The organism is Paenibacillus sp. GCM10027630, from assembly GCF_042676305.1.
GTDB lineage: Bacteria > Bacillota > Bacilli > Paenibacillales > NBRC-103111 > Paenibacillus_S.
The window spans coordinates 115,343-173,013 of the sequence record NZ_JBHTGY010000057.1 but is presented as its reverse complement, the minus strand read 5'-3'; the positions used below and the strand labels follow the sequence as shown (position 1 = coordinate 173,013).

Annotated in this window: 53 protein-coding genes (1 of these 53 cut by a window edge); all 53 read right to left on the bottom strand. The window is 41.2% G+C overall.

The features are described 5' to 3' along the window. Positions 1–392, bottom strand: the 5' end (the start) of a protein-coding gene (gene pseC, locus ACFQ0C_RS28580) for a UDP-4-amino-4,6-dideoxy-N-acetyl-beta-L-altrosamine transaminase (protein ID WP_379371901.1). 769 nt of this gene lie to the left of the window's left edge; only the first 392 of its 1,161 coding nucleotides appear in the window; the start codon lies at positions 390–392; its stop codon lies beyond the left edge, outside the window. A gap of 80 nt (positions 393–472) precedes the next feature. Beyond that, positions 473–1,420, bottom strand: a complete 948-nt coding sequence (locus tag ACFQ0C_RS28575; protein ID WP_258213976.1) for a dTDP-glucose 4,6-dehydratase — start codon at positions 1,418–1,420, stop codon at positions 473–475. An 18-nt stretch (positions 1,421–1,438) separates the two neighbouring features. After that, positions 1,439–2,491, bottom strand: coding sequence for a pseudaminic acid synthase (pseI, locus tag ACFQ0C_RS28570; protein ID WP_258213975.1), 1,053 nt, complete (start codon positions 2,489–2,491; stop codon positions 1,439–1,441). A gap of 3 nt (positions 2,492–2,494) precedes the next feature. Beyond that, positions 2,495–3,685, bottom strand: a complete 1,191-nt coding sequence (locus ACFQ0C_RS28565) for an ATP-grasp domain-containing protein (RefSeq protein WP_379371747.1) — start codon at positions 3,683–3,685, stop codon at positions 2,495–2,497. A 13-nt stretch (positions 3,686–3,698) separates the two neighbouring features. After that, positions 3,699–4,364: a class I SAM-dependent methyltransferase gene (locus ACFQ0C_RS28560; RefSeq protein WP_258213973.1), complete on the bottom strand. Its 666-nt coding sequence runs from the start codon at positions 4,362–4,364 to the stop codon at positions 3,699–3,701. 18 nt (positions 4,365–4,382) lie between these two features. Beyond that, positions 4,383–5,108, bottom strand: coding sequence for a cytidylyltransferase domain-containing protein (locus ACFQ0C_RS28555; RefSeq protein WP_379371745.1), 726 nt, complete (start codon positions 5,106–5,108; stop codon positions 4,383–4,385). Beyond that, the gene (locus tag ACFQ0C_RS28550) at positions 5,105–6,193 is read right to left on the bottom strand and encodes a DegT/DnrJ/EryC1/StrS family aminotransferase (protein ID WP_379371743.1); all 1,089 of its coding nucleotides are present in this window, start codon (positions 6,191–6,193) and stop codon (positions 5,105–5,107) included. Before ACFQ0C_RS28550 ends, ACFQ0C_RS28555 begins: the two co-directional genes overlap by 4 nt. Further along, positions 6,190–7,170: a PseG/SpsG family protein gene (locus ACFQ0C_RS28545; protein ID WP_379371741.1), complete on the bottom strand. Its 981-nt coding sequence runs from the start codon at positions 7,168–7,170 to the stop codon at positions 6,190–6,192. Before ACFQ0C_RS28545 ends, ACFQ0C_RS28550 begins: the two co-directional genes overlap by 4 nt. 24 nt (positions 7,171–7,194) lie before the next feature. Next, complete coding sequence (locus ACFQ0C_RS28540) at positions 7,195–8,214, bottom strand: UDP-N-acetylglucosamine 4,6-dehydratase family protein (RefSeq protein WP_379371739.1); 1,020 nt, start codon at positions 8,212–8,214, stop codon at positions 7,195–7,197. 19 nt (positions 8,215–8,233) lie between these two features. Continuing rightward, positions 8,234–8,971 (bottom strand): glycosyltransferase family protein, encoded by a 738-nt coding sequence (locus tag ACFQ0C_RS28535; RefSeq protein WP_258213968.1) that lies wholly within the window; start codon positions 8,969–8,971, stop codon positions 8,234–8,236. Positions 8,972–9,000: 29 nt separating this feature from the next. After that, positions 9,001–9,222 carry an acyl carrier protein gene (locus ACFQ0C_RS28530; protein WP_379371736.1) on the bottom strand — a complete coding sequence of 74 codons (222 nt, stop codon included), beginning with the start codon at positions 9,220–9,222 and terminating at the stop codon, positions 9,001–9,003. Positions 9,223–9,225: 3 nt separating this feature from the next. Further along, the gene (locus tag ACFQ0C_RS28525) at positions 9,226–10,974 is read right to left on the bottom strand and encodes an HAD-IIIC family phosphatase (protein WP_379371734.1); all 1,749 of its coding nucleotides are present in this window, start codon (positions 10,972–10,974) and stop codon (positions 9,226–9,228) included. 19 nt (positions 10,975–10,993) lie between these two features. Beyond that, a complete protein-coding gene (locus tag ACFQ0C_RS28520; RefSeq protein ID WP_379371732.1) occupies positions 10,994–11,911 on the bottom strand; it encodes a class I SAM-dependent methyltransferase in 918 nt (305 codons plus the stop codon). After that, positions 11,904–12,479, bottom strand: coding sequence for a GNAT family N-acetyltransferase (locus ACFQ0C_RS28515; RefSeq protein ID WP_379371730.1), 576 nt, complete (start codon positions 12,477–12,479; stop codon positions 11,904–11,906). The genes ACFQ0C_RS28520 and ACFQ0C_RS28515 overlap by 8 nt, the downstream gene beginning before the upstream one ends. Before the next feature lie 37 nt (positions 12,480–12,516). Beyond that, complete coding sequence (locus ACFQ0C_RS28510) at positions 12,517–13,530, bottom strand: hypothetical protein (protein ID WP_379371728.1); 1,014 nt, start codon at positions 13,528–13,530, stop codon at positions 12,517–12,519. Further along, the gene (locus ACFQ0C_RS28505; RefSeq protein WP_379371726.1) at positions 13,502–14,800 is read right to left on the bottom strand and encodes a DegT/DnrJ/EryC1/StrS family aminotransferase; all 1,299 of its coding nucleotides are present in this window, start codon (positions 14,798–14,800) and stop codon (positions 13,502–13,504) included. The genes ACFQ0C_RS28510 and ACFQ0C_RS28505 overlap by 29 nt, the downstream gene beginning before the upstream one ends. Beyond that, the gene (locus ACFQ0C_RS28500; protein WP_379371724.1) at positions 14,797–15,852 is read right to left on the bottom strand and encodes a Gfo/Idh/MocA family protein; all 1,056 of its coding nucleotides are present in this window, start codon (positions 15,850–15,852) and stop codon (positions 14,797–14,799) included. Before ACFQ0C_RS28500 ends, ACFQ0C_RS28505 begins: the two co-directional genes overlap by 4 nt. Continuing rightward, positions 15,852–16,493, bottom strand: a complete 642-nt coding sequence (locus ACFQ0C_RS28495) for a pseudaminic acid biosynthesis-associated methylase (RefSeq protein WP_258213960.1) — start codon at positions 16,491–16,493, stop codon at positions 15,852–15,854. Before ACFQ0C_RS28495 ends, ACFQ0C_RS28500 begins: the two co-directional genes overlap by 1 nt. Before the next feature lie 5 nt (positions 16,494–16,498). Further along, a complete protein-coding gene (locus tag ACFQ0C_RS28490) occupies positions 16,499–18,397 on the bottom strand; it encodes a motility associated factor glycosyltransferase family protein (RefSeq protein WP_379371722.1) in 1,899 nt (632 codons plus the stop codon). Further along, positions 18,384–18,980 carry a DUF8042 domain-containing protein gene (locus ACFQ0C_RS28485; RefSeq protein ID WP_379371720.1) on the bottom strand — a complete coding sequence of 199 codons (597 nt, stop codon included), beginning with the start codon at positions 18,978–18,980 and terminating at the stop codon, positions 18,384–18,386. The genes ACFQ0C_RS28490 and ACFQ0C_RS28485 overlap by 14 nt, the downstream gene beginning before the upstream one ends. A gap of 125 nt (positions 18,981–19,105) precedes the next feature. Beyond that, positions 19,106–21,925, bottom strand: coding sequence for a flagellin N-terminal helical domain-containing protein (locus ACFQ0C_RS28480; RefSeq protein WP_379371718.1), 2,820 nt, complete (start codon positions 21,923–21,925; stop codon positions 19,106–19,108). A 109-nt stretch (positions 21,926–22,034) separates the two neighbouring features. Continuing rightward, positions 22,035–24,818 carry a flagellin N-terminal helical domain-containing protein gene (locus ACFQ0C_RS39160; RefSeq protein WP_445324365.1) on the bottom strand — a complete coding sequence of 928 codons (2,784 nt, stop codon included), beginning with the start codon at positions 24,816–24,818 and terminating at the stop codon, positions 22,035–22,037. A 268-nt stretch (positions 24,819–25,086) separates the two neighbouring features. Continuing rightward, positions 25,087–25,314, bottom strand: coding sequence for a carbon storage regulator CsrA (gene csrA, locus ACFQ0C_RS28465; RefSeq protein WP_379371716.1), 228 nt, complete (start codon positions 25,312–25,314; stop codon positions 25,087–25,089). Next, on the bottom strand, positions 25,314–25,769 hold the full coding sequence (gene fliW, locus ACFQ0C_RS28460; RefSeq protein ID WP_379371714.1) for a flagellar assembly protein FliW: 456 nt from the start codon (positions 25,767–25,769) through the stop codon (positions 25,314–25,316). The genes csrA and fliW overlap by 1 nt, the downstream gene beginning before the upstream one ends. A 46-nt stretch (positions 25,770–25,815) precedes the next feature. After that, positions 25,816–26,385, bottom strand: a complete 570-nt coding sequence (locus ACFQ0C_RS28455; protein WP_379371712.1) for a DUF6470 family protein — start codon at positions 26,383–26,385, stop codon at positions 25,816–25,818. Positions 26,386–26,406: 21 nt separating this feature from the next. Beyond that, positions 26,407–27,300: a flagellar hook-associated protein FlgL gene (gene flgL, locus ACFQ0C_RS28450; protein WP_379371710.1), complete on the bottom strand. Its 894-nt coding sequence runs from the start codon at positions 27,298–27,300 to the stop codon at positions 26,407–26,409. Between the two features lie 36 nt (positions 27,301–27,336). Next, entirely contained in the window at positions 27,337–28,920 is a 1,584-nt protein-coding gene (gene flgK / locus ACFQ0C_RS28445) for a flagellar hook-associated protein FlgK (protein WP_379371708.1), read from the bottom strand. A gap of 39 nt (positions 28,921–28,959) precedes the next feature. After that, positions 28,960–29,460, bottom strand: coding sequence for a flagellar protein FlgN (locus tag ACFQ0C_RS28440; RefSeq protein ID WP_379371706.1), 501 nt, complete (start codon positions 29,458–29,460; stop codon positions 28,960–28,962). A 30-nt stretch (positions 29,461–29,490) separates the two neighbouring features. Continuing rightward, a complete protein-coding gene (flgM, locus tag ACFQ0C_RS28435; RefSeq protein WP_379371704.1) occupies positions 29,491–29,763 on the bottom strand; it encodes a flagellar biosynthesis anti-sigma factor FlgM in 273 nt (90 codons plus the stop codon). Positions 29,764–29,870: 107 nt separating this feature from the next. Beyond that, a complete protein-coding gene (locus ACFQ0C_RS28430) occupies positions 29,871–30,293 on the bottom strand; it encodes a flagellar protein (protein ID WP_379371702.1) in 423 nt (140 codons plus the stop codon). Positions 30,294–30,365: 72 nt separating this feature from the next. Then, entirely contained in the window at positions 30,366–30,719 is a 354-nt protein-coding gene (locus tag ACFQ0C_RS28425; protein ID WP_379371700.1) for a hypothetical protein, read from the bottom strand. Positions 30,720–30,828: 109 nt separating this feature from the next. Further along, positions 30,829–31,329, bottom strand: a complete 501-nt coding sequence (locus tag ACFQ0C_RS28420; RefSeq protein WP_379371698.1) for a ComF family protein — start codon at positions 31,327–31,329, stop codon at positions 30,829–30,831. A 290-nt stretch (positions 31,330–31,619) separates the two neighbouring features. Next, complete coding sequence (locus ACFQ0C_RS28415) at positions 31,620–33,554, bottom strand: ATP-dependent helicase ComFA (protein WP_379371696.1); 1,935 nt, start codon at positions 33,552–33,554, stop codon at positions 31,620–31,622. Between the two features lie 23 nt (positions 33,555–33,577). Continuing rightward, the gene (locus ACFQ0C_RS28410) at positions 33,578–33,976 is read right to left on the bottom strand and encodes a hypothetical protein (protein ID WP_379371694.1); all 399 of its coding nucleotides are present in this window, start codon (positions 33,974–33,976) and stop codon (positions 33,578–33,580) included. Between the two features lie 108 nt (positions 33,977–34,084). After that, positions 34,085–34,810: a response regulator gene (locus ACFQ0C_RS28405; protein WP_258213945.1), complete on the bottom strand. Its 726-nt coding sequence runs from the start codon at positions 34,808–34,810 to the stop codon at positions 34,085–34,087. A gap of 2 nt (positions 34,811–34,812) precedes the next feature. Next, positions 34,813–35,967, bottom strand: coding sequence for a sensor histidine kinase (locus tag ACFQ0C_RS28400; protein WP_258213944.1), 1,155 nt, complete (start codon positions 35,965–35,967; stop codon positions 34,813–34,815). Positions 35,968–36,094: 127 nt separating this feature from the next. Continuing rightward, complete coding sequence (locus tag ACFQ0C_RS28395; RefSeq protein ID WP_379371692.1) at positions 36,095–38,716, bottom strand: stalk domain-containing protein; 2,622 nt, start codon at positions 38,714–38,716, stop codon at positions 36,095–36,097. A gap of 242 nt (positions 38,717–38,958) precedes the next feature. Continuing rightward, complete coding sequence (gene metK / locus ACFQ0C_RS28390) at positions 38,959–40,164, bottom strand: methionine adenosyltransferase (RefSeq protein WP_258213942.1); 1,206 nt, start codon at positions 40,162–40,164, stop codon at positions 38,959–38,961. 349 nt (positions 40,165–40,513) lie between these two features. Then, complete coding sequence (locus ACFQ0C_RS28385; protein ID WP_258213941.1) at positions 40,514–40,780, bottom strand: alpha/beta-type small acid-soluble spore protein; 267 nt, start codon at positions 40,778–40,780, stop codon at positions 40,514–40,516. An 87-nt stretch (positions 40,781–40,867) separates the two neighbouring features. Beyond that, complete coding sequence (locus ACFQ0C_RS28380; protein WP_379371689.1) at positions 40,868–41,470, bottom strand: hypothetical protein; 603 nt, start codon at positions 41,468–41,470, stop codon at positions 40,868–40,870. 85 nt (positions 41,471–41,555) lie between these two features. Then, positions 41,556–44,939, bottom strand: a complete 3,384-nt coding sequence (locus tag ACFQ0C_RS28375; protein WP_379371687.1) for an S-layer homology domain-containing protein — start codon at positions 44,937–44,939, stop codon at positions 41,556–41,558. Positions 44,940–45,492: 553 nt separating this feature from the next. Beyond that, a complete protein-coding gene (locus ACFQ0C_RS28370; protein ID WP_379371685.1) occupies positions 45,493–46,602 on the bottom strand; it encodes an MraY family glycosyltransferase in 1,110 nt (369 codons plus the stop codon). Positions 46,603–46,808: 206 nt separating this feature from the next. Continuing rightward, positions 46,809–47,921 (bottom strand): polysaccharide pyruvyl transferase CsaB, encoded by a 1,113-nt coding sequence (csaB, locus tag ACFQ0C_RS28365; RefSeq protein WP_379371683.1) that lies wholly within the window; start codon positions 47,919–47,921, stop codon positions 46,809–46,811. Further along, the gene (locus ACFQ0C_RS28360) at positions 47,894–49,957 is read right to left on the bottom strand and encodes a DUF5693 family protein (RefSeq protein ID WP_379371681.1); all 2,064 of its coding nucleotides are present in this window, start codon (positions 49,955–49,957) and stop codon (positions 47,894–47,896) included. Before ACFQ0C_RS28360 ends, csaB begins: the two co-directional genes overlap by 28 nt. Positions 49,958–49,975: 18 nt before the next feature. After that, positions 49,976–51,679 carry a phospho-sugar mutase gene (locus tag ACFQ0C_RS28355; protein WP_379371679.1) on the bottom strand — a complete coding sequence of 568 codons (1,704 nt, stop codon included), beginning with the start codon at positions 51,677–51,679 and terminating at the stop codon, positions 49,976–49,978. 82 nt (positions 51,680–51,761) lie between these two features. Continuing rightward, complete coding sequence (gene fabZ, locus ACFQ0C_RS28350; RefSeq protein ID WP_258213934.1) at positions 51,762–52,193, bottom strand: 3-hydroxyacyl-ACP dehydratase FabZ; 432 nt, start codon at positions 52,191–52,193, stop codon at positions 51,762–51,764. A 268-nt stretch (positions 52,194–52,461) separates the two neighbouring features. Continuing rightward, the gene (locus ACFQ0C_RS28345; protein ID WP_379371676.1) at positions 52,462–52,986 is read right to left on the bottom strand and encodes a CDP-alcohol phosphatidyltransferase family protein; all 525 of its coding nucleotides are present in this window, start codon (positions 52,984–52,986) and stop codon (positions 52,462–52,464) included. Between the two features lie 112 nt (positions 52,987–53,098). Further along, positions 53,099–53,317 carry a DNA-directed RNA polymerase subunit beta gene (locus ACFQ0C_RS28340; protein WP_258213932.1) on the bottom strand — a complete coding sequence of 73 codons (219 nt, stop codon included), beginning with the start codon at positions 53,315–53,317 and terminating at the stop codon, positions 53,099–53,101. Between the two features lie 28 nt (positions 53,318–53,345). Next, the gene (locus tag ACFQ0C_RS28335) at positions 53,346–54,215 is read right to left on the bottom strand and encodes a flagellar hook-basal body protein (protein WP_379371674.1); all 870 of its coding nucleotides are present in this window, start codon (positions 54,213–54,215) and stop codon (positions 53,346–53,348) included. 63 nt (positions 54,216–54,278) lie between these two features. Further along, entirely contained in the window at positions 54,279–55,178 is a 900-nt protein-coding gene (locus ACFQ0C_RS28330; RefSeq protein ID WP_379371672.1) for a flagellar hook-basal body protein, read from the bottom strand. A gap of 51 nt (positions 55,179–55,229) precedes the next feature. After that, a complete protein-coding gene (gene mreB / locus ACFQ0C_RS28325; RefSeq protein ID WP_171653271.1) occupies positions 55,230–56,228 on the bottom strand; it encodes a rod shape-determining protein in 999 nt (332 codons plus the stop codon). Positions 56,229–56,417: 189 nt separating this feature from the next. Further along, positions 56,418–56,705 carry a sporulation transcriptional regulator SpoIIID gene (gene spoIIID / locus ACFQ0C_RS28320; protein WP_133233977.1) on the bottom strand — a complete coding sequence of 96 codons (288 nt, stop codon included), beginning with the start codon at positions 56,703–56,705 and terminating at the stop codon, positions 56,418–56,420. Between the two features lie 186 nt (positions 56,706–56,891). Beyond that, positions 56,892–57,623, bottom strand: a complete 732-nt coding sequence (locus ACFQ0C_RS28315; protein ID WP_379371669.1) for a peptidoglycan DD-metalloendopeptidase family protein — start codon at positions 57,621–57,623, stop codon at positions 56,892–56,894. Between the last annotated feature and the right edge of the window lie 48 nt (positions 57,624–57,671).

The window sequence follows — 57,671 nt, the reverse complement described above, 5'->3', positions numbered from 1 at the left end:
GGTTGTCCAGTAAAATCCACTGCAATGATTGCTTTCGTATGCTCCGTAATCTTATGCTCCGTGTCTTCAGGACAGAGGTTGTAGGTAGTGGCATCTATATCAGCAAATATAGGCTTGCCCCCTTGATATAAAACGCAGTTGCTGCTTGCCACAAAAGTTATCGGAGTCGTGATAACCTCATCGCCTTCACCGATACCAGCAGCAAAGCAAGCCCCGTGTAATGCTGCGGTCCCGCTGGAGAACGCTACCGCATATTTCACACCGGCATAGTCAGCAACGGCCTTCTCAAACAGTTCTATCGCTGGGCCTTGCGTGATATAACCACTCGTTAGGCTTTTCACCACGGCTTCTACATCTGTTTCATTAATCCACTGTTGACCGTATTGCAGCATTTGACTGCGGACTGGTTGTCCTCCATGCAGCGCAAGCTTTTCCACATGCCGAGCCTCCGTTTCGTGGTCTCCCTATGGGATTACATCAAATAGCTAGTCTTAATCCATTTCTCCGTCAGAGCTATGCCCTCTTCTAAAGTAACCTTTGGCTCCCAGCCAAGCAGCTCTTTTGCCTTGCTATAGTTACATAGGAGCTTCTGAATCTCGCTCTGCGGGTGAATATGCTCAACGTGCTTAATTCTCGATTCATCACCAATAATTAATTTGGCTAGGTCATTAACGCTTATATCTCTACCTAGTCCCGCATTTACAATTTGTCCATCCACTTTATCCGTGAATCCTGCTTCAACAACAAATCTTGCGCAATCCTCCACATATAACAGGTCTCTTGTCTGAGTCCCTTCTCCGTAGATGTTCACATCAAGACCCGCAAGCTTATTCTTGATGAAGATAGCTACGACTCCACCTTCGCCACCTGTTTTTTGAAATGGGCCATACGTGTTAAAAGGTCGAATCACGACCGTAGGCAGCCCGTAAGCATAATAGTAAGAGAGAACCATATTCTCCGCGGCAATCTTAGCTCCAGCATAGGGCGATGCCGGTTTGATCGGATGAAGTTCCGTAATTCCAGTCTCATCTGTACAACGGTCATACACCATGCAAGTACTCATAAAGACAACTTTGGTATTGTGTTTACGGCATTGTTCCATGACATAGAAGGTACCTATCGTGTCGTTATTAAAAGTTGTCCGAGGGTCATCAATAGAATCCTGAACATTAATAGAGGCTCCTAGATGATAACAAATATCGAAAGCCGTTTCGTTAAAAAGCTCTGTCAAAAGAGCCTCGTTTTTAATATCACCTTCTATGAAGCGCTTAAGTCCGGGGTGCCCGGCAAATTCATCTAGATTTTCCTTACGGCCGTTGGACAAATCGTCCAGTATCGTCAAGCTTTGTCCATCATCAAGAAGGCGCTTGGTGACCCATCTGCCGATAAATCCCGCTCCACCGGTTAGTAAAATGTTCATTATATGTCCCCCTTGAAATTACAATAATAAGTCCCAAGAAAGCGGAGTTCCTTTTTTCACATCTTTGTTGATAACTTTACCAAGCAACTCTTCATAATGTTTAGGAGGCATGCCGAATCCTGGTCGTATGGCGCGAAGATTTTCTACTGTAAACTTATCTCCTACTTGCATATCTTGAGCGATATATAAGGAACGGCGGAATACCAATGATGCTCGTTCCTTCTCCGTTGGCCCATAACTTACTTGGCCTAATGCTTGCCATGCCCTTTCCGATTCGATCACGAGCGAGTGCATTTCTTCCGGCTCCATGGAAAAAGTCGAATCGACCCCACCGTCTGCGCGCCGAAGTGTGAAGTGCTTTTCAATCACGGTAGCTCCGAGTGCCACACTAGCAACAGCAACACCAACACCCATCGTATGGTCGGAAAGTCCAACTTGACATTGGAACAGCTCTTTAAGATGAGGGATAGTTAAAATGTTCGTATTTTCTGGTGTCGCAGGGTATGTGCTTGTACATTTCAAAAGTACCAAGTCTTTACATCCGACAGCTCTTGCTGCGCGTACCGTCTCATCCAATTCCGCTACCGTAGCCATCCCGGTGGAGATGATCATAGGTTTACCTGTAGCCGCTACTTTGCGAATAAGCGGAATATCGGTATTTTCAAACGATGCGATCTTGTACATGGGAACATTGAGCGATTCCAAAAAATCTACAGCCGTCTCGTCAAATGGTGTGCTAAATCCGATCATTCCAAGTTCGCTACATCGGTCGAATATAGGCTTATGCCACTCCCATGGGGTGTACGCCTGCTGATACAACTCATGCAGAGAGTTGCCCTTCCACAGGCTATTCGGATCGTCGATATAAAACTCGCCCTCAGCTAGATTAAGCGTCATCGTATCTGCAGTGTACGTTTGCAGCTTCAGCGCATGCGCCCCTGCTTTCGCCGCGGCATCCACAATCGCTAGTGCGCGTTCCAACGACTGGTTGTGATTGCCTGACATTTCGGCTATGATGAGGGGCGGATGATTGGCACCGATATATTTACTTGTTACTTGAAAACCAGTCATGACTCATCCTCCGTTCAATTCAGTGACATGAAATTTAATACCAGCACTCAGATTTTCTATTTTATTTTTAACTTCTTCGTTTGAGCTTCCTTCCACAAGAATGTATCCTAAACGATCCAAACTACTTCTTAGACTATTAATGCTTTGTCCTTCTTTCACAAACAACTCCATTCGTACTAATTCAGGTGAAGCCTCAGAGGGCAACCCTTCTATTTTTTGCAAAATACCTGGTGGAGCTACCATAAATCCTATGCAGGCTGCACGATTTAGTTTTGGAAAAGATCTCATTTCATAATTCATAGCCATTCGAACGGCGTTTTCCACTAGGTCATATCCAGTTGCTAGTGGAACTAAATCGGTGGATATATAATCCCCTCCTAATCTAGGACCAATCTCTATAATAAAGCAACCTTCTGGATTTACTTTCACTTCGGCATGAGTGATTGCGTTATTTATTCCTAGTGCATTAATTGAACTTCTAATGAGTTCATTTATTGATTCGCACTCACTTAATGTGATATTAGCCGGAATAATGTGACCAGTTTCAACAAAATTTGGAGGTCCTGAGGTTATCTTCTCTGTAATTGCAATAATATCGGTTTTATTCTCATAAGTAATACTTTCCACCGAAAATTCTCTGCCTGAAATATATTCTTCAGCAATTAATATCTTATTTTTAGCATATTGGATAGCCTTCTCATACGCATATTCTATCCCTTGATGATTCTGGATTAAATAAACTCCTCTACTTGCGGAAGAATCCACAGGCTTCAAGATAAAAGGAAAGCCTAATTCTTCCGACTTGAAGAAAACATCACTAATGGAAGAGACTTTAGCAAATTTAGGCCCTGTTATGCCTGACTCATGTAATACTTCCCTGAGCAGTAGCTTATTAGTTGTTAATAGAGCTGAAATAGGTGAAATTGCGTTCAATCTTAGTTCGCGTGAAATAACACTCACGGTTCTCATGGGAAAATCCGAGTTTGTAATTATTCCGTCAATCATCAATTCTTTTGCGAATAAATGGAGCTTTTTTACGTCGTTAGTGCTTATTTGATGAAACTCATCCGCTTCACTTTTGCCTGGTGCTAATGAATCCCAATCTACAGCTATTGTATAAATTCCCATTTCTTTTGCTTTTTTTAATATTGGTATTTGCAGACGGCTTGCACCAAGTACCAGCAATTTTTTCATTTTAAAACTCCACTCATTTGACAACAGTTATTAATAAATCCGAATTATACTTCTCATTTGTACTGCTCATACTTTCCTTTGTAAAGCCCACGCTCACATGTGAAAAGGAAGAAAACAATCCCCTAACTTCCTCTTCATCAAAGAAATGCATTATTAAGCCTTCTTCATTAGTGTGATTAGTATTCAACATAAACGTATTATTTTCTACTTTTTCACCTTGTCCATATCTTTTATCATCAGTAGCTCTAACAACAAGAAAAGCCTTTCCACCTTTTTTAAGGACACGGTACATTTCAGATATAATTTCTTTTATATCCGAAGTTGTAAAATAATAAATAACACTAAACGAGATTATCCCATCAAAACATCCGTTCTCAAAGGGTAACTCGGTGATTGAGCCCTGTACTAGCTGAGCTTCTAAATTTAACGAATGAAGAATTCCTTGAGTGTAATCCAACCCAGGTTTTGAAAAATCGATGCCCGTCATTCGATAGCCTTCCGACGCTAAACAAATAACATGTCTTCCTGCCCCGCATCCCAAGTCTAATACATGGGATTCTGCAGGACTAGGGAAGTTCCCCCTAATAAATCGAATAACCATTTCATTCGGATACTTTAAACGAAATTGATTTTTTTCGTGTAATTGGTCCCATTTCTTTTGATGAATGTCGATGTACATGTACTCTCCTTTACCCTTCTATGGAAGGCTGTTTTTTGTAGAATCGTTTATGGCCTTTAGCTCGGGTTGGTTATTCATAAAGGCAACAACTTCTGTTACAGAAATTAACGGGGCGGATTCGCTAAAAACATGAAACAATGTACTCAATAGTTCATAATCTTCACGCGTATCTAATGTTAATCTTAGCTGAGGATTATTTAATAATCCAGGACATTCGTATATAAAGCTTCGATAGCGATTTGTATATTCCGTAAAAGCAGTGACGATATGCTCGCGGTGGTGATCAGCGTTCATGTTCATAAATGCGTCTTCCAGAGCTTTCATAGTAAATAACTCCGATGTAAGTCCAATGGGCATCTTATCTTTTAAAATATAATCATAATGGGGTAACGCCCTATGAATCCGAACTATTTCATCGATAGTATCCGAATCCACTAAAGGACAATCGGATGTTACTCGAATAACGGCATCCGCACCATATTGTTTTGCCGATTGATAATACCTTTCAAGCACATCGGACTCTGACCCCCTTGTACAAAGTATATTCAATCTTTCGCAAAGCTCTGCTATTCCTTGGTCTCTCGGTTCCACGGTTGTTGCAACAATAACTTGGTCTAAATTACAAGCCGCTCTTACTCTTTCAATAACAACCTCTAAAACAGTTCTGTTTCCTAGCGGCATTAGTACTTTGCTTGGTAAACGTGTTGAACCTGTACGGGCCTGAATAATACCTACTACTTTCACACCAATTCACCACTTTTCCTATTCTGTAGCAGTTCTTCCAATACATCCATTATGTACTCAGCTTCGTTATTTGCAATAGAAGGATGTATAGGAATAGAAATGACGGATTGAACTGCTGCTTCAGAATTCAGAAATAAATCCTGATCTTGATTTAAATATCGATGCAGTGGCGGGTAAACCCCTCTTCCAAACTGAATACCCTTTGACTCTCCATATTTTAATACATCCTCAGGTCTTATCCCATTCTTCAATCTAATCATAAATCGAAAAAATACATTATCCTCTGTTACCTTGGGAAGTTCTATACACTCATATGACGACAAGCGTTGTGAGTAATAATTTGCAAGATATCTGCGTCGATGAATAAAACTATCAATTTTTCCAAGTTGATTTATTCCTAGAGCCGCATTTATTGAAGGCAATGTGTAATTATATCTAACAGAGTAAACTTTCTCATGGTCACTGTTCTCCAAATAATCTTTCATTCGAAAAAAAATCTTTTGATCATCCGTAAGCAGGATACCTCCAGATATGGCGGAGATCATTTTAGACTCATGAACAGAAAAAATAGATAGTGTGCCTTTAGAACCGACTCGGCTTCCATATACATCAACTGCACCTAAAGATAATGTGCCGTCTTCTATAACAGGTAAACCAAACTGTAAGTAAGGTTCAATAACAGTTGCTTTACCAAACATATGAGGAAAAATAATTGCTTTAGATTTGGAGGAAATACAGTGTTTCACTTTCTCGACCGATAATGTATAAAGAGAATTGGAAACGTCAAATTCACAGTCCACAAGAATGGGGATAGCTTGTACATAAAGGATTGCGTTTAATAATGCAGTACAAGTATACGATGGTATGATCACTTCATCGCCGGGCACAATCTCTAGCCCGAGCAACGCTAGATGCAATGCAGATGTTCCCGAGTTCACGGCTAGAGCATATTTTTTCCCGATATATGTTAAAAATTTTTCTTCGAATTGCTGTACATACTGTGTCAGTTTTTCCTGTGGCCCATGATATAATCTGAATATTTGAATGTCATCGTCTTCCATTCTGGGTGCAACTAAAGGAATCATTTCAGCACATCCTTGACTATGTTAGTAACCCTGGCAAGACCTTCTCCATCCACTAACTGTGCAGCGTATTGTGAAAGTTGCATCCTAACGTTTTTGTCCTGAAGCTCTTTAATAACTTTGTTCAAAACAGGTTCAGTTATGTGATCGTGCATACCAGCATTTATAACACAACCCTGTTGATGTAAATATGAGGCTTCTTGATTCTGCTGCTGATTTTGACTAATGATGATTGCAGGTGTGCCAACACAACACGCTTCATACATAGTCATACCACCGGAGAGTATAGCTAAATCTGTATCAACCAATTGCTCCGACATATTTAAAACATTACGTAGCACCTTAACATTAAGATGGCTTTCCAATAAATTTGGAGGTAGTTCATCAGATAACTTTCCTAAAACTACTGTAATATCAAAGCTGTAGTCAGAAAAACCCCTAAACATTGATAACACCTTAAGTGTTATCTGATTAGGATCAGATCCTCCGAAAGAAAGCAACACTTTCTTTATTTCGTTATTAATTAATTTTTCTTTTTTCCTAATTTCACGAAAAGAAGGATTCAGCAGGATATAGTTCGGCCCTTTACGGATAATATTTGAATCAATATTCAAGAACTTCACACTGCATGAGATAAGAATACTGCAATAATCCTTATCGCATAGTTCTCCATCATCATCAAAAATAATGGTTTGAATACCTAGTTTTTTTATTTTTTGGATAAATTCCAACCGCAGAACTTGTAACGGCATATCGAAGATGATAGCTTCGGGACAGTTCCTTGTGCATAGTTGGTAGAACTCTTCGTAACTTACTATTGGATAATTTAATTCAACTTGGTTACCCGGGGACGGATCCCTCAGAACATACAACTCTATTTTCAAGTCATTATGTCCCATGAAAGACGCAAGCATGCCGCATCTTGAGAGATGACCTAATCCGATGTTTTTACTTGCCCCAACTAATATTTTAATGTTCATTATCGGCTCTCTTTCGATTAAAGACTATTCAAAGACGCCGGTGCTTTTGATCATATCGGATAGTTCCTCTAATGAAACACGTTCAACTTTATGAGAACTATATTCTTGAATTGGCGCCGGTACGCCCCCCTCATAAGCAGCAACATAGTCGAAGTAGACATTTCTTATAATATACATATCAGGCAATTCAATTGCGATTTTAGACTCTTCAATCGTCATGAGTTCTTCATACATCTTCTCTCCTGGGCGTAGGCCTATACTTTCTACTTTTATTTCTTCTTCTCCACACAATCCTAAATTATTGGCCATCTTAGCTATTACAACATTTGCCAAATCGCTTAAACGAACAACTGGCATTTTTAGAACAAATATCTCTCCACCTTGAGCAAAACTCATGGCCTTCAATGTTAATTCCGTGGCTTGTTTCAATGTCATCATAAATCTGCTCATATTCGGATCTGTAATCGTTATCGCCCTTCTACTTTCAATCTGTGATTTAAAAAGGGGGATAACCGATCCTCTAGATCCCATAACATTTCCGAACCGTACCGCAGCAAATATAGTCCCGCGAGACCCTCTCGAGTATTGTGCAGATGCCACTAATCGTTCCGCCATTAATTTTGAAGCGCCGTATGTATTGGTCGGTGCAATCGCTTTATCTGTGCTTGTGAATATTACTTTCTTTACACCTGCCGCTAAGGATGCTTGGATAACATTTTGTGTGCCAATAATATTGGTTTGAACAGCTTCAAATGGGTTATATTCGCACGAAGGAACATGCTTCATTGCAGCTGCATGAAATACATAATCAATATCCTGCATCGCTCTTTGCACACGCTCTGCATCTCTAACGTCGCCTATTAAATAACGAATATTTGTATACTCGGAATACTGTTGCTGTAACTTAAATTGTTTGTACTCATCCCGACTTAATATTCTAATAACGTCGGGCCGATCCAACAACATGGTCTGTAGTAGGCTCTTCCCAATTGTACCTGTGCCTCCGATAATTAGTATCTTCTTACCTCTATAATAACCGTCCATACCTTTATGCCCTCCTGATCTACCTTGGCTTTTTTTGCTGGATGAGTTTATTCATTAAAGCTAGCTCAGGATGGATTTGAAAATATTTAACAATATCAAAAAGTCCAAAATGCTGTTTACACGGATATAATTTCTCGAAAATATGTTTGATCAGGTTATAATCGTCCACTGTATCTAAAGTTAATCGGTATTCGGGGTGTCTCAGATAAACAGGTGCTTCCACATTAGAGAGTTTATACTTTTCAGGTCGCTCATAAATATACAAAGAAACATGCTCACGATCAGCAGCATCTTGGGTAATTTTATTAATTTCGGATAATGTCTTTGTTCTGAAAATTTCCGCGCCGAATCCGAGTGGATACGTTCTGATCAAATCATTACCGACATAGTCCAAGTAAGGATGCTCAAGCATTCTTCCGATAACTGTATCAATTGTTTCCGCGTCAATAAGCGGGCAATCGCTCGTCACTTGTACAATATAATCCGTATCAATTGCTTCAGCAGCCTCTACGGTGCGTGCAAGAACATCCTCTTCACTTCCGCGGTAAAATAGTACGTTTTGAGCTGCTGCGGTTTGTTCAATAACATCGTCTTCATTATTGGTTGTAGTTGCAATTACGATGTTTTGAATAAATTTCGATTGTCTGAGACGTTCTATTAACCTAACTAATGCCGGCTGACCATATAAATCCATCATAACTTTACCAGGTAATCGTGATGAGGTCATTCGAGTGGCTACAATAGCATTTATTTTCATATTTTTGCTCCACTTCAAGATAGACTAACCTAATGTTTGGATAAATAATTCAAAATACTTCTAAAGTCTAACGTGTTCTCTAGTACATCATCATTAAATTCGATGCCAAACTCTTGTTCCAGGGATAAAATCAGTGTCATATGATTTATAGAATCCCATGCATCTATTGTGTCCGGAGACGAGTCTTCATTAATTGCCGCAATATTCAAACCAAACACTTTGCTCATTACTTCTTTGATTCTTTGTTCCATGATCTATTCCTCCGTAATCTTAATATAAGATATATTTTCCACTTTTCTCTTAGGCTTGATTAATCCATATACTTTTTCATCATCAATAGTTTTTTCTAAGTCAAAGCCAATTCTATCCCAAAAATCTGAAACTTGCTGATTTTTTTTCGTAGGTACATAGCTTGCTTCCCATGTTTTTATTCCAAACATCTGCTCAATATCATTCATGCACTGATGGATAAATGCAAGTTCGACATTCCTTCCAAGTACTCTGCAACTTAACAAATAGGTGTCAATATATCCAATATTCTGTGATAACTTCGCAATGAATACGCCTGTCAAGCCATAATCGCCAAATTTATCTTGAACTCTAAGTGAGTATACACAGTTTGGATATTCCGTTAAATTCTTGATTTCCTCTTCAGAGTACCTTCTGGTCGAAACGTTGAACTGGTTTGTTTTTTGTGTTAATTGTGCAATTCGTTGTATCTCATTCGTTTTTGCAGGATGAATTATTGCCTGTAGCTCTAGTGAAGACAAGAACTGTTCTAAGTTGCTATATTTAGATTGCTCTGATTTTCTTGCAGTCTCGTCTTGATACATTTTCGTGCGATCCTGATCTTCTTGACTTGCCGTAATCTTGTCAAACAATCCTTCCTTATAGAGAATATTCGGATATTCATACAGTTTCTCAGGAACTTGGAGCACCCTAACTTCTGGAAGTAATCGTCTTACTATTTCACATTCCATCGGATTGTCGTCAACAAATACAATACTATCCTCACCAATATTGAGTTGCTTAATAATGGATGCAATATTCTCGTCTTTCTGATTCCAGTTTATCCGCCACACTGCCAAATCTGACTTTTTTATCAAACAATCCGGGTGAGAACTTAGTACCTCCCAAACATCTTCTTCATTGTTCTTACTTACTAGCCCTACCATTACACCGCGTTTAATTAGATTTAACACACTTTTTTGGAAGTCATAATATGCCTTTCCCGGATAATGATTGCTGTCTAATTTGATTCCTTCTATTCCGTCTTCCCCGACAACTCCACCCCAAAGTGTATTGTCACAATCAAGCAAAATACATTTCTTGGTTTTTCCTTTAAGCGCTCTGACGATTTTCGTTATCTCTAAAGCGTATAAGCTTTGAAAGCTGCTTTTAAAGGGAGCCTTGGAAGTATACCAATATCGATAATCTATGCTTTCCTGCTCACCTATTTGACGGATCATGTGCTCCCAGTCCATGAGGAAAAAGCGCGAGCTATGCTCTACCGCATAATCACGCACAAATTGATTTAATAATAACATTTGATGATAGCGGTCTTGAACACTTCGAATAAGTCCGGCTTCATTATAAAAAGGAGGAATAAAAGTATTGATTGCAAGCAAGGATTTAGTTTTGGTGGCAATAAGTTCATATAGGGACTTTAATGACTTTTTTGTCTCCTCATAATTCCAACCCTCACGGTTATAGCTCATATCAAATGTTTCGAGCATCAACGAAAGCACAACGACATCCGGGTTAGTTGTATGAAGGCTTGAACCATCATCCAGTATCTCTTGTGTTATATTATCGTAAGTTCCGTATACTATATTAGGCCTTATTTTTTCATTTAGTAAATAGTACTTTAGAAACGGATCAATTCTATCTACCGTAAAATTTTTCAAAAAATAAATATTACCATATGCTTCAAAAGTAGAGGCATTATTCTCCATTTGGCGAATTTGTGACATAAAATCTGCTAAGTTTGAAACTTTGAGCATCAACAAATGTCTCCCTGCATTACTTATTTTTCACTACAATCGCAGCATAACTTAAATTTGCTTTCTCGCTATCCCATTGGTCTTTTGGAGTATTATCATTACATATTATGACTTCATCCATAATTTCCAAATTACTGCTATAAAAGAGTTGTCGGATCTCTTCAATATTATTAAATAAATAGATGTGATCGATAACCGGTGCATTAGCGCATGTTGATATATAGGCTTTTCCGTCTTTCTTCAACATTTTTGCAATTTTATTCACAAGCAATTCCGGTTTCTCTACATGCTCTAATACTTCTCCCATAGTGACAAAGTCAATCGAGCCATCAAACTCGTCAACTTCCAGCACATCTTTAAGCATAAAATTAACTTGTTTATTTGACGCTACATCATTTACGACATCCTTTGCCATAGCAAGTGAAGTCTCACTAATGTCAACTCCCCAATATTCAGAGAAATTACCTGAAATTATAGCATTTTTAAAAAACATCCCATGACCTACACCAATTTCCAAATACTTGTCTAATTGGACAGAACAGATATGCTTTAACCAAAACGAAAACATGTCATGATGATTTTTCCAAAGCATTTGAGATACGCCCACACCGATCATATATTTTTCCATATACCCCTCATTAGAATAAACATTCTTATAAGTGTCTTCTAGCTTGTCAAATCTATATCGGCCATTCCGTTTAAAATAAATTTGTTCCCTTAGAACCTCTTTGCACATCCACGAATAATTTTGTGCTATTTCCCCAATTGTATAATTATTTTTCTTCAAATAACTTATATAATCATCCGCAAAGTTATTCATCCCCTGTTTTTCTTCAGAGCTTAGTTGTGTAAAATATTGGTCTAAACTCTTCTTTTGTAGTGGATTAATAGCAGATACTTCTTGAATTAATTGATCAAGTAAACTTGAATTATTCATGTACAAATTCCTTTCTGAATTTAAATTCCGACTCCATTAATCCGATCAAATAAGTATCATGATACTTCCCGTTTTTATAGACTTCAGATCTCATAACACCTTCGATTTCAAAACCATAAAACTTACACATAGCTTCAGCAAACTCCTTAACTATAGAGCCCCCATAAACTCTATACAAGTTCAATGAATAGAATGCATGCTGTAAAATCAATTTATTAGATTCAAAAAAATATTTAACATTTCTTGTTGATTTCTCAGCGATTATTGTTGATATTTCAGCTTTTCTATTAATATAATCAATCGGATACAAACCAACACAACCCAGCAACGGACCACCATTAGTATCATAGATACCTAACTGCAGTCGGTCCCTAGAGCCCTTGATATGGTTTTTCCAATAATCCATTTGTTCAGCTTTTGTATTTGGATAATAATGTTTTTGCATATATTTCGTTGTTTCTTCATCATTAAACCAATCATACCAGTCACTATTTTCAACATCACTTTCATTTAACGCTTTTAAAGCCACATACTTCCCTTGGAGAAAAACGTCTTTGTCTCTTTTCACGCCTTTTAATTTCCTCCTTAATGACCTTTTTTACAAACTATTTATTAAGAAAGCTTAAAAATTGGCATACTCTGTGGGTTGACTCACCATCAGACCAAATGAATTGGTTTAATATCTTGTCTAAATTAGAAGTGGTATTGTCCAAATCGATAAATTTCAGGACATCATGCAGCTTCTCATAATTGTTTATTAAACTAGATATACCTAGTTTATTAGTAATACATCCGTCTGGTTTAAGAATATTCGGCTGATAGCTTATTACAACTTTCCCCATTAGCGCTGCATGCAAGAGTCCAATTGTAGCCATTCCTATGATAATATCAAAATTTTCAATTAAATCACTTAACTCTCCCTTTTCTTCTAAGAATGCATAGTTTTTAATTAATGTTGGATCTTCTTTTGGATGAAATTTTATAGCTAATTCATAGTTCGGCAATATATCCATAATAGAAATTAAATCATTAATTACTTTGTGTTCTGTATATCCATACATGTCCCCATATACTAATGATATTGGTTGAGAAAGGAACAGTATCTTCCTTTTATCTCCTTTATCATTTTTTTTACTCATCCCTTTATAATATTTGATAAATTGGTCTAATCCAGGATGTCCTAGTACCTTAATAATATTTTTAGGCACCTCTTCATTTACAGCCTCGCTTTGCGCAATATCATCCATTACTATATAATAATCAGGAAATATCGTTCTTTCATCCGCTTGATTAAACCTTGAATAATAGCTTGACCAATAATCTAATATTGCTACAGTGACTATCCCAGATTGTTTACAAAGTTCTATTGCTTGTAGTTCAATATCATTTCCCCAACTTGTACCTGTCACAAGCAAAGAAAGTGAGTTTTTCTCAATTTTTTGATTAAGAAGTTTAATTACTGATTCCTGTTTTTGTCCGTTAAGAGGGTTTAACTTTGCAGCTGGACCTACACAGTAATAATTAACATTCTCTTTTCCGTTGGCAACAAAATATTTATAAACTGGATTAATGACATCAAAACCACCAGGATCATGGCATAGGAGTATAATTTCTTTCATAATGAGCCAATCTCCCTCTTTCATTCCAAACCTTTTGAATCGCTTCTATAAACGCCTCAATATCGTACGATTCATACGGTAACCTACATAAATCTGCAATCAATAATGTTTCGAAATACATTTTCTCCGTTACAGCACATATTCCTCGCTCATACTGTTGTACAGGTTTTTCTATAAGAGAGAACGGATAGTTTGTATGATTGAAAACTTTTTTGTGCTGATACATAGGGAGGAGATATATTGGTTTTTGATAGCCAGTACCAAGTGGAAAGCCCTCTGCATTCATCGCATCCGAAAATGTTTTTCTCGATATACCCCACACTTGATTAATGAATTGAATTGGATATGCATAATAGGTGTGCTCAAAACCTTGCGGGATATGAACCCCTTTCAAACCCTCAAATAATTGCAGACCACTCGTAATTTGTTCCCCCAATATTCTCCGCAAATTCAACAAATGATCCATTTTTTTTAATTGTTCTATGCCAATCGCTGCATGCAACTCACTCATCCGGTAATTATTTCCTAGAGTAATGGTTTCGTAATCCTTCTCGTCATCTACAACCATTTCACCATGATTACGATGCAACCGACAACGACGTGCTAATTTCTCATCTCTAGTTAAAAGAATGCCGCCTTCCCCACTATGGATAATTTTGTGATAGTTTAAACTAAATACTCCGATATCTCCTACTGTACCGGAATACCTGTTATTTATTTTTGCACCGGGGGCTTGAGCATTATCTTCAATTACGTAAAGGTTATGCTTTCGTGCTATAGAAATAATTTCGTCCAGCATTGCAGCCAGACCAAATAAATTGGTAACAATGATCCCCTTAGTACGAGGTGTTATCCATTTTTCAATTTCTTTTGGATTTAAGTTATATGTATGCTCATCAATATCAACAAAAATAGGCACAGCGCCATTCATCAAAATAGCACTAGCTGTGGCAACCATAGAATAAGGGGTAACTAGTACTTCATCTCCGGGACCGATCTCACAAGCGGCAACAGCGGTGTGCAACGCAGAAGTTGCAGAATTAACTGAAATGGCAAATTCAGTTCCAAATTTTGTCGAAAAACAGTTCTCTATTTCTTGAACCTTAGGACCTCCTAAGAAGCCTTCTCCTGACCGGCCAAGAAACGCAGAAACAATTCCTGATTTCATCACGCCGTTAACCGCATTTATCTCTTCTTCTCCCATTGTATTTACCCAAGGATGCGGTCTATTTCTAATAGGTTTTCCACCAAACAAAGCAAGATCACTCATGATTTTTCCACCTTTTCTAATGAACCCTTATTAATAAATGACTTCATTAATGCTTCCGCAACCATTAATGGGTAAATTCCATCAGATTCGTTAGCCACAGGCTTTTCATTGTATAATAATATATCGGCTATATGACACATAGCATTTTTCAGGTTTGAATCTTTCAGTAAATTAGATTGTGTTGTTTCTTTCTGAAGACTTTTCCACCCCTCAAATAATGGATGATCTCCTGTTCTATAATAGTTTACTTCGTTACCGCTGTTCATGATTTCAACTTTCCCATATTCAAAATATATATCAATTTCAAACATATAGTAGTTTTGATCGTTGAAGGCCTCTGCATAACCAATAATATTAGAGTTAACACGAAAGTGGAACGTGAACGAATATTCACCTTCTTCCTCTGCGCTTGTTGTAATTTTCTCCAACACTCTTACCTCTTCTATATCTCCAAGCATAAATCTTATGAGATCAAATAAATGCGAACCAGTATTAAAGATTCCTCGAGTATATCTAATATGAATTTTGATTGGTCTCCCATATACGTTATCAATAATGCATTCGCGAACCTTTTGCATCCCCTGGTTCCAACGACGTGAAAAATTAGGGATCAGTATTGTATCTGTTTGATTTATTAAAGAGATCAGTTTCTTTGCATTTACAAAAGAACTTTCGATAGGTTTTTCACAGAAAATAATTTTAGGACTACTGTATTCCAATATTTTTTGGATTAAATGATATCTATTATAAGGAGGTGTGCAGACACTCACCACATCTATTGCGTGATCATAAAATAATTGTTCTACTTTCGGATAAAACTTTGCCGAGGGAACAAATTTTTCTAATATGAGTTCTTTTTCAACCAAGGGATCTACAGCACCCACCAAATTGTAGTTATCATTTAGATGATAGGCTAATGTATGACTCGATGGTTTTTCTCTATTTGATTCTAAGTCATACAATAAACCGATTTTCCCCAACCCAATAACAGCACAATTAATTTTTCTATTCATAAATTCACTCACTTTTTTTGTGAATTTTGTAGAATTCATTAGCTTTGTGGCTTCTCCAATAAAAACATTTGATCAACATGCTTCTCTTTGGTCAGATAAGGATACTTTTGTTCTTTTATCAATTTCAAATCAGGAAACAGCTTCAAATATAAGTCAACAAAATTTGTTCTCCATAATTTACCTTCATGACCTCTATAATTAATTTCTTCATATTCTCCAGAGTAATATTCAAAGCCCCATATATAACGCTTGCTTGTCCGGTATATTTCTTGAAGCGCTTTGTTAATATCATCAGGAGCAACATGGATCAAAACTCCACAAGTATAAACTAAATCAAAATAACTATCCTTGTAAGGGATATCGAAAGCTGACCCTTGGATAATATTGATTCTTTGAGACAGTCCCTTCGATTTCTCAACGGCATAAGACTGCAGTTCTATGCCATACAAATGTTCATAGCCATTGGACTGTAAGTGCAATAATTGATTTCCCGTGTTGCATCCCACCTCCAGTATGCGGTTAATAGATTGGCTATCCAAAAAACTCTTGTTCATATCGGTTCGGGAAATACCATATTGCTCTACATATAGCAGATCTATCTCTTTTGGTGTAAAAGTACTGCGTTCCGTATACTCTTGTCCAAACTTTCCTTGCCAGAATTCCATCTGTTCAGTAACCACTCAACTCATTCTCCTTTTTTTACAAGCGATTGATTTTCTTTCATTTCCTCAATAGTCATGGAAATAATGGTTTGCAATTTTAGAAACATATCTTCAATTGATACAAACGCTTCTTGTACCGAATACAAATATTGACTAAAAGCCTCTAAAGTAATCATAGCTTTTTCCTGAACATCCCAGTTTTCTCTAACCACTTGTGCTTGTCTAGCAAGTATTTCATGTTCTGCTTTTACCATCGGCCTAACGTAAACATTAAAGAAATCATTAGCGGTAAGTCTTTTAAAAGCATCGTCTAATTTTGGAAATAACTTGGCAAGTTGATTTAGTTCATTAAATTTATTTAAGGTATCTAGCTTACGCAATAATTTCACAACCCTATCAAATAGGCCATGAAAACTTTCATACTCTGCCTTCATCCGATTGATCTGCTTTTGCATTAATTCAGTGTCATATTTTGTTTTGGTTCCTTCGTACCAAGCAGCGTCTACTACTTTTTTAAGGAAATGAGTATGCATCACTTCTTCTAAGGCTTGGAATTCAGTTCCTTTGATTTTCGCACCGCCTTTGGTAGTATTTATTACTCTAATACCTGGCATATTCTCTATATAGTGTTCCATTTGATGTCTAGCCAAGTTATGTCCATAATGCGATTGGACCTGCTCACCTTCAACACCATCGACAAGAATTAGTGTTTCTTTCTCTGCTTCAGATAATTGCTCACTCTCCCGATACGAGTATTCAATCCCTTTAGCATAGAACTGATCGTTTCTGTACCCAAAATTTTGCCCTACCAACACAATTAGTTCTGCCCCCAATTTGTACATCAACTCCACGGTGACCGTAGCGATACTTGGCGCATCAGAGACTATCTCACCCGGTTCCAATTTTAAATAATATGACGATACAGGATCTTGATTTGTAATCATGTATAACATAGGACCAGGGTATAATTGTACAGTCTTGTAGCCTACGCTCGTACCGAATATCATCGGTATTTCCAATTTATCCTCAATAATTTCTTCAAAAACAAGATGATTATTAGTATTAGGATCGTATGTTGTTACTGCATCCGGAAAAATACCATTCTTAATCAATGCTCTATTAGCTGATCCAATTGAGATAATATAAGCTAGTCCTTCATTTTTAATCTTTTTCAGATTGTCTATTTCATCTTCAAGGGAGGGTCCCGCCGCTACCATTACAATTGGTTTACCTGAAAATATGTGTTTCTTCTCTCGGAATATATTTTGAGTTTCCAAAACCTTAGTGAAGTTGTAAAGACTATTAACTGTCCATAACCGTTCATACATCTTAGTGGCAGACTGAATGCTATACTTTTTGAGAAGTGAATTTCTAAAATTTTGCAGAAACGATTTCGTTTGTTCCGCGAACAATCGTTCATAGACCGGATGAACAATAATAAGAACGTTTTTTAGCATCAAACTAACCATTTGTTCAATCGCTAAAGTTTTAAATGGTTCCATGAACTCTACAAAGAAATTTTTTAAGTTTTTCGTAGGAAAGCTATCCAGCTTTCTAGAACAAATCAATTGGTAAAATACATTTACGTCCGGTTCATAAAGCGAATAGCTTCTATCTGGATAACGTTCCATCAATGTCTCAATGTGATATCCAAGCCCAACTCCATAGAAAAATATATGTTCATAACTATCCATATTCTCTTCATACTTTTGCATCCAACGTTCTGCTTCTTCAACAGGATTATATTTGCTGTGAATATAGTTCTCTTTGCCATCTAACGTGATTGTTAAACAAGGGTTCCCTGCTTTACTGGCTGAAACAGCATAATCAGTGGTGTTCACCTCGTCTTCTACTGCTTTAAAAAATTTCCAAAGATTTGGCTGTCTTTTTTTCAAATACGCCACATTATCAATTAGTATCATATTCTTTAACCTCATTCTTTATAGCATCAAGACTTGTCTGAAGATTTTCGAATAACGGCATAAATTCATAAATAATCATGTCCGCGATCAAAACCGTATCTTGGTTTAACAAGGACTCCTGAAAATCAACTAATCTGGCTTGCAAGTCATTTCTTATTGTATCAATATTAGTATCTTCTGTGAACACTTGACTCAATGTTCCCAGTATAGTGTCAAACCAACCGATGGCCTCCAAAAAATGATCCAAGCGAGCCCAAGTTTCTTTATCAGGATTTTGATAAAACCGGTCTGCCAACTGGTTCATTGAAGGTAATGCTCGTGCAAGGTAATCTGTACCTTCACTTACCAGAGAACTAACCATTTCTTTGTGATCTACCGTAACTATTTCAATACGGTCAACAGTCTCTATATGTTCTAAAATATAATCATCTAACGGTACATGTACCTCTTGTTCATCCACTACAATACTTTGGACATATAAACTGTGAGTTGAAACTGATGATTCAATTGTTTGCAGGATGGAAGGGATTTCTTCCGTGTTATTTTCAAATTCATATTGCTTTCCTATCAGTTCCAAAATCATACGCAATAACCCCCATCAAAGTATACTGTTCTACTTTATTATCGGCTTTGTCTTTGTCTTTTTGTAGGGAGAATATTAACAGACCCTGATTGATTTCTCGATCAGGGTCTGTTAATCGAAATAAACTACCTTATTAAGAGAAGAACTTGCATAGATTGTAGATTAGCCTTTGCCAGTATAGTACCAGCACCATTGGAAAGAATGCTGCTTTTGGCGTAGGACATCGTCTCTCTTGCCATATCAACATCCCGAATTCGTGATTCGGATGCAGTCAAATTCTCAGAGAATATACTTAGATCGTAAATTGTATTCTCCAAACGGTTCTGTATAGCTCCGAGCTTTGCACGTTCATCCGATATTCGATCCATAGCATTATCGATTACTGACGTAGCCCAACGAGCCTGTGAGGATGTGCTGATATCAATGTTTGTCAACCGTAACGAGCCCGTGTCGGCACTATTCACATCGATAGAATCGGTTATCCATTGGTTCGCTCCAACCTGTACAAGCACGGACGAGTCTCTTGAAGAATCTTGTGCCTGTCGTACTATATGGAATTGCCCAAGCGGACGATTGAACCCACCTACAGGAGTGGAATCTGTAAAGGATTGCTGAGCGGAAAGAGAAAGGTTGCTTAAATCGTACTGGGCACCCTTTTTTCCTTCGATACTGATAGTTCCTTTCATCAGATCCAATCCAACTGAAGCTCCATTAAACGCTTCAACTGATCGCATAAGGGCCATGAGATCCCCCACTGTCGTATCTTGCTTCACTTCCACAGAAGTGCTGAAGCCTTTTCCGTCCTGAGTACCATTAAAGGTAATGATGTTACCTACGGTCAATCCAAGATTGTTGTGATCGCGATCAGTTAAGTCTAACAGCAACGTGTTGCCGGCAAGAGAACGATTCTGTGCGTCTATACCTGTCGTTCGAACATTTGTCGGTGTTGTTCCAAGAATAGCTTTAAGCGTCCCACCTGCGGCCACTGAACTATCGAACATTGTACTGACACCTGAAGCACCTGTAATAGAACTGATTGAAAACTTCGATGTCGCAGTTAAAGTATTCAATAGCAAGGTCTCGATCGCTCCGCTGACGTGTAAAACCACTTGTAGTGCGCCTATACCAAACGCTTTATCCAGTTCTGCCTGTAAACCTTTCACGACTGCATCACGTGTAGTTAGTCCTGATCCTATATTAGTAGCTCTTTCAATATTAGGTTGGTCCAATAAATTGATCATAGCCGATCTGTTGCCCAGAACAACTGTAAGCTTGTATTGATCTGGGTTATTCGCAACACCACTTATATTTATTCCGGCAGCTATATCATTAGTACCTAAGATACCTCCAACTACAGCACCGAAGCCTAAAACCCCTAAAGCACTTTGATCGGAAGCATCGGGTGCTAGCACAGCAACAGAAGATGCCGATCCGGTGGTCACAGACTCAAATTCAATTTTGTTATCGACTGTAAGTCGAGCTTGAACCTTTCCAGTAACAACAGCATCACTACCAATTTGATTATTAATCTCATTAACAAGATCGCTTTTTGTAGCATAGAGCTTAGATGATAGTGTTATTGTTCTCAGTTCACCGCCATCTACCGCCAGCCGGAATTGATCGTTAACTCCATAAGCAATGTTGATGCCCTTTGCAAATCCCATAATGCTATTAACACCATTAGCTGTGATCGTAGAACCAGAATGAATGATCCCGCCGGAAGTACTAGCGGCTAGTCCGAATAAATTGCTTAACCCAGCTGATAAAGTCACGTTAAACGAGTTGGTCTTAACAGTTGATGTTAACCCTAACTTTCCTGCTCTATCATCTACTTTTACAACACCGCCTCCAAATGCGCCATCCAATTGATTCTGAATTTCACTCTTCAGTGTGATTAATGTATAGCTGGTATTATTATTCAAAGTGACCGTTGCGCTTCCACTGCCCAGATTCACAACAAATTGCCCAGAAGCTGCACCGTTTGTAATATTGATGCCGTTACTCATATCGAGTGCCCCTGCAATCTTATCCTGATATCCTCTGAATCCCATCGCAGAAAGTGCAGAACGGTTGTACGCGCCGGATCCGAATGAAAACTGAGTTTGGTCTCCTGCTTCCTTCGTTGTAACTTTAAGCTTACCATCTTCTACGGATACTTGTACCTGATTCTTTTCAACAAAAAAACCGGAAGCCTTCAAAGACGAATTAATCGCTTCTTCTACAGCATTGGCAAATTGATCCTGTGTGTATCCGCTTCCTGTACTGGCTGCAAGAAACGCGCCTGAAACAGTTGTTGTACCGTTAATATTAAATGAAAAGTTGTCATTCACACCGGTTACAATGGCAATTTTCTCATCCAGAGCATTAAACGCGGTTTCCGAATATCCATAACCGGTAATCGTCTGCAATGAGCCTCTTTCCGTAATTGCACTGCCGCCTATCGCTTTACCGGCCAAACCCATAAGATCGGCTGCATCAACCACATTGGAAACAGCCTTGGTTCCTTGTAATTCTTTGGCCGCGGTCAGACTGCCGTTTAATAGTTTCTTAGTATTGTATTCGGTCGTATATGCGACACGGTCAATTTCCGCTTTAAGCTGCTGCACTTCCTTCTGCAACTGCTGCCGATCGGAATCAGTATAAGAGTCATTAGACGCCTGCACCGCAAGCTCTCGCATACGTCCTAAAATATTATGGGTTGTACTTAAAGCGGCCTCAGCAGTCTGAATAAGCGATATGCCATCCTGCGCATTTCTTGATGCTTGATCTAATCCGCGAATTTGACCTCGCATTTTCTCGGAAATTGCCAATCCTGCAGCATCATCTCCAGCACGGTTAATACGCAGTCCGGAGGATAGCTTCTCAACGGACTTGTACATGGTCGTGTTATTATCCGTTAACTGTCGATGCGTATTAATTGCCGACATATTATGATTAATTCTCACATAATCCCCCCCTTCATTCAATCAGCCCATTGGAATTTAAACTGCCCTTAGGCTCATAAAAGAAAAGACTCTAGATTTACTAGAGTCTTTTCCATGATGAAAAGGATGATTATCTGAGCAATTGCAGTACGCCTTGTGGCTGTTGGTTCGCTTGCGCCAACATCGCTTGGGCTGCTTGGGAAAGAATATTGTTCTTCGTGAAGTCCATCATTTCTTTCGCCATGTCTACATCGCGGATACGGGATTCGGAAGCAGTCAAGTTTTCCGAAGATGTTCCCAAGTTGTTGATTGTGTATTCCAAACGGTTTTGGATAGCACCAAGCTTAGAGCGTTCTTGAGAAACAACTTCAAGTGCATTGTTCACTACGCTGATAGCGGACTGTGCACCGTCTTTTGTGCTTACATCAATGTTGGAAATTTTCAATGAAGAGGCGCTGACGTTGTTGATGTCAACAGCTACAGTTTGACCTTGATTTGCACCGATTTGCATCGACAAGGAAGCATCACTTGCAGCATCTTGTGCTTTTTGCGTTACCTTGAAGTCTCCGAATGTTCTGTTGAAATCACCAATAGCCGTTGTATCAGTAGCGGATTTTTGAGCGGAGAATTTCATGTTGCTGATATCGTACTTCTCTCCGTTTTTACCAACGACATTAATTTGACCTTTTTCAATATCAAGAGCAACAGATGCCCCGGCAAATGCATCGATAGAGCGAACCGCTCCAAGCAAGTCACCAATAGTCGAATTCTCGGTTACTGTAAGACTTGCCTTATACTCTTTGCCGTCTTGAGTTGCTGAAATTGAGATAACATTCCCTTTACTTAAGCCAAGGTTTCTGTTATCGGAATCGGTGATATCTTTCAACAATGAATTAGTAGCAAGTTTATTATCCACTGCATCCTTACCTGTTGTTGTTACATTCGTTGGGTTTGTACCAGGAGTTGCGACTACTGACGTTGCTCCTAACAATGTGTTTGCTAGATTAACAGTAGCACCCGTTGCCCCGGAAATCGCAAAAACATCTGTCGCAGACTTGGTCGTGAACCTTATTGTATCATTACCTGCTGCATTGGCAATTGTACTTACGTTTACAGCATCTTTGCCAAATGCTTTATCCAGTTCGGCTTGTAACGCTTTAACTACGGCATCTTTTGTGCTTGGATTGTTCGCAAAAGTGCCAACATTATTAATATTCGGTTGATCCAAAAGGTTAAGTGTAGCTGTTTTGGCGCCTAATGTAACATTCAACTTAAAGTTAGCGAGATTACTATTATCAATGCTTACACCTGCAGAAATGTTAACACCACTGATATTTCCAGCAGTCGCTCCATAACCAATAGCTCCTAGAGCTGATTGAGCTAGTGTCCCCGGATTGCCTACAGTTACCGATGAACTGGAACCTGTTGCAACAGAAGTAAATACAACTTTTCCACTATCGTCCAGTTTTGCTTGAACTTTACCAGTAAGAGCTGAGGAACTGCCGATTTGGTTGTTAAGTTCATTCACCAAATCTTCTTTAGTTGCATAAAGCTTTGCGGAAAGTGTTAACGTGTCAGTATTGGCGCCGTCAACTGTAAGACTCAATTGGTCATTAACACCTTTAGCTATGTTGATGCCATTGCTATATCCTAGAACTGTATTGGTTCCAGCAGTTTTAACTGTTGAACCCGGATTAATAATTCCCCCCGTGGATCCATTTGCTATATTCAATACAGAACTTGATGCTACACCGGATACTAAGAAAGTGTCAACACGCAAATTACTCTTAAGCTCTATCTTACCACCATTGTTAGTAACAGATGCTACTCCCGTGCCAAATTTCGCATCTAATTGTGCTTGAATATCTGTAACAAGTGTATCAGCATTATAAGCTTTACCAGTAGTGAGTTGAATCGTTTGGGTTACATTTCCTAGTACCACATCAAACGCTCCTGAAGCCGCGCTAGCAAAAGTAACATTCCCTACAGCTGCAGAACTCTTTATAGAATCTTGATTTCCTGCGGTACCAAAAGTGGCTAATGCACTACCAGCGCCTGAAGCCACAGTAATCGCTAGTGTTGTGTCTCTACCTGCTTCTGAAGTTGAAAATCTCAATTTGTTATCAACCACGTCTACTTTCAGACTATGTCTTTCGGTGGCAACCCCCGAAGCTGTAAGAACAGCGTTCGCTGCAGCTTCCACAGCCTTTGCAAATTGATCCTGACTATAGCTGCCTGCTGCAATTGTACCTGAAGAGTGGGTAACACCATTAACCGAGAATGTGAACCTATCATTGATACCTGCTTTAATAACAGTTGTCTCACTCAACTCGTTAAAGGCTGTTTCGGAGTATCCTTTACCTGTAACGGTTTGAACTGCACCGCGCTCAGTAATGGAAGCACCGCCAACTGCCGTTCCTGCGCTTGCAGCAAGATCCTGGACATCAACTTTAGCTGAATTAGCAACCGTTCCTTGCAATGCTTTAGTCGCTGTTAAGCTGCCGTTCAACAATTTCTTAGTATTGAACTCAGTAGTGTAAGCAATACGGTCTACTTCGGATTTCAACTGTTCAACTTCTTTTTGAAGTTGAGCACGATCGGAGTCAGTGGAAGTATCATTCGCAGATTGTACGGAAAGTTCACGCATACGTTGCAAGATGTTATGAGTTGTGCTCATTGCACCTTCAGCTGTTTGAACTAGGGAAATAGCATCTTGAGCATTACGGGAAGCTTGATCCAAACCACGGATTTGGCCGCGCATTTTTTCGGAAATTGCCAAGCCGGCAGCGTCATCGCCTGCACGGTTAATACGGTAACCAGAGGACAATTTCTCTAGGGATTTGTTAGTGCCCGCAGTGTTGTTAGTCAACTGACGGTGAGTGTTCATTGCTGCTAAGTTGTGATTAATTCTCATTGTTTTTTCACTCCTTGAAAGGTTTACCCACATCCATGTGGGGTTGTCTGACATACTATCCGATCAGGTCGGCCGTTCCTGAGCAGAAATAGTGCCTATAGACTATATCGAATATTCGACAATAAAAATTAATAGCATTTTTCAAATTTTTATCTAATTTTATTAGAAAAGACAAAAAAGCCACATTTCTGCGGCTCCGTTGAGTATTAAATAGTTTTTTGTTTCTTTCTGTCCGCAAAATTCGACTAAAAATATTTCCCCAATTATCTCATTCCTTCTTATAAAGCTTATTCAACTTCTCCATATCCAGCGACTGCGAAGATGCCTCTCTGTTATTCTCCTTGATCGCCTCATATATTTCTTTACGGTAAACCTGCACCTTCTTAGGTGCCTGAATACCGAGCTTAACAACGTCGCCCTCTACACCCAGCACAACTAATTCGATCTGATCTCCAATGATGATAGATTCACCTTTTTTTCTAGCAAGAACGAGCATTATATATCTCCCCCTTCCGCGGCAACCTGTTGAGTTAGGATTAGCTTATGCTTAACTGTATAATCAGTACCCTGAAGTACAATTTGTTTGCCTACCTGTTCCTTAATATTAACTATTACAGGTGCAAGCAGATTAATGGTGGCATTCTCCAAATCATCTCGTATGGATATGATGTTCCACACAAGCACATCTTGCTCGGCTTCGATAGACAGCTCATGCTTCGTTTCCTCAGAAATCTCAAACTCATACTCCGGATAGAATACGAAGGGATTTGAGATGATAAAAGCTACTGCCCCCTCTTCCACCGATTGTAAAAACGAAAAGGGCAGCTCCTGGTTAGGCTTTATAATGATAAATTGATTGAGTTGTTCAAAACCTGGAATCCCCTCAGGAAAAGCGATAATTTCCGACTCCTGGATCTCGATCTCACCAAAACGAACTGTACTTATTAACATCTTCAATGATCCCTCCTAAAAATTAAAAAACTATAGATCCTCTGATCTATAGTCTAGTATCAAGTTGCGGCGGAGTAAACTCTATCTTGGCGTAACTTAACATTTGGAAGTCAAATTTACCCCGTTCGTAGTTTATCTCCGGTGGATTTACTTGTACCGTAATCTCAGCTCCGCCTTCTTGAACCTGAATATCCGGTTTCCCCGCGGTGTAGTGGATATCCACATTATCATAAGAAGCCTCTCCCTCAAACTTCATCTCAGGAAAGCTAACTCGTATATTTTGTGCAATTTCAGCGAAAGCATTCCCCGGATTCTTGATCTGCGCCATCCGGTTACCCTCTTCTACTCTTCGGCCAATGCCTTGCAAAGCGATATCTTTTGCCTGAGAATAAATCCGCTGCATTACTTCCAGATTATTAGCCTTACCTAGGGCATCCCATGCTTTACTCTGATCTATATCCAGATCTCCCTTGGGCTGCTTAATATCCATTTGAGCAGCTACTTGCCTAATTTCCTGTGTCGGACGAGGCTGCTTGATCTGGTATTGCCCTAAATCAGCGTCTATGCGGAAGCTTGCATGCTCTTGTCGATATTGAATTTGAGGAACAGGTGACATGTCAGGCCTCCTTTGTCATCATTATCTCAAGAAATCAACCAAAGTAGGCTGTATGATTTTGGCCCCAGTTGACAGCGAAGCTTGATAAACATTCTCCGCAACCTTCAAATTCGTAATAACAGCGGCCATATCCGCATCTTCCGTCTTGGACTGTAGACTCGTCACATTCACATTGATGTCTTTCAGCCTCTCGTCCATAAGCTCGATACGATTCATTTTAGCTCCGATATCCGCACGTACATCCAAAAACTTGTTCATCCGTGAATCAAAATCTCCAATTCCCTTATTAATTGCTTGAAAATCGCCATCGCCTAGAGCCTTAATAAAATCTTGAGTGATTTTAAAGATGTTATCAGTATCCGTCTGCTCACCAAACACCCGGTTTCCAGGTACATTAACTGACATTTTAACACCAACACCAATCTCAAAATCAATGAGTCCTGTATCAGCTTCTTCTGTTACTGCATTCTCCAGTGTGTAAGGCCTAATATTGGTTTGTTCACCATTAAAAACATATTTGCCATTGAATTGACTGTTACCAATATCGACCATTTGCTCATACAATTGGGTAGCTTCTGCTTTCATTGTATCTAACGCAGCCTGAGGATTCGTACCGTTGGAAGCTTTAACTGCCATCTCGCGAAGCTTCTGAATAACGTCTCCTGCTTGACCCATTACCGTGTCTGTAAAAGACATCCAGGAAGTAGCAGAGTTCGTGTTGGTCTGGTACTGCTCATTTGCGGAGATCTCACTGCGGTAACGCATTGAAAAGCTGATACCAACCGGATCATCCGATGGCTTGTTCAATCTACGACCGGTTGACATTTGGTTCTGCAGATTGTCCATGCCCTTCAAGTTATTATTCAAATTGCGCAAGAATTGGGTACCGAGCATCCCTTGAGTAATTCTTTGCATATATACACCTCATATCTTCAAGGAATTATGTGCCTACTATCTTCCAACTATGCCCATACTATTAATGACTTTATCCAATATCTCATCATATGAGGTCATTGCTCTTGCCGCTGCATTGTATGCATGCTGGAACTTGATCATATTCGCCATTTCTTCATCCATCGAAACACCACTAACCGACTGCCTTCTGGCTTCCACCTGTTCAACCAACACCTGCTGATTCGTAGCCTGTCTCTGTGCTTCTTGACTTTGAACACCTAACTGTCCAACCACAGCACGGAAGAACTCATCAATCGTTCCATCTTTCAACACCACAGCGCCCGATCCAGTTGGGTCAAAGTTAAAAGGTTTATCTCTCAATCCAGCGATGAGCAATGACATATCATTGTTACCGCGAACAACCTTCTCCACGTTATCAACAGGGTCCACATAGGTTCTAAGAGAAGCTGCAATTTTGGAAACATCGTTCTGAATGATTGGATTCACTTTAAGTGTTGCGGCAGAAAGAGTGGCTCCATCGCTCACAAAGAAGTCAGTGCCTAATGCAAATTGATCATTATTAAGAACATAGCCCAACTTATGCAGTCCATTAAAGCCTTTAACCGTAATTTCTTTGGTATCGGTATCTTGCAAGGTTCTATTCGCTACAGATCCTGTAAAGGTTTTGTTTCCAACAACAGTTCCTTCTGGCAAAACCGAGCCTACAGGCAGGGTAATCTTAATATCGCCCTCAACCATCGTTTTAACCATGGTATCAATCTCATTGCGGTAAGACGCAACCAATTTATCACGGGAGTAGATCATGCCGTAAATTTCTCCACTAGCGAGATCGCCACCGAAGCTGCCCTCAAGCGATTCAGGGGTTACCGTCGATGCAACAGTAAAGCCATCTACTAGTACTTGGCCTCCCATTGAAACTCTATACCCATTAACATCTTCTTGAACTGTAACATTAATGGTTTTCGACAGATCGTCCAAAAGAACATTCCGTTGATCGCGAAGATCATTAGCGTTATTCCCGAAGCCTTCTACCCTATAAATTTCGTTGTTTAGAGCTGCAATCTGTTGTGTTGTTGAATTTATATAAGTGGTTTTAACATTGATATTATCTGTTAAGTCACTGGTAAGATCGCTTAATTGTTTGGACGTATGATTAAATGCGTCAGCCATAGCAAGTGCACTTTCTTTAACAACTGCCCGTGCCGTAAGATTGTCCGGAGCTTTACTAAGCTCCTGCCACGCATTCCAGAAATTCTGAACGACTTGTCTGACACCTGTGTCGGACGGCTCATTAATGATAGCCTGAAGCTTATCAAGCGTATCCTGCCGTATATTCCATTCACCTGAGGCTTTATTCTCATTATAGAACTGTGAGTCCAAGAAACTCTCACGAACCCTCGTGATCGATGTGAACTCAACACTCTGTCCCATCTGACCTGGAACCGTGCTTCTCTGTAGTCCTAGAGCTTCTGTCGGCTTCGCTGCAACCATATTCACTACCTGCCTGGAATAGCCGCGAGTGTTGGCATTAGCCACGTTATGACCAGTTGTAGCTAGTGCCTCCTGTTGTGTAAATAAGGCACGCTTCGATATTTCTATGCCACTGAATGTCGAACGCATATATAAAGTCTCCTCCCCTAACCTGTTTATTTACATCGTCTATGCTCTTGTGTCGAATATACCCAGTCTTTTGTTTCCATTAGTATTCTGCCGGGGCTTACTGTAGATAATGTCATCTTCTGGAGGTCCGACGTAAAGATCCAATGAATAATCGATAAACGATAACGAATGCTCAATAAGCTGTTGATTCAATTGATTCAGCTCTCTTAGCTTACGAATTGTTGCAAGAAGCTGCTTTTGCAGCCCCAAAAGGGTTTTCTTATCGTCAATATTGAAAATAATTTTAGTCAAATCACTTACCGTTACTTTGGGATTGGGCTTGTAGCCCTTCTCAATTAAAAATTGTCCGATCACTTCAACCCGCTGCCGATCCAACTCGCCAATTTGTTTCACTAGCTTGTTTTCTTTGGATACAATCTGCGTCAATTGCTCCACATCATTGCGGATGAGCACCTGCTTCTTCAGCTCAGCTAATTCGAACAAAGTGTCGTGTATCTCATTTAGTTCCGTCATCGTTTGAATCAAAGCTTGGAATGCCATGCTCATCCACCTAATTATCCAGATTGAGTGTTACTTTATAAAAGGAAACAGCTTTTCTGCCAGCGACCTGGAATCAACCTTATAGGTGCCTGCTGCAACTGATGATTTTAGCGAATCTATCTGTTCTTTCGAATGCTCTGCCGCTGCTGAGTTGTTCGAGCCTAAAAGTTCCTTGGCTTCACTTGAGATCTCGACCTGGTCCTTCTTCTTACCGGTTTTCCCAGCTGCTGAAGTAGACATGGCATCGTGATTCTTCTGATATTGGTTCACCGCACCGACCCTGTTCGTTCCATTTATCTTCATAATTAAACACCTCGTTTTCAACTAAAAATAACTCCACCGTAAAAGCGTTATTACTTTTATCGGTGAAGTTATAGGAAAAGTTTATATTAAATTTGATGAAGCCTTAATTAAAGACGATCGTTCAAACGATCTCTTATGTTATAGGTAGCTTTATTGCTCTGTACTTCCTGGATTTTTTTGCGCGTCTCATCTTCGTGCATTTGATTCGTTTCCTTGGCCAATCTAGACCTGCAAGGCTCGCACATCGTATGTTCACGAATTTGTGTGCCACATACTTCACAGTCATAACTCATATTCGCATTTCCTTTAATGGAAATCCGGCCTTCACGAATAAACTTGGTGATCTGGCCAACCGAGACCTCGGTCGCTTCACTTAATTCATTAATAGAGCAAGAACGATATTCGCGCAAATACTTTAAACATTTCTCGTACTGTAAATCTATACTCTTAATACAATTTCCACAAATCCCATAAGTATTTTTTATATAGACTTTACCACAACGCTTACAATTATCCACGTTTAAACTCATAATGCTTCCCCCTTACTTAATGAAAAACAGATAAATAATTCGCTAAAAAAGAGTTCTGAATATGGTAACGTACTATCTGTTTTTCAATTTGCTAATCTCTGTTTCAAGCTTCAATTGATTTTTATTCAAGATTTCAATATTGTGCTCGTGTGTATTCAGTTCATCCATTATTTTAACATGATTTTTATTGTTTTCTCCTACCATTTTGACAAGCTGATGAAGAATATCTCCTTGCTGCTGCTGCTCTCTTTTTACACCCTGCATATCCGTTTTTACACCTTGTACATCCGTTTTTACAACCTGCAATTCTGTTCTCAAACCTTCCACATCCGTTTTCACAATCTGCAAATCCGTTCTCAAACCATCTACATCTGTCTTCAATCCGACAAGCATGTCCATTATTAGATCCAGCTTTTGATCACTCATTAACTATCCCCCCTCTTATACAAACTGTCCGTCATTTCCGTACCCCTATTGTCGTTTCTCTCATTATAGTATCTTACTGGTTTAGGTACAATGAAAATAACCTAGCTGTTTATCTCGCCCAGCTTATTCCACATATATCGACAGAATGGAACTCTTTCTTAATCGCTTTAGAGCATTCATTTAAAGTACTGCCTGTCGTGTAGACATCATCAACCACATATAGAGTAACCTTGGAGCTTGTAAACAGAGCCTGATGCTTGTCCTTGTCGGAAGGAGCTACTGCAAAAACACCCTGTAAATCCTCCAGTCGGCCCCCTCTGGTCTTAAAGCTCTGCTTATCCGTATGACGCATTCTTTGGAGCAGCTGAATGACCGGGAGGCCTGTCTTACGCCCCAACTCCTCAGCAAGCTGCTGCGATTGATTGAAGCCTCGTTCCGACAGCCTTTTATCACTTAGCGGGACGTAGGTTATATATTCTGAACAGTCAGTAGTAGTGTCGAGTGGATACTCTTGTTTATGCAGGTTGTAAGCATGAATCAGCATCGAGCCGATCAATTGACGTATTCCTTCATGACCACGGTATTTGTATAGGCCTAACCATTCTTTCATTTGAGGATTGTAGCTAACCGCACTGCGATTCCGCTCGAAGTAAGGGTCCTTTCGCCGTACACAATCGGTACACTTTTCCGGGCGACCACAGGTTTCGCAGCTTGCTTGCAGGATCCAAGGGATCTTATCTCCACAATTACGGCATAAGGGGAGCTCCCACGGATTTGTATAAGCGCCATTGCAAGCTATGCAAGTCAAGCGACTGGGGGCGAGCATATGCTCTGCTTTGGATATCGTTCGTTGAAACCACTGGCGTATAGAGAAACGCTGGCGACTGGTTGATGAGTTTTTTACGATTTCGTCACCTCCTTTGTACGTAAATATCCTTTCTTTCTAGCCAACGCATTCATCGCTTTTATCTGTCGAACAGCCTCGACTTGTGCGCGCGTCCTTTCCTTTGCTGCAAAAAATACACTGCCTGCTGGGTCATCCGCCGAACGTCCCGCCCTTCCAGCCATTTGAACCAAAGCAGCCGAATCGAAAATAGGTGCGTCCGCATCCAAAATAAACACATCCGATTTAGGAATGGTAACTCCACGTTCCAGAATCGTTGTTGTAACTAGCATTCGTACTTGTCTGCTGCGGAAATCTCCTACTTTTTGCGTGCGATTGTCATCCTTTGACGAGGTCCCTTGTACTACAATTTCGGGGAATAGCCGACTTAAAAGCTGAGTTAAAGGTTCAACCATGTGGATCTTGGGAACAAATACAAAAACCTGTGCACCTCTTTGTAAAGAGGCTATCATTCTATGCTTTAGCTTGATAGATAGGGATGATTGTTTGAGCTGCTGCGCTAGTGAAGGGCTGCTCATGAGGATAGGTACCGGCAGCGGATGGCGATGGAACCTTGCTGCTACTTTCACATGGGGTATATGACGACGCTTAGCCGCCTTCTGTAGATGTTTAGGGGGTGTTGCTGATAATAATATGGTAGCGCCATTTGTCTTACATACATTCCGTGCGGCGTACTCCAACATTGGATTGTTATGATAAGGAAAAGCATCCAGTTCATCAATAATTACGAGGTCAAAAGCATTTCGAAACCGCATAAGCTGGTGTGTCGTTGCAATAGTAATCATTCCAGAATCCCATCGCTGCTCGCTTCCTCCATACAAGGTAACGACCGGAGTTGGCGCAAATGCTTTCTCCAAGCGCGGTTTCAGTTCCAGTACCACATCCCGCCTTGGTGTAGCAACCACAACCTTGCCGCCTTGGGCAACAGTATATTGGATCAATGGAAAGATCATTTCGGTTTTACCCGCTCCGGTCACCGCCCAGATCAGAAACTTCCGTGGCTCAAGAGCTGCTGCATTGGCTCTGGCTATTTGTAAATCATTTACTTTCAAAAACGTTAATGCCTCCAACGATGCTTCAGCTTGAATCTCACTGAGACCCCATGGTTGTATATAGGTATCTAATAATAATGATTGCTCTAGCTTCGTTTCTCCTTGATTACAAGTTTTCGGCTTATTAAGCACTACATCCTCCAATGAAGCGCTGACCATTATGGCACAATAACGGGATCTCCCCATCGTCAAGCACTGCTCACAATAAGGACATGCCGTTCCGCAAAAGATACAATCTGTGAAGGCTAACTGCTTGTCCACGCCGCCACATCGATGGCACTGATACTCCGGTTCTTTATGAAAGAATGGCAGCTTGAGCTTACGCTGCAGTTTTTGAGCTTGAACTCCCTGATTGAGTTGAAGGAACCCCCGTAGGTATGCGGTTTGCACATAAGCCATCGGTTCAGCTACTGCTCCTGTAAGGCCGTAATGCTCCATCAACTGGGTTACCTCGTCCATAAGCAAGCTTCGACCTTGCATGGCCCTTACAAGCACTGACAGCTGGTCCTCCTCGAGGCGCAGCCGACCTTCCGTCTGGCTGGTTCGATAAGCTTCCCACTGTTCAAAATCACACTCCACTATACGCGGCTCACATCCACTTCCATTCCCATTAGTCAGAGGGATTCCCATAATCGCCGCTTGCTGCGCAATGGCACGGAGTAACGATTCAGAACGTATTAGCTTCCTTCCATCTTCCAATGAGCTCAGTTTTTCACACAAACTAACAGCTTGTCCATACGAAATGGAAGGTTCCACCAGCCAGATCCTTAACGAATCTTTATGCTGACCGAACCAGTGCATCAAATCCGCCCTTATATCCAAAGAGATATGCCACGAGCTTGTGCGATCCTGCCTGACTGAATACAACACAACCTTCATCGCTCACCACCTATAATCCATTTTCAGAACATTTTGTAAGCGGTTACTAATCCTTCTTGCTGTCCAAGCCGCACAACAATAACTTGCTTATCCTCATGCTGTTCAATCCATTCCTCTAAAGAACCGGCAGTTTCAAAACCGCTAATATCCACTTGATATTCTCTGCTCATTCTCTCAACTATTGCCAGCGTATCATCTGTCGAACCTTCATCGAATAAAGTAACTTGAATTTCCCTGCCCTTCAGCCGCGAGAAAAAAAATAAGGATCGGATATACCATTCAACCTGCATCTGACTGTTACAGGTAATCAATAAGAAATGCGTCGCCTCTCTAGCCTCATTCCGGTGACGCCGGTAAAACCAATGTACTAAGGCGATACTCGCAGCATAGCTGCCAAAGATCCACAACAATCCTAACACCATCGCGGCTCCCTCCCTTAAACCCATTATATGCGGCTACAGGTTGGTCGGTTCCTCTCTTGATGTAAAATAGATCTTTGACGACTCGCGCGAGTTAGCTAGGTATGTTTATTACAACGTTACCCACCCATTTTTAATAGCAACAATAACAGCTTGTGTACGGTCATCCACTTCCATTTTTTGAAGAATACTACTCACATGATTTTTGACCGTTTTCTCACTAATAAACAAAAATTCACCAATCATTTTATTACTCTTTCCTTCAGCCATCAAACGGAGCACTTCCGCTTCCCGCCTGGTCAGTGGACTTGTATCCGTATGGATATACTTAACTCCAGCTTCTTTCGGAGCCGCACCTGCCCCAGCAACACCCACTTCATCTAAATAAGTCATACGGCGCAGCTGGTTGATTAGCTTACCTGTTACTTTAGGATGTATGTACGCATGTCCTGCTACTACAGACCGAATTGCATTGATGAGTGACTCTGCCTCCATATCTTTCAACAAATAACCGGAAGCACCTTTACGAAGCGTTTCAAATACATAGCTCTCATCATCATGAATCGACAAAATAATAACTTTTATATCCGGAAATATTTCTTTAAGCTTCTCAGTTGCAACAACACCATTTTCTACAGGCATATTAATATCCATTAATACGATGTCAGGATTCAATGTATTACAGAGCTCTATGACTTGGATGCCGTCCCCGCATTCCCCTACTACTTCCAGGTCATTCTCCATATTGAGGATACGTTTAACCCCTTCACGAAACAATTGATGATCATCAGCAAGAACTAGCTTAATATTACGCTTCGAGGTTCCTATTATGTCCATAATTAATCCTCCTTTGACTCTGATTTTATTGGAATGAGGAGTGATACTTTAGTACCTGTATCTTTAACTGACTGGATTTCCATTCTTCCTTCCAGCAGTTCCACACGTTCTCGCATTCCCATTAATCCATAATGGCTGCCTTTTTCAATCTTTTTATCAATATTTTCTACAGCAAAGCCGATCCCGTTATCCGTTACGACTATTTTAACCATTTGCTGTTGAAAAGTTACTTCTAAAGTAATATGTGACGCATGAGCATGCTTTAAAACATTAGAGAATGCTTCTTGCACCAGCCTGTATATAGCCACTTCCATTCCGGAAGGAAGCCTGGTGTCTTTGCCTACTAACTCAAACCTCGTCCGTATCTTCGATTTTTCTTCATAGTCTTGGACAAACTTACGTAAAGCGGGAATTAGACCTAGATCATCAAGAGCCATTGGCCTCAGATTAAAAATAATCTTCCGAACCTCTTCAATACCGCTTCTTACCTGCCCCTTTAAATCAATAAGCTCCTCCTTAACCGAAGAAAAGGCTTGCTTGGACAGCATTCTCTCAGCAATTTCCGTACGCAAAACTACATTGGCCATTGTTTGTGCCAAACCATCGTGTATTTCCCGGGCAATCCGTTTGCGTTCTTCTTCCTGTGCCAGAATAATTTTCAAGCCCAAAAGCTGTCGATTTTTGGCGGATTCCAGCAATCGAGTAACTTGATTCAGGTCACCAGACAAATACTCAAGCACTACATTTACTTGGGATACAACGGATTCCGCTCTTTCCAGCTGCTTGTCCACATTTTTGATCCGCTTCTGTAAATCATCCCGCCTTGCTTTCAGGTGAACTTCTTTCTCCCTAAGCATAGCAAGCTGGGTTTGCAAATGAGTAGCCAATTCATAGGCCGTTCGAATGTCTTCCTCAGTAAATCGCTTGAAGTCGCGACTTACTTCCGTTAGACGCACACGTGCCCTGCGGTATTCCATTTCAACCCGGTCGACTTGCTCAATGGTTTGCGTTGTTGCATCAATAACTTGCTGTAATTCATTGTTCAGAGCATTGCGTTCTGACCGAACACTTTCACAGATTTCGAAAATCTGATATTTGCTACTCTCCATGACGTCAATCGCATTTTTGATAATGCGGTCTAAAGCATCCACTTGCATTCAGGTCAGGCTCCTTCTCGAACGATTCAACCAAGAAAGCCTACCCAGTCTTTATTCCTACTGGAATAGGCTCTTATGCAATATAGTAACATATTTCGCCACGTTTGTAAGAGGAGATTAGGACTAATTATTGCAGAGTAATTTGCTGGGTCTTCCCATCCCAGGTCACTTTCCAGCCCAAATTCTCTGAAAGAATGCGAAGAGGCACCACGGTAAGATCTTTCATAATTTTAGGTGCAACCTCTGCCGTTATCCGTTGACCGTTAACTATTACATCTGGATTGTCGATGTACAGGTCTACCATTTTATCACCGCGAATGACTGTAACCTTACGTTCTTTATCATCCCAACGAACTGTGCCACCCAATGCATCCGTTACAAAGCGAATCGGGATCAAAGTATTCCCTTTTTCAATGACCGGAGCCTGTTCTAATGTCATATTCTTCCCGTTTACAGACACGGCAGTCTTATTAACCGTCAAATTGACTGTGCTTTTAGCAGGAGCTGTTACCTGACCCTTGTAACTAAAGGTAATGTCGTCAATCTCGATTTTACCCTTCGCCGCGCGCTCATCCTGCCCTATTTCCTCATTCACCACATATACACTTTTCACCGATATAGGGTATTTAAGATTGTACTCGGATAAATCTGCGGATACCAGCTTCCAGCCCTTCCAATTAATGCTCGGAACGATTTCAACATAATATACTTTACCGCTGTTATCCTTAATTTCTGTTTTTAGCGTATTTAAGCTCTCGTCTCCATTAACCTTTAGCTTAATAAGCTGAGGCTCTCCATCTATTTGAATGCTTGCATCCAAATCTGCGTAAGCCCACTTGGTACCCGTACCTTTTGTAAAATCATAGTTCAATTCCAAATATTTATTTTTGACCTCATTTTGTTTGATATATACGGATGCTGCAACACCTTCAGGTAGTCCTCTCGACATTGTCATTACCGCAAAGTTGTCTAAATCATACCATACCTTGTCTTTTCCGACAGCAATCGTCAGCATGGTACTGTAGCCATCATAACGTGCAATGAGTTGGGCTTGAGTAGTTCCTTGCAAGCTGTTAACCGTCAGGATACCATCCTTTATTTCAGCCTTCATACCAATAACTTCCCATTGGATAAGACCTGCCGGAATTTCTCTTGTTTTACCTGACTTCGTTGTTGCTATTACGGGTAGTCTGTAGTTTTCCCCTTCAGTTAGAGCAATATTTGCTGCATTTATTTTAAGTCCTGTAATTTGGTCTCTTCCCGCTACTTCCACATCAGCTGATTGACTTCCTTTTCCCGATGTTGCAGTAACTTTGGCGATACCTGGCTTGATAGGAGTGAATATATTATCTTTAAAAGAACCTGATTGACTATCCACTGTCCAATTGGCTGCTACTTTATCTGTCACCACAGGGTTGTAGTATTCATCATAGGCTTTAAATTGTAAGGGAGCCTGCTCATTAACGAACAATACATTCGGAGCCTGGATAAAAAGTCCTTTAACCTCGCCTTGCGGTGCTGTAGAGAACACTCCTACTCCGTTAACCACCTTACGCTGAATGCCGGTCTCCGTTTTGTTGATCAACACAGGACTAAATTCCCCAAGAGGACGTGCTACCATCTGTGTCGAACCGCCGCCATCTAGATTTAACCCTTTCCATACACCAACTTTTATCATAAATTGCTGCAACTCCGTCATGCTTAAACCCTTACTGTCACCGCTATTATCTACGGTAATGACATAGGCTGTCTTTTGATCCTTAGAGTATCCGAGAGCCGTTCTAGAGCGGTTGCAGCATAAACTACCCACTTCTCTGGAAAACTCCGTAGGCTGTCCCTCATCCACCATAATCGTATGGCCGCCTATCATCATTTTAAAATTTTTCGCATCATACGTTTTGCTGGAATCCTGAGGAAGGATTTGATAGTCGGCTACAAGCGGGTCGCCAATCTTTAAATGCTGTTTGACAAAATCCGCTGCTAGCCCTGAAGTACGCAGTATATATCCATCTTTCGGTGCAATCATATCGATAATTGTATTTTCGGCAATTTTCGTAATAATTCCCTTTTGGACCAACACTTCAGTTGGAACGGTCACACCATCGTTAGAGCGATCAACCTGGCCCCAAGCATTGGTGTACATAAACATGGCATCAACATGACTGTGCTCGCCACCGGGTTCAAACCAGTAGTAGGTTTTATTAATTCCGCCCAGCGTGAATTTGGCACCATCCTTAGCCGTTACCGAGCCTGCAAAAGTAAATAAATCGACTATAGGGACATTATTTTGGGATATAGCAAATGAATAAAAGCCTGGTAAATAGGGTGGCGTTGCCATAAGCTGTCCGTTAGCGATCTCTGGTCCTATAGGCACACCTTCAGCTTGGGTATTGTAAAAGTCCCCGTTAACCCCTGCCACCGCTTTAGTTTCTGTAGCCATGCCCAATACACTTTGTTTCTTTGTGAACTGATTATCAGTGCCCGACATTACATCCAGTTTAACATTAGGATTTGTAAGATCCACTTCCACCACATTCGCATTAGTCATAATTTCTTTTTTATTGCGTATCGACTTCCAAACATATTTTTTCAAAATTGCGCCTGATGTTAAAATATCTTGACTTACCATCGTAACTGATGGCTCTGCTGTTTCAGCATAAACATTAGCCGTCGACAATATCGGTGACAAACCGATCAAAGCAGACAATACTAAAGATGATACTGAAACCCATACTTTATGTTTACTCACGTTGTATTTCTCCCTTCTTATCCCACTCTCCTCTATTATAGACTCTATTACTATTGAAAAAGTTACGATAATATGGCGAAATTTAATAGAGTCGTGAAATCGACAAAGTTAGAGTAAAATGAACGGCATGCCTAAAAGTTCAGACAGACTAGCTCGTTTGAATTGGTGCAAAGCAATTTTCACGCTTACAACAAAAAAACAAACCCGGTTCAATTAAACCGGGTTTGTCCTTATGAATATTCTTATGCTAAAGCATCGCGTTTCAAGAGCTCTGCCTTATCTGTACGCTCCCATGGAAGATCCACATCGGTACGGCCGAAATGTCCATAAGCAGCAGTTTGTCTGTAAATTGGTTTGCGAAGATCCAATGCTTTAATAATGCCTGCAGGACGTAGATCAAAATGCTTACGAACTACTTCTACCAGCTTCTCTTCGCTTACTTTGCCTGTTCCAAATGTATCAACGGCAACTGAAACCGGTTGAGCTACACCAATTGCATAAGCAAGCTGTACTTCACATTTATCAGCCAAGCCTGCAGCTACAATGTTCTTAGCTACATATCTTGCTGCATATGCGCCGGATCTGTCGACCTTTGTAGGATCCTTACCGGAGAAAGCTCCGCCGCCGTGACGAGCGTAACCGCCATAAGTATCTACAATAATTTTACGGCCAGTCAGACCTGCATCTCCTTGAGGACCGCCGATAACAAAACGGCCTGTCGGATTAATGAAGTATTTAGTATCCTCACCCAAGAACTTCTCAGGTACGATTGGTTTGATAACATGTTCCTTGATGTCTGCTTGGATTTGCTCCAAAGTAACGTCTTCGCTGTGTTGAGTAGATACAACGATTGTATCAACACGTACAGGAGTATCACCTTCATACTCAACCGTTACTTGAGTTTTACCATCTGGACGTAAGTATGGAAGAGTTCCATTTTTGCGAACCTCAGTCAAGCGACGGGATAACTGATGCGCAATGGAAATAGGTAGTGGCATAAGTTCTGGAGTCTCGTTAACCGCGAAACCAAACATCATCCCTTGGTCACCTGCACCAATAGCTTCGATCTGCTCGTCCGTCATTAAACCTTCTCTTGCTTCAAGAGCTTTGTCGACACCTTGTGCAATATCAGCTGATTGCTCGTTAAGAGAAACCAATACTGCGCATGTTTCCGAGTCAAAACCAAATTTTGCACGAGTATAACCAATTTCCTTAATTGTTTGGCGAGCAATGGACTGGATATCTACATACTCGGATTGGCTTGAGATTTCGCCAATAACCAAAACCAAACCAGTTGCAACTGAAACTTCGCATGCTACACGAGCGTTCGGATCGTTTGCAAGAAACGCATCCAAAACGGAATCGGAAATCTGATCGCAAATTTTATCGGGATGCCCTTCAGTTACGGACTCAGATGTAAATAAGCGTCGACCGCGTGGTATTGTCATACTATCGACCTCCTAAAAAGTAGTTGAATTTTATTAAGAAAAGCTTCTATTCGAAGCCATCTCGATGAAGATACATTCGTGTCTTAGCGGTTACTTTTCTTGCAATATTAGAAAGATGAACCTCTGGTTCAAACTTATACTTTCTAATACTATAAGAAAAGCTTCAAAACGAAGCACTTTCGATGAAGATTTGGCCATGACATTAAAATTAAAAGCTCGCATACAAAAAAATCAACCTTTTCCCATGGGAAAAGGTTTAGCATGACCTTCTTTTAAATATGTTACTGGATTTGTCTAGGGCTGTCAATAAAATTGCTTAAGTTCACTGAAAAATTAATAAAGTTTTAAATTATAAGTTCAATAAAATTTCTTCCGCCTTACGAATGAGCCGGCTTGAGATAGCACCGCCTACTGCACCAGCATCTCGTGAAGCAATATGCCCCCAATAATCTTCCTTAACAGATTGTGCCGGTATCGAACCTAACTCTGTTGCAAATTCAACATTAGAATTTGATATTGACTTACCAACTGGTAATCCCATCTCTGCAGCAATTTCATACTTTAGGGCATCCAAGGCTTGATGGCTTTCCGGTACTACTTTTTTTCCTTTTGCCATGAAATCCACCTCCATAAGTGATGTAACCATAGTATGTCCGCGCCTGACCGTACAAGTCGTATAAACTGTTGTCAAGATGGGTAAAATTTATGGTGTCACCTTGGAACCATCTGCATTAACCTGCAAAAAGGATCCGCGAACCATCACATAAATATCTTGTTTTAGCTTTGGATCTGACTTGATGCCTCTACCTTCTCGTGGAATTATAAGTAAATGATTAAGTTCAACTGTCGAGCCAGCCAAAATATCCTTGCCTGATGTTACATCCGGCACTCCATTTTCATCTGAGCTTATAATGGTAACTTTACCACTCCGAACAATCATTTCTGTACCCGTAGTACCATATAAAGTTTGTCCAGGCTCAAGCTTAAGAACGCTCAAACTAGTGCTTCCCGAGTCTGTTATCGCTGCAGGGGGCGGCTGCGGATTTGTCGATCCACTTGAACCACCTTTATTATTTCCAAGTTCTGCAGCTATGATCTGTTTTACTTTATCTTCCGTAATCGTTTGCTTGTTCATCTCTTCCGCTACCTTTAAGCTAATGTTTTGCTCAAAATAGCTTTTCGTAATAACCGGGTCATCAATGGTGCCGGCCTGAGTGTTGTTAGTAGCTCCATCTGCATCCGCTATGATGATGGTTGATGACCAGAGTAGGCAGGCGCTAATAGCAATTTTTGCAGCTGTTCTCATGATTTCACCTCATCGTTTAGTATAGCTTGGTTAGAAACAAAAAAAAAGACCCCGAAGGGTCTTCTTTTGGAAAAGTATTATTGCATTACTTAGTAGTAACTGTGAATGAAGCGGACTTGCCACTTGGTGCAAGAACGTTAACTGTGAAAGTACCAGCGAATGCGGATGCTGAATCTTTAAATTTAATTTGACCTTTTTTAAGAGCGTCATTATCAAATTTGCTGGAGTCTGCATCAGTAATGTACAGGCTCAAGTTAAGAATAGCATTTCCGTTTTGTTTCGCACCATCATAGCTGAACAAGAATTGATCAGGAGCACCTAGTTCTTCATTCTTTTGACCAGCAGGGGCACTGTACTCATTTACCCACTCATTACCGTATTGATCTTTTACAGTAATTTTTTCAGCGAGTTTGTTGTCAGTTAAGAACAAGCCAGTTGTGATATCTTCCTTAGTAACAACTTTAGCAGGAATTGCAGTGTTCGGATCATTGTAAGTTTTTCTTAGAGCGATGCTAGTTACTTCAGGACCAGCATTTTTAGTAGTAACATCTACATAACCTGTTCCTTGCTCATTCTTACCATCTCTAAACATAACATTAATTCTTGCTTTACCTTCGTTAAGACCAGCAACGAATTTTTGCTCTTTACCTACATCACCGCTAAGAGATGCTACGTTCGGATCGCTGGAAGTTGCATTGATAACAACAGTTTTCATTGAAACTTCTTCGCCACCAGCTCTTTTAGCTCTTACTTTAATTTCTTTTGTTGCTTTCTTCAAGTTGTTATATACATATGTTGCGCCTGTTACACCAAGACCTACAGTATCTGAAAGATAATCATCAGTTGCAAGAATAGTGTTATTGTTTACACCTTTGTCCAGATATACTTCATAAGTCAATCTGTTCTCTGGTTGAGTAATAGGGTTAATCAAATCCAATGTAGTTGTTACAGAACTAACTTCGATCGGATTGTTTTTACCGTTTTTCTGATTTTTGAACAAAGTAGCCTTCAAAGTATAAGTTCCAACAGGTGCAGTCGGTGTTGAATAGAACTTGAAGGACTTATCATAGAAGTTTTGGTAAACATACTCTGTAGCTTTTTCAGATACAGGGAATGTTTTGTAAGTTGCGCCTGCAACAGTAGATAGTACATCTTTTCTGTTACCATAGGCAGCATTAACACTCATATCTTTTTCTTTAGAAGCAACATACACTTCGTTACCTGCAGTTGTTGAGCTACCACCACTGTAGTCTAAACGAACATAGTAGTCTGCATCTAAATCAGTATCAAATTTCACTTCAGAACCATTTTGGTCGTAGAATTTAAATTTGAACTCATTGTCAGTATCTGCAAGCATATATTTCTTAGGTGTCGTCGAGAACTTGATTTGCTCAATTGTACGAGGATCACCAACGGAAATGTTAAGCTGTGCACTTACAGTCGGCTTATCTTCCAAGCTAACTCTGATATAAGCAGAACCTTTTCTTCCTACGTTACTGATTTTGATTTGGCCTTTATGAGCACCGGAAACTTCAATTTCAGCATTTCTAGTTACATCAATACCGCCGTAAGAATCAATTCTAAGTTTGCTTTTGCCTCTGGAGTCGCCAGCGCCTTGGAACGCATTAACGATATCAGTTGGATCCAATAGTTGACCTTTGGAGTCTTTCAAAATCAAAGGCACATAGAACTTTTGGTCCATATCTTCGTCGCCAGTTGGTTTGTCATTCTCTGCCAATGTGTAGTTATAAGCACCAAATTCGATGGAAGCTGGCAGTTTTTGTGCAAGAACTTTTACTGTTTTAGTTACGGATTGACCGCCACGAGCGAAAACAGTAACTGTAATTTCTTTTTCTTCATTGTTTGTGGATTGAAGTTTAAGGTCAGCAGCATTATCACCAACAACATTATCAACAAATCCATTTTTGTCATCATCGCCAACTTTAAGATCTCTATCCGAAGGATTAACTGTTACATCCTTGTTCAAGATATCTTTCTCTTGGATACGGAAACCATATTGGTCATAAGCTTTAACATCCAAGTATGCAACGCCTTGTGCTTCGATGCTATCAACTTTAGCTCCAGTAGAGTTCAACAAATCGCCAACTTCTACTTTGGAAACCATAGACTCGTCACCAACAGCAAAGATTTTGCTTACTTGAGTACCACTGTCAGTATGAAGGATGCTGACGGAAATTCTATCGTTTCTTTCTGTACGATCTTCTTGAGTCAATTCAATCGCTTGCTCACCGGCAATCGTGTTGAAAGAACTGCCACCACTCACACGAATATCAAAATTGCTAGCGTTCAAAGAAGCTTTTACGCCATATTGGTTAGTAGCTTTGAAGTCAATGCGTACTTTTTGAAGCAATTTGCCGTTCTTGTCTCTTGCCAAAGGAATTGTATCCGATGCAGTCAAGAAATCAATTTTGGAGATTTTTTCTGGTGTTGTTTTTACGTTAGATGTTTTAGCAGTATCATCGATATTGCTTACACCGCTGATTGTTGCATCAAAGCTGTTTTCTTGGAACTTGGATTCGAAAGTCAAAGTAGCAACAGTTTTCTTGTCATCCCACTTAGTAGTGTAGCCGGATGTAAGGATGTTACCGTCTTTTTTGATTTCGATTTTCAAGTTTTTAGCAGCATCTTCAGTCAAAGCGCCGTTAAGTGTAAGAGTCAACACGTTAGCGTCAGTTGCTTTGAAGGAGTTGATTGCATATTTACCGTTGAAAGGTGCGCCTTTGAATTGGTTCTTACCTTCGTAAGCGCCCAATACTAGAAGGTCACGAGTAGCGTTGGAAGTACCGCCAAATTTACCGTCAGCACCATTGGACAACAATTTCAAGTTAAGAGCCAATGCTACATAACCTTTAGCCCAATCGGATACAGTTGCATCGTTAACGCCTGGAGTTGCTTTAGCGTCAGCGTCTTTGTTGATTCCGCGAATCAAGAAAGCTGCCAATTGTTCTTTAGTTACTTTACCAGCTGGGTTAAATTGACCAGGAGCATAACCATCAGTGATGCCTGCCGCTTTAACTGCTTCGATGTAAGCAAGAGCGTATCCGTTAGCTGGATCGTCAGCTTTAACATCGGAGAAGCTGGAAGTTTTCAAGGAAGTGTCGACTTTCAAACCGAAGATCAAAGCTGCTACTTTAGCGAATTGAGCACGGTTCATTTCGTCTTTAAGACCAAATGTACCTTCTTTAACGCCATCAAATACGCCAGCAGAGATCAAAGCGTCGAACTTAGCTTTTGTTGCTGCATCAAGATCTTTCAAATCGCTGAAATCAGCAGATGTCTTAGTTTTGTCTGCATCAGCAGCTAGTGCTACGGAAGAAAACATTGAGAATGCCATAGCAAGGGATAAAATCGTAGATAAACTTTTTTTCATAACCTTTTTTTCTCCTCCTCGAATATCTTTCGGTTGTTGAGAGTTTTGTTTAGATAAATTATAGCTCGATTCCCTCATTAGCCGATTCACCCCCTTTCCAGAGTTGAGCGAAATGATTAATTATTTAAGGTCTGTGATGTATAAGATCACAGAAACTAGTAAACAATAAGAATGATAGGTTAGGCACTAGCGCGCCCTCATACATTATACACTGCGAAACTAGTAAGGTAAAGAGGTTATTTTGTGAAATTTATCCAACAATAACTGGTCTTTAGCCTTTTGTTTGTGTTTCAATGTATTAAACGCAGTGTCGTTTGAAAAGTTGCGCTCTTTGAAAAAAACTTTTTTAATTTTCTTCAAAGCGCTGTTTGCGAGTACCTTTCACCTTGTCTATCACTTTCGTGTGTCTCGCTCGCTTACAGGACTTAGTATACACCCGATCTATCACTTTCGTCATCACTCACTATTTTCCATCACGAATAAATACTCAAACCCGCATTACATAAGCATTTGCAGCCCTGATGCAGCTTTCAATAAAACAGTTAATGATTGGCCTCCTTCTATATATAACCGTCATATAAATGAATGAACCCCAAACCGAAACCGGCTTGGGGTTCATTCATTTATATATTTATTTCGTCATACGCGAGCGCGCACCCAGCATAACACGAACTTTTTGCAAAAATCTCAGAACCGGTTTTTTCGTTTGGCTGATGATGCCGATAGCCTCTGCTCCCAAAACCAGAATTGCAACAAGAACCACTATTAAGAGCACAACGCCCCAAATTACTTCTTTGTCAGACATATAAGACAAGAGAACAGCTGAAACTCCGAAAACAGAAGCGATACTGTATATGATTAACACGGTCAGCCTATGGCTGAAGCCCAATTGTAGCAAGCAATGATGCAAATGGCTCTTATCAGGCTTAGAAATAGGAAGCTTGTTAACCCAGCGTCTTAGGATAGCGAAGAACGTATCAGATAAAGGTACACCCAGTATCATAATTGGAACTAATAAGGACAATACGGTAGCTTGTTTAAAACCAAGAATCGATAAGGTTGCTAAGCTAAACCCAAGGAACAAAGATCCCGAATCACCCATAAAGATTTTAGCGGGATGAAAATTATAGAACAGGAACCCAACGATACTCCCTAGCAATATAACGCTCAGCAGCACAACCGTAACATTCCCCATCATTAAGGCTAAAATAAGAATTGTTGTTGTAGCTATACCAGACACACCAGCTGATAATCCATCCAGTCCGTCAATTAAATTAATTGCGTTAGTCACACCTACAATCCAGAAAATCGTAAGCGGGACGGCCAGCCAGGTCAAAGATATCGTCGAGTCGCCAAAAGGGACATTAACCAGATCAATCACTACACCCGAATATACAACAACACAGGCCGCGATAATTTGTCCGAGCAGCTTTACTTTGGGGGACAGATCAAATCGATCATCCAAAGCGCCTAAAATAACTATGATCGTTCCTCCAACCAATAAACCTAATGCCACATCCGTATTAACTGAGCTCATAGCTGGTGAAACTACAAAATAGGCTCCCACAAAGGCCATGAAAATAGCAAGCCCACCTAACCTAGGCATGATACGGCTATGTACCTTTCGATGATTAGGTGCGTCAACGGCACCCACCCAGAATGCAAAACGTTTAACTAAAGGTGTCATCAGGAGGGCAATCAAGCAAGCGGCAACAAAGCCAACTCCATACAATACGTTCATTATTATTAACACAGCCCCTTTTTCTATAAAAAGCCCCAAACATCTCAAATTATACTCGGTTTGAGCCCGTAATACCACCATCAATTTAAGTAAAAAAATGGGCTTTCGGGTTGTTTTCATAGTTATTTTCAAGGTTTCTGCAAGTTTTCTTTCTGTAGCTAACCTTAGAGTGCCGGATCGAGGTCTTGTTTATTCTCAAACAGCATTTATTTGAAAAAAGATGCAATTTGCTGGGCCGGCCTCTGCGCTTCGCTCTTCAAACGGTCGATAAGCGTCCGTTTCTCCTGCTGCCACGCTTCTCTTTCCTTCAACAATCGCAATGCTTCCGATACAACTGCCTCAGCACGGATCACCTTAGTATCAGCAGCAGCCTTCATATCGAGCCGGTTTAAAAATTGGTCAATCTTCGGATCATAAGAAATGCCGATCATCGGAACCTGCTGAGAAGCGGCATAGATTAAGGAATGCAGCCGCATCCCGATCAACAGGTGGCAGCGGCTGACTTCTGAAAGCATATGCTGTGGATGAATCACATTATTTGCAATCGTAATGCGATTATGGTGCTTAGAGTCCATAAGCCCAATTACATACTCCGAAGCCGCTGTATCGGAAGGAAGATGAAACGGCAGAAAACGAATATGCGCATCACTCTGCTCCAAAATCAACGCTAATGCTTCTGAAAGAACTTTTAGCTCTGAACGATCCTGATTCCAAAAGCGCAAGGAGACTCCTACAACAGAAGCTGCTTCTTGTGACAATCCCTCTGCTTGATGTCCCGAAGATGCTAGCGGCATCCCCATTACAGGATCAGGCACGACTATCACCTCTAGGGTGACATTCATTCGCTGCAGCAGCTGCTTTGACTCCTGATCACGTACGGATACAAATCTGCACCGATTAAAAACTCCCCGAATCCAGCTGAAAAACATAGGCCGATGAACAGGTCCGATCCCCTGCGAGTATATAAATGTCGGTTTGCCCAGCCATTGTGCAAGCTTGAGTATGGCTAGGTAATAAGGGATGGTTTTGAAGCCTGTTTCATCCTGCAGCAGGCTCCCACCACCGCTAATTAGCCCATCCGCACCTCGAATCGCCCTAATCAGCTCTCCAGGCTTCATTCTGTGTACTGCTTCAACACCGTAGGTTTTCTGCGTTTTGGCCGGATCAATGGACAGCACCACAGGAATAAATCGAATGCCCTGGGCCTGCCCTTGATCCTCCAATGCTAGCAGGATCGATTGAAGAACGGCTTCGTCACCGCTATTATCAAAACCGTAGTAGCCGGACAATACTATCCTTTTTGTAGCAATGGTGTCCAACGACGCCAACTCCTTGTAACAATCTCCCACGCTAAAATAACAACAATACCAATCGGTATCCCGAACAATAGACCATAAATATCACGTATAAAAGAAATCTGCAACGGTGTGTGGAGATGAGCGAATGTATCCACCATAGAGGCTTGTCCAATAACGCCGACCAACACAAGAAGCACAGCACTGCGGTATTTTACACATAAGTAAGCTCCTAGTAAAAATAACGGGTGCGCAATCAAAAATTCTTTGGTACGCGGGCGTATGCCGAGCGTATTCTCCAAAAACGAGCGGAACAGCTTTTCAAATGTAGAAGCTTGCCCCTCATTACCTGTTCTGGATAAGTAATAGAAGCCTACAGCCGCTATTACAACAGCTCCGATCATCCAAAGCACACTAATATAAGAAGAAAGAAGCTTTTTACCCTTGGCGAGCTTATCTTGATGCGATAAATCATCACTAAACAGCAGCCAGTAAATTGCGACTAAAACGATTGGAGCCAAATGTAAAGCACTTACGCCTCTAAACTGCTCCAGTACAAGAAAATAAGTAATCTGATTGAGCAGGCCTACGATAAAGCAGGCTCCCATTACTGAAATAAGAGAGGTGCGCAGTAAAAGCAGGATAGCGAAGCCCAACTGAGAGCCGGTCTTCTTCGCTTTAAACCTTTGCCGCGCTGTTCGAATTGCAAGCATCGTTGCTAAAGTAGGTGCGCTTGTCCCCGCGGCAAGCGCAAGTCCTTGCGCAAACAAGCTGGGCGAAAGTACATACAAGCCTGCAGATCCAATCATCCCTAATATGAAGACAAGCAGCGTGATTTCCGATATGAAATAAGAAATCGTCAGCGCAACTAGCGCAACGGCTCCTAGCCATACAAAACCTTTGGCAACTTGGAGCCAGCCTGGATACATAGGCACGAACTTCTCTGCAATTCCTATCGTGAACCCAGCTTCCTTAATACGCGGAATAGCTCCATCTTGACCATCTAGGCTATCATAAATAGCTTCCATGGGGTGAAGAATTTTTCCTTTGTCGAGATTTTTTACCGCTCTTGCATTCAGAAACACTATCCGGATGTTACGATCTTTTACCGCCAATACAAACCGGTCCGCAACTCCTTGGACGCGTTCCTTCAATTCCTGCTCGGTCAGGTTCTCCGTAAGCTTCTCGCCGTCTCTTTCGGTAAACGAATGCAGACGGACCACGTTATAGCCGAGCATCTTCGAAAGTCGGTTAAATCCTTTTTGCTGCGTTTTTTGCAATTCAATATTGGCTAATCCCATATTATGCTTCTTCATTAGTTCAGCCATGGTATCGATATTATCCAAGTTCTTATCGTTAATGTAACCTGGAACTGTCTCACCGTCGATAATAAATCTCTTGGTTCCATACTGTTGAAGCTGGGCTAACAGATTGTCCATACGTACGGCATCGAACGGCCTGCGGTTGGATAACCTAACGATAATTTGGAAACCTTGCTGCTTCAGCATTTGAAGAGAAATTGGATCAGGATCCATCGTTTGGAGCATGGCTTCTTCCTGTCCTATCTCGATAATCATTCCCGCCTGGTTCTTAAAGCTCCATGGACGCGTTTTTACTTTTAATGCAGAGAAGGTTTCCATTATTAGCGGCTGCAGCTTGTCCTGTGATTCCTTTTCAGCAAATAAGATGTAAGTAAAATTCTCATTAGGCGAAATCGGGATTTGAGTTAATGCCATTGCTTCATGAGAGGAGAACACCTCAATACGTCGGGACAACCTCAACTCTGAGAGCGTTGCCTCATATACAGCCATGGAACGCACACCTGCTTTTTGCAGCTGCTTCAACTGGTCCGTAACAAACGCACGCGGATCGGTTTGAAAATTGGAGATCTCGAGCAAGTCCCGATAATCGAATGCGAACTCTACTTTACGTGCTGTGTCTTCTTCTGTTTCATATCTGTTATAAGCTAAAGGAAGGGAGGCCAAAACCCCGAGGATTACAAGCCACCATAACCATTTTAAGCCTAACCGGTTCCATTGTAAGTAACGCCCGCTCAACATGCCCACTCCTAATTGTTATTATTGATCTACCCGGCTCATTACTACGTTTACCAGTCCATGAATCGCATCATCTGCCGCTTGTGCAGAGGCACCACACACAGCAAAATACACTTTAATTTTCGGCTCTGTGCCAGAAGGTCGCAAGCAGAACCACGAGTTGTCTGCAAGCGTATATTTCAATACATTTTCAACCGGCAATCCGTACAGCCCCTGCGAGAAATCTTCCACTTTAACGACCTGCTGCCCATTAATTTCAACAGGTGGGTTACTGCGCCAATCTTCCATAATCGCTTGAATTTGCTCGACCCCGTCTTTACCTTTCAAAGTCCGTGACTCCAGCTTTTCGAGGAAATAGCCATGCCGCTCATACAACTCCTGCAATACCTCATACAAGGTTTTACCTTGATTCTTATAATAGGCTGCGGCTTCACAGATTAACATAGAGGCAATGACAGCGTCCTTATCTCTCGCATAATTGCCGGCCAAATAGCCGTAGCTTTCCTCATATCCGAACAAAAATTCCGCTTCCTTCGTTGCTTCGAATTGCGTCATTTTCTCTCCGATATACTTAAAGCCCGTCAGCGTGTTTAAGGTTTCAACACCATAATGCTTTGCTACAGCAGCCCCCATCTCACTCGTTACAATTGTTTTTATAACAACACCGTTCTGAGGCAATGCTTTGCGCTGCTTTAAACTGCTTAGTAAATAGTCGACCATAATAGCACCCGACTGGTTACCGGTTAACACGAAATACTCCCCACTTGCGTCCTTCACAACGGCGCCCATTCGGTCGCAATCAGGATCTGTCCCGATAATGATGTCAGCATCAATCTGTCTAGCCAGGCGAATTGCAAGAGCAAAAGCTTCCTTTTCCTCCGGATTCGGTGACTTTACTGTGCTAAATTTGGCGTCTGGCAGCTCCTGCTCCGCTACCACACTTACTTGCTCAAACCCAATTGCTTGCAGCACTGCCCTTACCGATAAATTGCCTGCTCCATGTAAAGGGGTAAATACAATATGGAAGTTTTCGTTCATCTGTTTGACGATATCCGAATTGAGGCTAACCGCTGTAACAGCTTGGGTGTATGAATCATCAAGGTCCTGACCAATCCACTGAAGAAGCCCGCTAGACTCTGCTTGTGACCGAGTTTCCCGCTGCACATCAGAGAAAGATTGAACCTTCTGAATTTCAGCTATAACCTGCTCTGCTTGATCTGGCACCAATTGTCCGCCATCTGCTCCATATACTTTATAACCGTTATATTCCGGAGGATTATGACTCGCTGTAACCACAATTCCTGCATCTGCCTTCAAAGCTCTTACGGCAAAAGAGAGTTCAGGTGTGGGACGCAAAGATTCGAAAAGGTAGGCTTTAATACCGTTGCCTGCCAATACCTTGGCGGCTTCTAAAGCGAATTCCGGAGACTGATTGCGGGAGTCGTATGCTATAACCGCAGAGCGGCTGGTTTTCTGTGACTTATTAATAAATTGCGCGAGACCTTGCGTCGCTCTTCCAACCGTATATAAATTAATACGATTCGTACCTGCCCCTATAACCCCACGAAGTCCCCCTGTACCAAACTCAAGGTCACGATAGAAACGATCCTCAATTTCTTTGGGTTCGCCAGCAATATTTTTTAGCTCCAATTTGGTGTGGTCATCGATGGCTGGGTCGTTCATCCATAGCTGATATTGTTCCTGAACTCGAATCTCTATAGTCATGATCTAACTCCCTTATCCCATTAGATTTTTTGGTGTTTCCAAACACGGCTATATTAATGCCAAGCAATTATTGCAACACTTATTATTTAGGATCGGAAAGAGCAAACATCAATTCGCCTTCTGCCACTACTTTATCTCCGACTTTAGCCACTGCCTGTCCTTTACCGATTGGGCCTTTCAAGCGAGTAATAGTCACCTCAAGAATTAAAGTATCCCCTGGAACAACTTGTCCTCGGAAACGAAAATCATTAATTCCTGCAAAAAAACCTAACTTCCCGCGATTCGCTTCCAGAGACAGCATAGCAACGCTACCCACTTGTGCTAAAGCCTCGACTATAAGAACACCTGGCATAACCGGATAGGACGGAAAATGTCCTGCAAAGAACGGCTCGTTAATCGTTACATTCTTCAAGCCTGTTGCTTTTACCCCTGCCTCCACCTCCAAAATTCGATCGACTAGCAAGAAAGGATGACGATGTGGTATTATCTCTTGAATCTGTGTTGCATCTAACATTGTTAAATGCTCCTTTCGCGGTTTAGTATAAAATCTGTCCATTCAACTTACACTAGGGGTATCCCTTCTGATCTGCAGTAAAGAAGGTTGATATAAGGGAGCTTATGTACAGAATTGCCCAGAGTGGCGAGCTGGACCTAAGCTCTTTTTAAATTAACAGCACATTAAATCACAAGAACAACGTTTGTCTGGGAATTAAGGCTCATGTCGGAGAAGCTCTCTTCCTTAGCAGGCTTTTAAGTTAAAGCAAACTATCCTTGCATTACGACTAGGCATTTTCACTCTCGTTTTTGTTGAGGCTTTTAAATTGAAAGATGTAAATAAACGAAGTTAGAAAAGAAATAATGATTACGATCCATAAGCACGCAATTGCATAGGGAAATTCGAAGATAATTAGAAGGATAGCCAGATAATACAGTACAGTTGTCAACTTACCCATTACATTAGCAGGAACCGTCTGCTTCCCCCGGAAATGAAAGAAGGCCGAGCCAACTATCATACCCGCATCACGCAGAAACATAGCTGCCGCCGCTTCCCAGGGTATCATCTTGGAAAACACAAGCGAGAGGATGACTGCTATCATCATTGTCTTATCGGCCAATGGGTCCAGCATGCTGCCTAGTTGCGTTATTTGTCCCCGCTTCCGTGCAAGATACCCGTCCAGCACATCTGTTAACCCTGCCAACAACAAAATGAAAAAAGCTGTCTTAATATAACCGGCTTCAAATACAAATAAATACATGGGAATGAGGAAAAACCGGCATATCGTTAATAAATTGGGCAGGTTCCACATCTCTTTTTGTCTCCCCCCATGTAAATTGGGTATACATCCCATCCTTACATTATAGCGTTGTTAGGGCAAAAATAAAACTCCCTGCCCAGGGAGTTCGAGTGTTTCTATTTTGTTACGCAAATACCAAGTCATATAAGTGGCGCCATGTTTCAATTTCATACACGTCTTCCAATGGACGTTTACCTATATAGACGTAACCCATTACTAATCCGACAGCAAGCGCCGCTATAGACAGCAGGGGAATACCTACCCATTGGGCTATCAGCCAGATCGTTCGTCTCCGCTTTTTAGAAGACGGAGCCTTAGTCTTTTTCTGTTCCGTTTCCGCCATACCTACCTACCTCACTTCAATCGTTCCGTTAGCCGCTGCGCAAGTTATTCGCAAGGCCCATCATCGTATCCGAAGAAGTAATTGCACGTGAATTTAACTGAAATGCGCGCTGCACTTGCAGCAAATCCGTCATTTCATCGGCCAGTGTAACATTGGAATTTTCCAAGAAGCCCTGTCTCACCAGTATCGGGTCAACTATATTATTGTTCGCGTCAAGGGTCTGCAGCACTTCTTCACGGTTAGCGATACCATCCGGTAAATCATATAGATTATCACCTATCTGCTGCAATACTTGTGGACGAATAACACGTACCATTTTAATTTGCCCTATATCTATCGGTGGCGCTAGCTTGTCGATCTCGCTATAGGCAAGAACTTTGCCATCTGTTTGAAATTGCACACGGTGATCTACAGGGACGCGAATGGGTTTGTTGTCTATGTCCACCACATATTGACCATCCTTTGTAGTTAAAAACTTATCACGGTTTGCCGGATCTGTCGAAGGGGACAGTTGAAACGAGCCGTTCCTTGTCCAAATCGTATGCGGCACCAAATTGTTATTGACATCACGTGTAAAGCTATTGATTTCAAACAAGCCGTTACCTTCAATAGCAAGATCCAAAGGACTTTGCGTTGCTTGCAGGGAGCCTTGCGCCATGTTCAACTGAGCCTGCACGAGCCTAGAACCCCATCCTTGGTTATATCCTAGTGGAGATAGCCGGCCTTCCTTCTCAAAACCCCTTGGCTGCTGTTTTACACTGGTTAGCACGTCTTGAAACGATGCCTCCTTGCGCTTGTAGCCTGTTGTATTAATATTAGAAATATTATTGGATAACATATCCAGCTTTTGCTGCAACGCATGCATGGATACAGATGAATTAATCATCGAATGGTTCATAATAGCCTCCTGAGAGCTTGCGGTTTACCTTGCAAAAACCAACTCGTAAGATCGTACCGTTATTTATACGCGGCCTACATCGTTAGCAACCTTGTCCATACTTCGATCATAATATTGTACGACCTTTTGGTTGGCTTCATAAGCCCTCATTGCAGACATCATATCTACCATCGATTGACTCGAGTCTACATTCGACCGTTCCACAAATCCTTGCCTTACTTCTACTTGATCCGTAACATCAATCGCACGCGCCAAGCCTTCTTCACCCGCATTGAGGCGGTAAAGTCCATTACCTTCACGTACCAGATGATTCGGATTTTCGATACGGCTGACAAGCAAGCTCATCGGCTCATTGTTGGCATTTAGTATAAAAATTCCATCCGAGTTCGTAAGCTGTCCTTGCTTGGTAATATGAAAATTACTGATGGGGGTCCTAGTCGTTGGATCCAACAGCAAGATAGGCTGTCCATCTCTGCCCATTACCCGGTAACCGTCAGCCGTAATTAATTCACCATTTGTATCTACGGAAAATTTACCGTTCAGTGAGTAACGCTGTTCGCCATTCGCATTTTCAACCGTAAAAAAGGCTTGAGGCTGAATAATACGCTGGCCGTTGGCATCGATATACTTTCCGGAAGCATCGAACGTCGCCCCCGGTACTTGAATGTTAGAAACAAGCGCGAAGTCGAACGGGTTATACGTTTCTTGAATATCACCCTGCGCATGGACGGATACATTTTCCTCCGCCATAACACCGGTATTCAGACGACCGACGGGAATGGATGCTCCCTCACCTTGACCGCTGCGAACTCGGGAGATCAGCATTTCCGGAAATGAACGGTTCAATGCGTTCCCTTGCTTAAATCCCGGTGTATTCACGTTAGCAATGTTGTTCGTTACAATATTATGCTTGCGCTGTTGTGAAATCATTCCTGATGCAGCAGTATATAGGCCTCTTAACATATAGAATAGAATCCTCCCCGACGGTCGGCGGTTAATTGTATTTTAGTCGAATTAAAACTTGCGCTTCGAAACCTTATCCAGGTTGTCCAACATAATCCCGGTTCCTTTAACCACACAATGCATGGGGTCCTCTGCGATCAGGACAGGCACCTTAAGCTCGTCCGCCAGCAGTTGATCAATGCCGTGCAATAAAGCTCCACCACCTGTAAGAATGACGCCGCGATCAATGATATCCGCAGATAATTCCGGAGGTGTACGTTCCAGTACTGTCTTAGCCGAAGCCACAATCGAGGAAACGGGATCCCACAACGCTTCATAAATCTCTTCTGAATTGATGCTAATTGTCAACGGCAATCCGCTCACCATATCTCTGCCGCGTATATCCATCGTTTCTCTGCGGCCATTCGGATACACAGTTCCGATTCTGACCTTAATATCTTCTGACGTCCGCTCGCCGATCAACAATTTATACTTGCTCTTAATGAATTTCATAATGGCCGAGTCGAACTTGTCCCCCGCGACTTTAATAGAAGAGGAGGTGACGATATCGCCCATTGACAAAACGGCTACATCCGTCGTACCTCCACCAATATCTACAACCATATTGCCGCTTGGCTGGAATATATCCATGCCCGCACCAATGGCAGCAGCCTTAGGCTCCTCTTCCAAAAACACCTCGCGCGCCCCGCTCCGTTCAGCCGCTTCACGAATCGCCTTCTGTTCCACGGACGTAATGTTAGTCGGAGCGCAGATCAAAATTCTCGGGTGACTGTACCACCGCTTGCCTCCTACCTTGTTTATGAAATGCTTAAGCATAATTTCCGTAATTTCAAAATCAGCGATAACGCCATCCCTCAATGGGCGAGTAGCTATGATATTCCCCGGCGTTCTTCCCACCATGCGGAATGCTTCCTCGCCCACAGCCAACACTCGCTTCGTATCGCTTTCAATAGCGACAACAGACGGCTCATCCAGAACAACTCCGCGCCCCTTCACATGAATCAGGACGTTCGCTGTCCCCAGATCGATGCCTATATCCTTGCTTAACATTAAAAAGTTCCTCCCTAAACAAAACCGTCCATTCCTAAAAAAAGAAGCGGTACTCCAATTATTATCGTTATTTAAGTAAATTCGCTATTAATTTGCAAAATCCTCTTTTTTCATCCTTTTTTTTCGACAAATATCGCTTCCTTCTGTCGGTTTGGATCGGTAAGGGGGAATACCATCAGAACTTATACCTTACTTAGCTGTCACCAACTTCTCTTGTGCTTTAGGATTGCGTGTCTTCCGATACTTAATCTTCGTAGCTTCCCCGCCCCGCAGGTGGCGAATCGATTTGTGATACTCCAAAATGTGCTTCACTTGATTAGCCAAATCCGGATTTATCTCAGGCAATCTTTCGGTTAAGTCCTTGTGCACCGTACTTTTGGAAACACCGAATTCTTTCGCGATTGTGCGAACCGTATGCTTCGTTTCCACCAGGCAACGTCCGATTTTAATGGTTCGCTCTTTGATGTAATCGTGCACTCCCCTCGCCTCCCTACTCGAGTTAGTTTGGTACATTATATGAGGGGCGTTTACTTATATTCTTTGTTTCCAAGCGTGACAAGCTTTATAAGCCACAATTATTTTCAAGGACAAGCAATAAATGCATGATTTTATACAAAAAAAGAAGGAGCGCCTATACGCTCCCGCTTGTAACTCTGCTTAAACTTAATGCTCAGCGAAGAACTGCTCCGGGTTGACGGATGCTCCGTTCTCCCCTTGCCTTACTTCAAAATGAAGGTGTACGCCTTGATCTTTTTCCAGTTCATTGCGTCCAGCCTTGGCGATAACGTCGCCTTTCTTCACATCAGCGTCTTTAGCAACCTTTATTTCCGCCAAGCTCTGATACACAGTTACGAGACCGTTACTGTGCGTAATTTCAACCAAATTGCCAACAACCGGATTTTTCTCCACTGTCGTGACTTTACCGCTCATCGCAGCTTGTACATCAAACACAGAATTGTCATGCTTCGCAAAATCCATTCCCATGTGCGGTGTAAAGGTGTCTCCATACTCAACCATTGCAGCTTGGCGCACTTCATTGGATGCTTTACTATCGAAGTACGGTAGAATTACATCCAGCTCACCTTTTTCCTTAAACGGCAGTTGCATTGTCTCTGTAACGGTATTAACAGCTACTGACTCCGGCTTCATAACATTATTCGTTACTGTGGTAGACTTGCCATCCAAGCCCAGTTCACCATTAAGAGCCGACTTGCCGGCATCCTGGTATACCCACATTAACGTTAAGATAATTGCCGCAGCTGCCATGTACGTTGCAGGAAAAACCCATTTCTTTGCCAAAAATCGTTTCCAAGAAAAAGCTGGATTGCCTTGCACTCCCTCGTTAGATTTAGGAGCCTCTTCATTGTTCTGTAAATCTCTTTTTTGATCATTCATAGATTATCACCTCGCTAACCATTCTTGCCACGGTTACGAGATTTATAC

Excerpts from the sequence above, each read along its gene's own strand:
- ACFQ0C_RS28370 (WP_379371685.1), bottom strand. The coding sequence starts at position 46,602 with ATGAACGTATTGTATGGAGTTGGCTTTGTTGCCGCTTGCTTGATTGCC.
- ACFQ0C_RS28520 (WP_379371732.1), bottom strand. The coding sequence starts at position 11,911 with ATGAATAATTCAAGTTTACTTGATCAATTAATTCAAGAAGTATCTGCT.
- fliW (WP_379371714.1), bottom strand. The coding sequence starts at position 25,769 with ATGTTAATAAGTACAGTTCGTTTTGGTGAGATCGAGATCCAGGAGTCG.
- ACFQ0C_RS28315 (WP_379371669.1), bottom strand. The coding sequence starts at position 57,623 with ATGAATGATCAAAAAAGAGATTTACAGAACAATGAAGAGGCTCCTAAA.
- ACFQ0C_RS28540 (WP_379371739.1), bottom strand. The coding sequence starts at position 8,214 with ATGGACGGTTATTATAGAGGTAAGAAGATACTAATTATCGGAGGCACA.
- ACFQ0C_RS28420 (WP_379371698.1), bottom strand. The coding sequence starts at position 31,329 with ATGAAAGAATGGTTAGGCCTATACAAATACCGTGGTCATGAAGGAATA.
- ACFQ0C_RS28560 (WP_258213973.1), bottom strand. The coding sequence starts at position 4,364 with ATGTACATCGACATTCATCAAAAGAAATGGGACCAATTACACGAAAAA.
- ACFQ0C_RS28340 (WP_258213932.1), bottom strand. The coding sequence starts at position 53,317 with ATGGCGGAAACGGAACAGAAAAAGACTAAGGCTCCGTCTTCTAAAAAG.
- ACFQ0C_RS28510 (WP_379371728.1), bottom strand. The coding sequence starts at position 13,530 with ATGAAAGAAATTATACTCCTATGCCATGATCCTGGTGGTTTTGATGTC.
- flgL (WP_379371710.1), bottom strand. The coding sequence starts at position 27,300 with ATGCAAAGAATTACTCAAGGGATGCTCGGTACCCAATTCTTGCGCAAT.
- ACFQ0C_RS28335 (WP_379371674.1), bottom strand. The coding sequence starts at position 54,215 with ATGAACCATTCGATGATTAATTCATCTGTATCCATGCATGCGTTGCAG.
- ACFQ0C_RS39160 (WP_445324365.1), bottom strand. The coding sequence starts at position 24,818 with ATGAGAATTAATCACAACTTAGCAGCAATGAACACTCACCGTCAGTTG.
- ACFQ0C_RS28415 (WP_379371696.1), bottom strand. The coding sequence starts at position 33,554 with ATGAAGGTTGTGTTGTATTCAGTCAGGCAGGATCGCACAAGCTCGTGG.
- ACFQ0C_RS28500 (WP_379371724.1), bottom strand. The coding sequence starts at position 15,852 with ATGAATTCTACAAAATTCACAAAAAAAGTGAGTGAATTTATGAATAGA.
- ACFQ0C_RS28575 (WP_258213976.1), bottom strand. The coding sequence starts at position 1,420 with ATGAACATTTTACTAACCGGTGGAGCGGGATTTATCGGCAGATGGGTC.
- ACFQ0C_RS28535 (WP_258213968.1), bottom strand. The coding sequence starts at position 8,971 with ATGAAAATAAATGCTATTGTAGCCACTCGAATGACCTCATCACGATTA.
- flgK (WP_379371708.1), bottom strand. The coding sequence starts at position 28,920 with ATGCGTTCGACATTCAGTGGCATAGAAATATCGAAGCGTGCCTTATTT.
- ACFQ0C_RS28330 (WP_379371672.1), bottom strand. The coding sequence starts at position 55,178 with ATGTTAAGAGGCCTATATACTGCTGCATCAGGAATGATTTCACAACAG.
- ACFQ0C_RS28505 (WP_379371726.1), bottom strand. The coding sequence starts at position 14,800 with ATGAGTGATCTTGCTTTGTTTGGTGGAAAACCTATTAGAAATAGACCG.
- ACFQ0C_RS28345 (WP_379371676.1), bottom strand. The coding sequence starts at position 52,986 with ATGTGGAACCTGCCCAATTTATTAACGATATGCCGGTTTTTCCTCATT.
- ACFQ0C_RS28375 (WP_379371687.1), bottom strand. The coding sequence starts at position 44,939 with ATGAGGGAATCGAGCTATAATTTATCTAAACAAAACTCTCAACAACCG.
- csrA (WP_379371716.1), bottom strand. The coding sequence starts at position 25,314 with ATGCTCGTTCTTGCTAGAAAAAAAGGTGAATCTATCATCATTGGAGAT.
- ACFQ0C_RS28455 (WP_379371712.1), bottom strand. The coding sequence starts at position 26,385 with ATGTCACCTGTTCCTCAAATTCAATATCGACAAGAGCATGCAAGCTTC.
- ACFQ0C_RS28525 (WP_379371734.1), bottom strand. The coding sequence starts at position 10,974 with ATGCTCAAAGTTTCAAACTTAGCAGATTTTATGTCACAAATTCGCCAA.
- fabZ (WP_258213934.1), bottom strand. The coding sequence starts at position 52,193 with ATGTTAGATGCAACACAGATTCAAGAGATAATACCACATCGTCATCCT.
- ACFQ0C_RS28490 (WP_379371722.1), bottom strand. The coding sequence starts at position 18,397 with ATGATACTAATTGATAATGTGGCGTATTTGAAAAAAAGACAGCCAAAT.
- ACFQ0C_RS28440 (WP_379371706.1), bottom strand. The coding sequence starts at position 29,460 with ATGGCATTCCAAGCTTTGATTCAAACGATGACGGAACTAAATGAGATA.
- ACFQ0C_RS28380 (WP_379371689.1), bottom strand. The coding sequence starts at position 41,470 with ATGAGAACAGCTGCAAAAATTGCTATTAGCGCCTGCCTACTCTGGTCA.
- metK (WP_258213942.1), bottom strand. The coding sequence starts at position 40,164 with ATGACAATACCACGCGGTCGACGCTTATTTACATCTGAGTCCGTAACT.
- ACFQ0C_RS28425 (WP_379371700.1), bottom strand. The coding sequence starts at position 30,719 with ATGAGTGATCAAAAGCTGGATCTAATAATGGACATGCTTGTCGGATTG.
- ACFQ0C_RS28430 (WP_379371702.1), bottom strand. The coding sequence starts at position 30,293 with ATGAGTTTAAACGTGGATAATTGTAAGCGTTGTGGTAAAGTCTATATA.
- ACFQ0C_RS28355 (WP_379371679.1), bottom strand. The coding sequence starts at position 51,679 with ATGACTATAGAGATTCGAGTTCAGGAACAATATCAGCTATGGATGAAC.
- pseI (WP_258213975.1), bottom strand. The coding sequence starts at position 2,491 with ATGACTGGTTTTCAAGTAACAAGTAAATATATCGGTGCCAATCATCCG.
- ACFQ0C_RS28565 (WP_379371747.1), bottom strand. The coding sequence starts at position 3,685 with ATGAAAAAATTGCTGGTACTTGGTGCAAGCCGTCTGCAAATACCAATA.
- ACFQ0C_RS28485 (WP_379371720.1), bottom strand. The coding sequence starts at position 18,980 with ATGATTTTGGAACTGATAGGAAAGCAATATGAATTTGAAAATAACACG.
- flgM (WP_379371704.1), bottom strand. The coding sequence starts at position 29,763 with ATGAAGATAAATGGAACGAACAGGGTCGGTGCGGTGAACCAATATCAG.
- ACFQ0C_RS28550 (WP_379371743.1), bottom strand. The coding sequence starts at position 6,193 with ATGATTCCTTTAGTTGCACCCAGAATGGAAGACGATGACATTCAAATA.
- ACFQ0C_RS28545 (WP_379371741.1), bottom strand. The coding sequence starts at position 7,170 with ATGAACATTAAAATATTAGTTGGGGCAAGTAAAAACATCGGATTAGGT.
- ACFQ0C_RS28530 (WP_379371736.1), bottom strand. The coding sequence starts at position 9,222 with ATGGAACAAAGAATCAAAGAAGTAATGAGCAAAGTGTTTGGTTTGAAT.
- ACFQ0C_RS28385 (WP_258213941.1), bottom strand. The coding sequence starts at position 40,780 with ATGGCAAAAGGAAAAAAAGTAGTACCGGAAAGCCATCAAGCCTTGGAT.
- ACFQ0C_RS28400 (WP_258213944.1), bottom strand. The coding sequence starts at position 35,967 with ATGCAAGTGGATGCTTTAGACCGCATTATCAAAAATGCGATTGACGTC.
- ACFQ0C_RS28405 (WP_258213945.1), bottom strand. The coding sequence starts at position 34,810 with ATGGACATAATAGGAACCTCGAAGCGTAATATTAAGCTAGTTCTTGCT.
- mreB (WP_171653271.1), bottom strand. The coding sequence starts at position 56,228 with ATGTTAAGCAAGGATATAGGCATCGATCTGGGGACAGCGAACGTCCTG.
- ACFQ0C_RS28360 (WP_379371681.1), bottom strand. The coding sequence starts at position 49,957 with ATGTTGAGCGGGCGTTACTTACAATGGAACCGGTTAGGCTTAAAATGG.
- ACFQ0C_RS28410 (WP_379371694.1), bottom strand. The coding sequence starts at position 33,976 with ATGGTGTTAGGATTGTTGTGGATCTTTGGCAGCTATGCTGCGAGTATC.